48 protein-coding genes and 2 riboswitches (1 of these 50 only partly in view) are annotated in these 57,671 nt (G+C 60.2%); of the genes, 35 read left to right on the top strand and 13 right to left on the bottom strand.

What is annotated here, in order from left to right; all coding sequences use genetic code 11:
• Both C8C89_RS19940 and C8C89_RS19935 read left to right on the top strand, forming a co-directional pair.
• Window positions 1-283, top strand: partial view of a hypothetical protein gene (locus tag C8C89_RS19940; RefSeq protein ID WP_133992102.1) — the 3' portion only. The gene continues 227 nt to the left of window position 1, outside the view; 283 of the gene's 510 nt are visible here — the last part of the coding sequence; the start codon falls outside the window, past its left edge; the stop codon is at window positions 281-283.
• A gap of 240 nt (window positions 284-523) precedes the next feature.
• Window positions 524-1,990: a serine hydrolase domain-containing protein gene (locus C8C89_RS19935; protein WP_133992099.1), complete on the top strand. Its 1,467-nt coding sequence runs from the start codon at window positions 524-526 to the stop codon at window positions 1,988-1,990.
• 53 nt (window positions 1,991-2,043) lie between these two features.
• On the opposite strand, the gene C8C89_RS19930 is transcribed toward C8C89_RS19935, so the two are convergent.
• The 3 genes from C8C89_RS19930 to C8C89_RS19920 all read right to left on the bottom strand — a co-directional run bounded on the left by C8C89_RS19930 (window position 2,044) and on the right by C8C89_RS19920 (window position 5,986).
• Window positions 2,044-3,204, bottom strand: a complete 1,161-nt coding sequence (locus C8C89_RS19930) for an IS30 family transposase (protein WP_133992096.1) — start codon at window positions 3,202-3,204, stop codon at window positions 2,044-2,046.
• Between the two features lie 204 nt (window positions 3,205-3,408).
• The gene (locus C8C89_RS19925; RefSeq protein WP_166674807.1) at window positions 3,409-4,323 is read right to left on the bottom strand and encodes a sensor histidine kinase; all 915 of its coding nucleotides are present in this window, start codon (window positions 4,321-4,323) and stop codon (window positions 3,409-3,411) included.
• A 292-nt stretch (window positions 4,324-4,615) separates the two neighbouring features.
• Window positions 4,616-5,986: a sigma-54 dependent transcriptional regulator gene (locus C8C89_RS19920; RefSeq protein WP_133992090.1), complete on the bottom strand. Its 1,371-nt coding sequence runs from the start codon at window positions 5,984-5,986 to the stop codon at window positions 4,616-4,618.
• A 288-nt stretch (window positions 5,987-6,274) separates the two neighbouring features.
• Between C8C89_RS19920 and C8C89_RS19915 the strand changes: the two genes are divergently transcribed.
• The 3 genes from C8C89_RS19915 to C8C89_RS19905 are packed head-to-tail and all read left to right on the top strand — an operon-like array spanning window position 6,275 to window position 10,670.
• Window positions 6,275-7,477 (top strand): HlyD family efflux transporter periplasmic adaptor subunit, encoded by a 1,203-nt coding sequence (locus tag C8C89_RS19915; protein WP_243858136.1) that lies wholly within the window; start codon window positions 6,275-6,277, stop codon window positions 7,475-7,477.
• A 57-nt stretch (window positions 7,478-7,534) separates the two neighbouring features.
• Entirely contained in the window at window positions 7,535-8,215 is a 681-nt protein-coding gene (locus C8C89_RS19910) for an ABC transporter ATP-binding protein (RefSeq protein ID WP_101480881.1), read from the top strand.
• A gap of 13 nt (window positions 8,216-8,228) precedes the next feature.
• Complete coding sequence (locus C8C89_RS19905; protein ID WP_133992088.1) at window positions 8,229-10,670, top strand: FtsX-like permease family protein; 2,442 nt, start codon at window positions 8,229-8,231, stop codon at window positions 10,668-10,670.
• A 209-nt stretch (window positions 10,671-10,879) separates the two neighbouring features.
• Here the strand turns inward: C8C89_RS19905 and C8C89_RS19900 are convergent, their stop codons facing one another.
• Together C8C89_RS19900 and C8C89_RS19895 are read right to left on the bottom strand one after the other, a co-directional pair.
• Window positions 10,880-11,491: a TetR/AcrR family transcriptional regulator gene (locus tag C8C89_RS19900; RefSeq protein ID WP_133992085.1), complete on the bottom strand. Its 612-nt coding sequence runs from the start codon at window positions 11,489-11,491 to the stop codon at window positions 10,880-10,882.
• A 22-nt stretch (window positions 11,492-11,513) separates the two neighbouring features.
• Window positions 11,514-12,731 (bottom strand): Bcr/CflA family efflux MFS transporter, encoded by a 1,218-nt coding sequence (locus C8C89_RS19895; protein WP_133992082.1) that lies wholly within the window; start codon window positions 12,729-12,731, stop codon window positions 11,514-11,516.
• 147 nt (window positions 12,732-12,878) lie between these two features.
• On the opposite strand from C8C89_RS19895, the gene C8C89_RS27070 reads away from it, so the two are divergent.
• Complete coding sequence (locus C8C89_RS27070) at window positions 12,879-13,037, top strand: hypothetical protein (protein ID WP_166674806.1); 159 nt, start codon at window positions 12,879-12,881, stop codon at window positions 13,035-13,037.
• A gap of 185 nt (window positions 13,038-13,222) precedes the next feature.
• Here the strand turns inward: C8C89_RS27070 and gcvP are convergent, their stop codons facing one another.
• The 3 genes from gcvP to gcvT form a co-directional block, all read right to left on the bottom strand.
• Complete coding sequence (gene gcvP / locus C8C89_RS19890) at window positions 13,223-16,123, bottom strand: aminomethyl-transferring glycine dehydrogenase (RefSeq protein ID WP_133992078.1); 2,901 nt, start codon at window positions 16,121-16,123, stop codon at window positions 13,223-13,225.
• A gap of 101 nt (window positions 16,124-16,224) precedes the next feature.
• Entirely contained in the window at window positions 16,225-16,605 is a 381-nt protein-coding gene (gene gcvH, locus C8C89_RS19885) for a glycine cleavage system protein GcvH (RefSeq protein WP_101480885.1), read from the bottom strand.
• Window positions 16,606-16,685: 80 nt separating this feature from the next.
• A complete protein-coding gene (gene gcvT / locus C8C89_RS19880; RefSeq protein ID WP_101480886.1) occupies window positions 16,686-17,807 on the bottom strand; it encodes a glycine cleavage system aminomethyltransferase GcvT in 1,122 nt (373 codons plus the stop codon).
• Between the two features lie 74 nt (window positions 17,808-17,881).
• A riboswitch (glycine riboswitch) is annotated at window positions 17,882-17,988 on the bottom strand.
• 27 nt (window positions 17,989-18,015) lie between these two features.
• Window positions 18,016-18,102, bottom strand: a riboswitch (glycine riboswitch).
• A 169-nt stretch (window positions 18,103-18,271) separates the two neighbouring features.
• On the opposite strand from gcvT, the gene C8C89_RS19875 reads away from it, so the two are divergent.
• The 7 genes from C8C89_RS19875 (at window position 18,272) to def (ending at window position 28,339) form a co-directional block, all read left to right on the top strand.
• Window positions 18,272-18,868, top strand: a complete 597-nt coding sequence (locus C8C89_RS19875) for an ATP-dependent Clp protease proteolytic subunit (RefSeq protein ID WP_243858132.1) — start codon at window positions 18,272-18,274, stop codon at window positions 18,866-18,868.
• Between the two features lie 146 nt (window positions 18,869-19,014).
• The gene (locus C8C89_RS19870) at window positions 19,015-19,650 is read left to right on the top strand and encodes a phosphatase PAP2 family protein (RefSeq protein ID WP_243858129.1); all 636 of its coding nucleotides are present in this window, start codon (window positions 19,015-19,017) and stop codon (window positions 19,648-19,650) included.
• A 181-nt stretch (window positions 19,651-19,831) separates the two neighbouring features.
• Window positions 19,832-23,359: a chromosome segregation protein SMC gene (gene smc, locus C8C89_RS19865; protein ID WP_133992075.1), complete on the top strand. Its 3,528-nt coding sequence runs from the start codon at window positions 19,832-19,834 to the stop codon at window positions 23,357-23,359.
• Window positions 23,356-24,522 (top strand): cell division protein ZipA C-terminal FtsZ-binding domain-containing protein, encoded by a 1,167-nt coding sequence (locus C8C89_RS19860; RefSeq protein WP_133992072.1) that lies wholly within the window; start codon window positions 23,356-23,358, stop codon window positions 24,520-24,522. Before smc ends, C8C89_RS19860 begins: the two co-directional genes overlap by 4 nt.
• 14 nt (window positions 24,523-24,536) lie before the next feature.
• Window positions 24,537-26,888, top strand: coding sequence for an NAD-dependent DNA ligase LigA (ligA, locus tag C8C89_RS19855; RefSeq protein WP_133992069.1), 2,352 nt, complete (start codon window positions 24,537-24,539; stop codon window positions 26,886-26,888).
• Window positions 26,889-26,912: 24 nt separating this feature from the next.
• Window positions 26,913-27,806, top strand: coding sequence for a UTP--glucose-1-phosphate uridylyltransferase GalU (galU, locus tag C8C89_RS19850; RefSeq protein ID WP_101480892.1), 894 nt, complete (start codon window positions 26,913-26,915; stop codon window positions 27,804-27,806).
• Window positions 27,803-28,339 (top strand): peptide deformylase, encoded by a 537-nt coding sequence (gene def / locus C8C89_RS19845; RefSeq protein WP_101480893.1) that lies wholly within the window; start codon window positions 27,803-27,805, stop codon window positions 28,337-28,339. The genes galU and def overlap by 4 nt, the downstream gene beginning before the upstream one ends.
• Before the next feature lie 127 nt (window positions 28,340-28,466).
• Here def and C8C89_RS19840 read toward each other — a convergent pair whose 3' ends face one another.
• From C8C89_RS19840 to map, 4 genes are all read right to left on the bottom strand, one after another.
• Complete coding sequence (locus tag C8C89_RS19840) at window positions 28,467-29,231, bottom strand: PilZ domain-containing protein (RefSeq protein WP_133992066.1); 765 nt, start codon at window positions 29,229-29,231, stop codon at window positions 28,467-28,469.
• A gap of 152 nt (window positions 29,232-29,383) precedes the next feature.
• Window positions 29,384-30,133, bottom strand: a complete 750-nt coding sequence (locus C8C89_RS19835) for a pseudouridine synthase (RefSeq protein WP_101480895.1) — start codon at window positions 30,131-30,133, stop codon at window positions 29,384-29,386.
• 41 nt (window positions 30,134-30,174) lie between these two features.
• Entirely contained in the window at window positions 30,175-32,742 is a 2,568-nt protein-coding gene (locus tag C8C89_RS19830) for a [protein-PII] uridylyltransferase (RefSeq protein WP_133992063.1), read from the bottom strand.
• A 36-nt stretch (window positions 32,743-32,778) separates the two neighbouring features.
• A complete protein-coding gene (gene map, locus C8C89_RS19825; RefSeq protein WP_096238442.1) occupies window positions 32,779-33,591 on the bottom strand; it encodes a type I methionyl aminopeptidase in 813 nt (270 codons plus the stop codon).
• A 413-nt stretch (window positions 33,592-34,004) separates the two neighbouring features.
• On the opposite strand from map, the gene rpsB reads away from it, so the two are divergent.
• The 17 genes from rpsB to C8C89_RS19740 all read left to right on the top strand — a co-directional run bounded on the left by rpsB (window position 34,005) and on the right by C8C89_RS19740 (window position 50,998).
• Window positions 34,005-34,757, top strand: coding sequence for a 30S ribosomal protein S2 (gene rpsB, locus C8C89_RS19820; protein WP_071077760.1), 753 nt, complete (start codon window positions 34,005-34,007; stop codon window positions 34,755-34,757).
• Window positions 34,758-34,915: 158 nt separating this feature from the next.
• Window positions 34,916-35,827, top strand: coding sequence for a translation elongation factor Ts (gene tsf / locus C8C89_RS19815; RefSeq protein WP_101480897.1), 912 nt, complete (start codon window positions 34,916-34,918; stop codon window positions 35,825-35,827).
• A 147-nt stretch (window positions 35,828-35,974) separates the two neighbouring features.
• Complete coding sequence (gene pyrH, locus C8C89_RS19810) at window positions 35,975-36,691, top strand: UMP kinase (RefSeq protein ID WP_034752258.1); 717 nt, start codon at window positions 35,975-35,977, stop codon at window positions 36,689-36,691.
• Window positions 36,692-36,809: 118 nt separating this feature from the next.
• Window positions 36,810-37,370 (top strand): ribosome recycling factor, encoded by a 561-nt coding sequence (frr, locus tag C8C89_RS19805; protein WP_092802600.1) that lies wholly within the window; start codon window positions 36,810-36,812, stop codon window positions 37,368-37,370.
• Window positions 37,371-37,470: 100 nt separating this feature from the next.
• Window positions 37,471-38,238 carry a polyprenyl diphosphate synthase gene (gene uppS, locus C8C89_RS19800; RefSeq protein ID WP_133992060.1) on the top strand — a complete coding sequence of 256 codons (768 nt, stop codon included), beginning with the start codon at window positions 37,471-37,473 and terminating at the stop codon, window positions 38,236-38,238.
• Window positions 38,238-39,071, top strand: coding sequence for a phosphatidate cytidylyltransferase (locus C8C89_RS19795; RefSeq protein ID WP_101480900.1), 834 nt, complete (start codon window positions 38,238-38,240; stop codon window positions 39,069-39,071). Before uppS ends, C8C89_RS19795 begins: the two co-directional genes overlap by 1 nt.
• Window positions 39,072-39,079: 8 nt before the next feature.
• Window positions 39,080-40,264: a 1-deoxy-D-xylulose-5-phosphate reductoisomerase gene (gene ispC / locus C8C89_RS19790; RefSeq protein WP_133992057.1), complete on the top strand. Its 1,185-nt coding sequence runs from the start codon at window positions 39,080-39,082 to the stop codon at window positions 40,262-40,264.
• Entirely contained in the window at window positions 40,261-41,622 is a 1,362-nt protein-coding gene (gene rseP / locus C8C89_RS19785) for an RIP metalloprotease RseP (RefSeq protein WP_101480902.1), read from the top strand. Before ispC ends, rseP begins: the two co-directional genes overlap by 4 nt.
• Window positions 41,623-41,705: 83 nt before the next feature.
• A complete protein-coding gene (gene bamA / locus C8C89_RS19780) occupies window positions 41,706-44,042 on the top strand; it encodes an outer membrane protein assembly factor BamA (protein WP_101480903.1) in 2,337 nt (778 codons plus the stop codon).
• Window positions 44,043-44,093: 51 nt separating this feature from the next.
• On the top strand, window positions 44,094-44,612 hold the full coding sequence (locus tag C8C89_RS19775) for an OmpH family outer membrane protein (RefSeq protein WP_101480904.1): 519 nt from the start codon (window positions 44,094-44,096) through the stop codon (window positions 44,610-44,612).
• A 163-nt stretch (window positions 44,613-44,775) separates the two neighbouring features.
• Window positions 44,776-45,831, top strand: a complete 1,056-nt coding sequence (lpxD, locus tag C8C89_RS19770; RefSeq protein WP_133992054.1) for a UDP-3-O-(3-hydroxymyristoyl)glucosamine N-acyltransferase — start codon at window positions 44,776-44,778, stop codon at window positions 45,829-45,831.
• A complete protein-coding gene (gene fabZ / locus C8C89_RS19765) occupies window positions 45,828-46,322 on the top strand; it encodes a 3-hydroxyacyl-ACP dehydratase FabZ (protein ID WP_071077748.1) in 495 nt (164 codons plus the stop codon). The genes lpxD and fabZ overlap by 4 nt, the downstream gene beginning before the upstream one ends.
• On the top strand, window positions 46,322-47,113 hold the full coding sequence (gene lpxA, locus C8C89_RS19760; protein WP_101480907.1) for an acyl-ACP--UDP-N-acetylglucosamine O-acyltransferase: 792 nt from the start codon (window positions 46,322-46,324) through the stop codon (window positions 47,111-47,113). Before fabZ ends, lpxA begins: the two co-directional genes overlap by 1 nt.
• Complete coding sequence (lpxB, locus tag C8C89_RS19755) at window positions 47,097-48,281, top strand: lipid-A-disaccharide synthase (RefSeq protein WP_133992051.1); 1,185 nt, start codon at window positions 47,097-47,099, stop codon at window positions 48,279-48,281. The genes lpxA and lpxB overlap by 17 nt, the downstream gene beginning before the upstream one ends.
• A 44-nt stretch (window positions 48,282-48,325) precedes the next feature.
• On the top strand, window positions 48,326-48,964 hold the full coding sequence (gene rnhB, locus C8C89_RS19750; RefSeq protein WP_101480909.1) for a ribonuclease HII: 639 nt from the start codon (window positions 48,326-48,328) through the stop codon (window positions 48,962-48,964).
• Window positions 48,961-49,746, top strand: coding sequence for an RNA methyltransferase (locus C8C89_RS19745; RefSeq protein ID WP_101480910.1), 786 nt, complete (start codon window positions 48,961-48,963; stop codon window positions 49,744-49,746). Before rnhB ends, C8C89_RS19745 begins: the two co-directional genes overlap by 4 nt.
• Before the next feature lie 22 nt (window positions 49,747-49,768).
• Window positions 49,769-50,998 (top strand): aminotransferase class V-fold PLP-dependent enzyme, encoded by a 1,230-nt coding sequence (locus C8C89_RS19740; RefSeq protein ID WP_133992048.1) that lies wholly within the window; start codon window positions 49,769-49,771, stop codon window positions 50,996-50,998.
• Between the two features lie 18 nt (window positions 50,999-51,016).
• On the opposite strand, the gene C8C89_RS19735 is transcribed toward C8C89_RS19740, so the two are convergent.
• Window positions 51,017-51,865, bottom strand: a complete 849-nt coding sequence (locus C8C89_RS19735; protein WP_100872735.1) for a pyruvate, water dikinase regulatory protein — start codon at window positions 51,863-51,865, stop codon at window positions 51,017-51,019.
• A gap of 152 nt (window positions 51,866-52,017) precedes the next feature.
• Here C8C89_RS19735 and ppsA point away from each other — a divergent pair, with 152 nt between their 5' ends.
• From ppsA to C8C89_RS19710, 5 genes are all read left to right on the top strand, one after another.
• A complete protein-coding gene (gene ppsA, locus C8C89_RS19730) occupies window positions 52,018-54,450 on the top strand; it encodes a phosphoenolpyruvate synthase (RefSeq protein WP_133992044.1) in 2,433 nt (810 codons plus the stop codon).
• 166 nt (window positions 54,451-54,616) lie between these two features.
• Window positions 54,617-55,114, top strand: coding sequence for a Dps family protein (locus C8C89_RS19725; RefSeq protein ID WP_101480912.1), 498 nt, complete (start codon window positions 54,617-54,619; stop codon window positions 55,112-55,114).
• Between the two features lie 178 nt (window positions 55,115-55,292).
• Complete coding sequence (locus tag C8C89_RS19720) at window positions 55,293-55,709, top strand: NfeD family protein (protein WP_101480913.1); 417 nt, start codon at window positions 55,293-55,295, stop codon at window positions 55,707-55,709.
• A 15-nt stretch (window positions 55,710-55,724) separates the two neighbouring features.
• Window positions 55,725-56,669, top strand: coding sequence for a stomatin-like protein (locus tag C8C89_RS19715; protein WP_101480914.1), 945 nt, complete (start codon window positions 55,725-55,727; stop codon window positions 56,667-56,669).
• A gap of 597 nt (window positions 56,670-57,266) precedes the next feature.
• A complete protein-coding gene (locus tag C8C89_RS19710) occupies window positions 57,267-57,575 on the top strand; it encodes an H-NS histone family protein (protein WP_010397665.1) in 309 nt (102 codons plus the stop codon).
• Window positions 57,576-57,671: the final 96 nt, after the last annotated feature.

Below are 57,671 nucleotides of genomic sequence, written 5' to 3'. Positions count from 1 at the left end.
CTGGGCAACTGGCCACATTGTTCCCCTTGAGCATCAGCACGTGCTCGGTTCACTCAGCTGGCTGCGCACGACGGCGATGGTGGTGCTTGTACTGATCGAGATCAGAATCTTGTTTAACTTTTATAAGGCAATTTTCGCGTCTGACAAAACGCCTGAAGAAATCGCTGAAAAGCTGGCCAGCGACGTCAAGTTACCGACTTGGCTGACGCGCTTGTTCGCGCTGGAGGCGCGCGCGCTGCGCAGCCTGGCCGGTTTTGTAAAAGGCTTCTTGGGTCGTCGTTAGTATGGGGTTCAAGGTACAACGGAACGGAGAACCGGGTTAGTCTTTTAAAAGACGCTAAGGATGTAGTTGCAACGGCACGCAATTCAAACCGACCATGCTCGCATTTGACGCCGATCCCGGTTCGAATTAACTGCAACTGACGGCCAGGCCGTATTCACGCCAACGTCCGCAGCCAGAAGCGGTCCTTCTAGCGTGATGTTGCTAAATGGGGCCGCCGATCCTCAATAAACTGGAGTCTTGATGTTTCGACATGCGTTTACACTGATTTTGATGGGATGGGCTTTTATTGCGCATGCGCAGGGCCAAAGCGTCGAGTTGAAGGCTCGCATTGAGAAAATTGAGAATGGATTGCTGGAGCCAGTTGCTGTACGTGGGGCGCCCACACGTAAGATGCGGCTGATTGATCGAATGCAAGCCTTGCATGTACCGGGGGTGAGTATCGCCGTGATCAACGCCGGCATGGTGGAATGGGTTGGTTCCTACGGTGTTGCGGACGTGAAGACGGGACGTCCCATCACATCAAACACGTTCTTTCAAGTAGCCTCAATTAGTAAACCGGTGACCGCCTTTGTGACAATGAGGCTAGTGGCCGGTGGAAAGATTGATCTTGATGAAGACGTGAATCGAAGGCTTCGTCAGTGGCATTTGCCTGTCGCGCAGCAGGCCACTACGGCTCGGGCACTGCTAAGCCATACGGCTGGTATGCCAGAGTTTGGACTGCTGGGCTACCGCAACGATGAACCAAAGCCTACACTTTTGCAGGTATTAGAAGGCTTGGTCCCCGCGACCAATCCCCCAGTCGCAGTGAAGAACTCTTTGACCGACCGCTATGCGTACTCTGGCTTGGGCTATGTTGTGCTGCAACAGTACATAAATGACGCTACTGATCTGCCGTTTGACGTTTTGGCCAGTGAAACGGTATTTAAGCCGCTCAGGATGCACGACTCACTATATGCGCAGTCGCTTCCGCCAACCCTAGCTTCACGAGCAGCATTTGGCCACGAAGTGGACGGCACTATCGTTGCGGGAAACTGGCGCGAATATCCTGAGTTAGCCCCCGCTGGTTTATGGAGCACTGCGTACGACTTAGCTCTCTTTGCGGTTGCCATTCAGCGCGCTGCATCCGGACAGGATTCGCGCCTTATTACTCAGCAACACGCAAGGTCGATGCTGACGCCAGTGCGCGGTCATTATGGCCTCGGATTCGAACTCGATCATACCGGGGAGGAGGCCGTATTCCATCACAGCGGTTCGAATGCTGGTTACAAATCGTTGTTGTTTGCATATGAGCGTACCGGGCAAGGCGTGGTAATTCTCGCAAATTCGGATAACGGATGGATTCTAATTGAAGAAATCGCGCGCAGCGTTGCTGCCGAATATGCGTGGGGTGACTACCATCCAATGGAACGCGTAAGCGTCAAACCTAATACTTCTCTATTTAGCCAATTTTCTGGCGACTTCGCAGTGTCCAACACAAAGGTGCGCATCAGCCACGACAATGGTCATCTATTTATTACTGGGCCGCCGGTCGGGCCTCTGTCAGTGGAATTGATCTCGGCAGGCGACTACGATTACTTTATTCGTGAAAAGGACGTCACCTTGCATTTCGATAGCAATGGTAGTGACAAGATTCAGACACTTACTTTTGTCGATGGCCGGCCGCGTAAGGGCACGCGGATTACCCAGACAGCGCCCCACGCAGATTAGCTGCTCAGTACGACGTTGTGCAAGGTTGGTGACCGTCCGCTATGGGTGCGGATTCAATCGATCAACGCAACACACTGTTCAAATTGTTGAGCTGGTGTTTGGTAGTCTAGCGTCTTCCTGGGGCGCTCGTTGAGTCTTCTGGCTACCGCATCGAGTTGCTCTTGCGAATACGTGGAAATATCCAGCCCCTTGGGGAAATACTGGCGCAACAGGCCGTTGGTATTTTCATTTGAACCGCGCTGCCACGGATTCTGTGGATCACAGAAGTAGACCTGGATGTCAGTGGCCAAAGTAAAACTCTTGTGGCCAGCCATCTCTTTGCCTCTGTCCCAGGTCAGTGATTTATACAGTTCGTGGGGTAGCCTGCGGGCATTGTCGATCAGCGCATTGACAACCGTCTCGGTGTCCTTGGCGGCAACTTTCACTAGCATGACGTAGCGCGTCTGGCGCTCGACCAAGGTCACGATCTGGCGGTTGTGGCTGCCGCATAGCAGGTCCCCCTCCCAATGCCCGGGCACCGCTCGATCCGCTGCCGTCGCTGGACGCTCGCTGATCGACACGGCGTCGACAATTCTGCCGTGGTTGTCCGTCTTTTGGGTGTGATGACGTGAACGGCGCATGGCGCGCGTCCGGCGTAAGTGCTCCAGCAGCTCTTTCTTTAAGGCGCCTCGTGCCTGGATATAGAGGCTGCGGTAAATGGTTTCGTGCGACACGTGATACTGCTCGTGGCGCGTGAACAGCTGCTTGAGCCAGCCAGCAATCTGTTCCGGCGACCACTGCAATTGGAGCTTGCTGGCAACCATGTTGGCCAGCATGTGGCTCTCCGTCAGCTTACAAGGTTTGGGGCGGCGGGCCTGATCCCAAGCATGCTGATCGGCTTGAGTTGCGCGATATGCTTCGCGGCCACCGTTGCGCTTGAGTTCCCTGCTGATGGTCGACGGTGCTCGTCCAGGGCGACTGGCAAGTGCGCGGATGGATACGTTGGTAACGATGGCGCGCGATACCTCCTCGCGCTCGGCCAGCGTCAGCGCCATTCTGGAACGGCATCGCGGCGCTGGCCGTATGCCACCAGACTCAGCCAGAATTCGCTGTATCGACGAGTGATTCCGATCAAATAGTTGGGCTATCATTTGTAGGGAATCACCTTGCTTCCAGCGTTTCCACATCAAGGCCTTCTGAGTCTCGGTGTAATAAATGCGTGGTTTCTGTTTCATCTCCAACACTCCTGTAACCTAGGTGTTTAGGTGAGAGTGTTGCGACCACCGATTGAATCCGCAGCCAAAAGCGGCCAGTCAACATTCTTCCACGACGCTAAAAATGTAAGTGTATGGAATTATGTTGCGCCCACCGTCAGGCCTGACGGATGCAGGACTCTGACTGGCAGCGCTCTTCACTGACAATAATAGATTTGCCTTGATCTAGAATGTGATGATGAAGTGAGCGCCATCGTTGACTGGGCGGGCGTAGCGCACAGTTCCGCCGTTTAACTGAATTAGCTGCCGCACCATTGCAAGGCCGATACCGCCTCCCTGTTTTTTGGTCGAGAAAAATGGCGTAAACATTTCCGCCGCTACCCCATCGGCAATGCCATGTCCATTGTCACGCACATCGATGCGCAACCGGCCACCTGTCGTGAGGCGCGCATCGACGGCCACTTGCGGCACCCGACTCGCGGTGGTTGCTTCTAACGCATTCTGGAGCAGGTTAACCAGAGCTTGTTCGATCTGGCCAGAGTCAGCCCGTAATGCCAGCGTGCTTGATGCGACGACGAAAGTCGCGCTTCCTCCGCGGGCCTGCCAGCTCGGTGCCACTAAAGCCGATAAACGTGCAAACAAGTCTTTGATTAGAAATTGCTGCGGCAGAGGCGTAGGTAGGCTAGCCAACACGCGGTAATGGCTGACGAAATGAGCCAGACTTTCAGCGCGACGGCTTATTGCGTCTAGCGCGACGTCAAGGTCTGCGGCCACGTCGGGAGCAAGAGAACCTGCTGCCTCAGCGAGCAGCGTGCGCGACGTTTGCGAAAGGGACGCCACTGGTGTCAGTGAATTCATGATCTCATGGGTCAATACGTGGACGAGCTTGCGCCAGGCTTGCATGGCTTCAGCGGATAGTTCGTCCTCCAGCGGCAGCAGTGCAACAAGGGACTGCGGCGCACCATCGACGGTCAAAGCATTGCGGACGGCTAGGGCACGTTCAGTGCCATGCTCACTGTCGAACTGAACCAGCGTTCGCGTGCCAACGGAAAGGCCGGCTAAAGCCGTATTTAGGGGAACCGTGTCAGTGACACGTCCAGGCGCCAGAAGGCGCCGCGCGCTTGCATTCAATGGTTCCATCCTGGTCGGAGTCATGTTGAACAGAGGGACCGGTGCATGTTCAAGGCGTGCTTCAAGCAATAGCAGTCGGGCAGTCTCAGGCGCTTGCAAAGTCGTGAGTGGAAACTGTCTCTCTGGCGTCATTGCTGTAACGTGTCCGATTGAATGCCACATCAGCGCTGCAGCGAGCACCACTGTCAGGACGAGCAAAACGGCGGAGCGTGCTCCCAGGCCATCAACGCTCTCATTTAGCGTACCTCCTACCCACCCAGCCGCAGCAAGCAGTATCCCGCCGAGGGCGACGCGAGCCTGTCTATAAGCCATGTTTGTCCAGCTTGCGATACAGCGCTGCCCGGCTTACACCCAGCGTCTTGGCAGCCTTGCTGATATTTCCCTTAACTTCCAGCAGCGCCGCGGCGATGGCGGCACGTTCGAGTGTACCCAGTTCACGTGGGACGTCGATGGTGAGCGGGGACGATAATGCAGGCACAGCTGTCTTCGCTGAAATACCAAAGTCAGCGATGGTATAGACATTTTCCCGACCTAGGATGACAGCGCGTTCACAGGCATGGCGCAAGGAGCGAACATTGCCTGGCCATGCATTCGAGCACAGTACATCGAATGCAGTCGCTGCTATGGCGCGCGCGGGTTTGCTATATTGGTGCTCGTAGTGAGCCAAATAATGGCGCAGCAAGTCCGGAATGTCACCCGCGCGCTCGCGTAAGGGCGGGACGCGCAGGACGATAGTATTTAGGCGAAACAGAAGGTCTGTGCGAAAAAGCGCAACGTCGTGCAGCCGGTCTTCTTCGAGATTGGTAGCACTAATGACGCGCACGTCAACGCCCTCGGGAGTGTCCGCGCCCAAGGGCGTCACCTGGCGTCGTTCGAGCACTGTTAGCAGCTTCGCTTGTGCTGTCAAGGGCATATTGCTGACTTCGTCAAGAAACAATGTGCCACCGCACGCTGCCTGGAAGCGGCCCGCGCGGTCATTGCGTGCATCGGTGAACGCACCGCGCCGGTGTCCGAACAATTCGCTTTCCAGCGTTGCCTCTGGCAGGCTCCCCATATCCACTGCGAGAAACTGCCGGGATGCCCGGTGTGAAGCCCGGTGAACGGCTCGCGCCACCAGTTCCTTGCCAACGCCGTTTTCTCCTAGGATCATGACGTTTGCCTCGGTGGGCCCCACACTGGCGATCATGTCACGCAAGGCAGCCATCGCAGTCGAGTTTCCGAGCAATCCATCGGCGTCGGCTGGCGCCGCGTCAGATGCTTTAGCATGAATAGGCTGACGCAAGGCCTGTCGCGCAAAGGCTGCCTCGACAGCATGCACTAGGCGAACGTTATCCCACGGCTTTGTCAGAAAATCGCTTACGCCGCCCTGCATCGCCGCAACGGCCAGAGGAACATCAGCGTACGCGGTCATCGCGATGATATCGGGTGGGTTGGGCAGCGCCCTCAATTGCGCCAAAACTTGCATCCCTTCGCCACCATCCGTCCGTCCCGCCGAAAAATTCAAATCGAGGAGAACAACGTCAGGACGATTGCTGGCGAGCCATGCGGGTAACTGTCCAGGATGGTCAAGTGTCGCGACCTGCGCAACGTGCCGGCGCAGCAGCATACGCGCTGCCAGCGCCACGTCTGCATCATCGTCGAGGATCAGTACATTTGCTTGCTTGCCGGACATTGGAAATAAAGGAATTAACAGAACTCGAGTTTATCAGCATGCGTTGCATGATTCCACAGCGCGATATCACTTTGCACAAAGTGTCCGGAAGTGGACAGTTTGCATGTGCGTTTGCGGACGAATGAGCGGGCAAGTGAAAAAAAATACCGGTCGATTCGTCCGAAACCGCGTGGCACGGATGTTGCAACAGTAGAAATCATGACAAAAGACCACAGCGTAAATACATCACGCCCTACGGGTGCGGCTATGGACCAGCCGGTCCTACGACAGCGCGGCCGGCGTTGGGGCATGGCAATAGCGATTTTGCTCATCTTGATTGGACTTGCTGCACTGGCGTGGTGGCTCTGGCCCAGCGGACTACAGGTACCCGCTGCCAGCGTGCGCATCGCTGTCGTCGAGCGCGGCATCTTGCGCGACGACGTGGCCGCGCGTGCAACGGCCCAGCCGCTGCACTCGGTCGTGCTGGATGTGGTGGAAAATGGCCGGGCCGAAGAGGTGATGGTGCGCGATGGCGCGCTGGTACGCCAAGGCGAATTACTGTTCCGGCTGTCGAATCCACAGCGCCGGCTTGAGGTGCTTGCACGCGAAGCTGAGCATGCGCAGCAGATTTCAAACCTGTTGAACCTGCGTCTCGCGGGTGAATCCAGCCGGGCGGAAAGTGCGCGGCGCAGCGCCGACCTCGCGTTTGCAGTCGTTCAGGCTGAGAAGCAATTCGCGAGGAGCGCGGCACTGGCCAAGCAGGGTTTCGTGTCGGGTTCTGCACTGGAAGAAGTAGCCGACCAGCTGACGCGGCAGCGCCACGCGCTAGCCAGCGAAGACGCTGCTGGGAAAAGCGAAGAGGCAGCCCGGCGCGACGCTATCGGACAGATTGCCCAGGCGGTATCCAGGCTGGAAGATGGCCTGAAGTTGGTCAATGCCGGCGTCGATGCACTGGCCGTGCGCGCGCCCGTTGCCGGCCGCCTTGCAGATTTCAAATTGCAGGTAGGGGAAACAGTCCGATCAGGACAGCGCCTTGGACGCATCGACGACATCGCGCAATTTTGTTTGGCGGCCCAGCTCGACGAATACTATTTACGTCGCCTTGCCACCGGCCGACCGGCGACAGCCGTGATCGATGGCCAGGCCAAGCACGTGATTGTCAGCCGCATATATCCGCAAGTGAGCGACGGCAAATTCACGGTTGAGTTGACGTTCGTTGATGGCCAGCCGGCTACCCTCAGCCCAGGCCAGAGCGTCGACGTCCTGATCACGCTGGGTGCTGCGCGGACTAGCTTGCTTCTTCCAAATGATGCGTTCAGCAATGACACCGGCGGCGGCTGGGTATTCGTCGTGCGCGCTGACGGCGTACAAGCGGAGCACCGGGCCGTGCGTTTTGGCCGGCGCAACAGCACGCAGATCGAAGTACTCGACGGCTTGGTCGCCGGCGAGCGCGTCATCGTGTCGTCATACACGCCGTATGGAACGGCGCTGCATCTTCAGCTTACCCACTAACAGGTCTCTCACGGAAATGACAACATCATGCAATTGAATCGCACACAACAGGAAAGCATGTTCAGGCTCGTCAACATAACGAAAACGTATCGTGGCGGCGAGGTGCAGACAACGGCGCTTGACCGGATTGACCTCACCATCGCCGCGGGTGAATATGTGGCGATCACCGGGCCGTCCGGCTGTGGCAAGTCAACACTCTTGGCTATGCTGGGACTGCTGGACACGCCCGACGGTGGCGAATGCTGGTTCGACGGTCGCAATGTGGCGGGCTGGAGCGAGGCACAGCTCAACCGATTACGGCGCGGACGTATCGGCTTCATTTTTCAGAATTTCAATCTAATCGAAGAATTGACGGTTGCCGAAAATGTGGCATTGGCACTTGACTACCTGGATGTGCCTGCAACGCAACGAAAGGTTCGCGTCGCCGCGATGCTTGATCAACTAGGCGTGGCGCACCGCGCCGGTCACCGTCCGTCGCAACTTTCCGGCGGACAGCAACAGCGTGTAGCCATCGCGCGCGCGCTCGTGGCCAGTCCAGCGCTGCTGCTTGCTGATGAGCCGACGGGCAATCTTGATACAGCACACGGCGACGAGGTGATGCGCATTCTGCGTCAGATCAATGCAGATGGCACGACCATCGTCATGGTGACGCACTCGCCGACGCACGCCGCGCAAGCTTCTCGTACGGTACGGCTGCTGGACGGCCGTATCCTGATCGACGCCCTGCAGCCCGCCTGACCGGAGAGCGAACATGTTATTGACCACGATGCGCCACAGCGCACGCGCACTGCGGCGGGAACCCGCCTACGCTGCCATTGTCATAGTCACCCTAGCTATCGGCATTGCCTCAGCCATACTGATTCTCGGCTTAGTGCGTTACTGCTGGCAATATAATGCCGAAGTGCCCGATGTGGAACATGTCTACGTCGTGAAGCAACGCGACAATGTCGATCCCACGGGCCCCTGGTACGACCAGGCGCCGCTGCTGCTGCGCTCTGTTGCAGCGGCAGCGCCCGGTGTGGCTGCGGCCACCGGCTACTTGCCATCACGTCCCGAGACAGCAGGCTTGACGGTCAACGTTGACGGCAAGCTGCATGCCCTGAAAAGCCTGACTGTCTTGCCTGGGTTTGTCGAGATGTTGGGCCTGAGGGCAGTGCAGGGCGATCTTGCCACCGCATTGGAAGCGCCGGATCAGATCGCGGTCACCGAATTAACTGCAATGCGCTTGTTTGGCACCAAGCAGGCGCTGGGCCGCAGTCTGTTTGCGGAAGGTAAATTGTTACGGGTTGGCGCGGTGCTGCGTACGCCGGCAGCGAATACCACCATGCCATTTGAAGCACTACTAGGCACCGATTCAACGCTAGCGGCCGATGTCCGCGATGAAATGCGAACCGGCCTCAAAGGCTGGCCAGGCAAGCTCCTGGTGCGTGTGCACACCAGCGCGTCTGTGCCGATGCTTGTCCGACAGCTGCAGGACGCAGTCGACGGTGCACCAGCATTACATCAGCAGACCCCCGATATCAAGGCGCGCCTGGGCCGGCGCCCAGTAATGGACATTGCGCTAGCGCGGCTCGACGCAGCCTATTTCGATACGGGCATCAAGGGTAATTTCATCGCCAGCGCGGGCCAGCGGGGCGATCCGGTGGTCGTTGCCGGCCTTGCCGCTGTCGCCGTGCTCATCCTTGTTCTGGCTTCGATCAATTTCGTGAACCTGGCGACCGTGCGGGTAGTGCGGCGCCAGCGTGAACTGGCCATGCGCAAAGTGCTCGGCGCCTCAGCTTGGAGCATTGCGCTCGAATTGCTGGCGGAGGCATGGCTGATCACGTTCTTGGCGGCTGCTGTCGGCCTACTCCTGGCATGGCTGGCACTGCCGCTGTTTTCGACCCTGGTCGGCCGCCAACTCAACGACGCGCTCACAGTTGGCGACCTGGGTTGGGTCGGTATCCTTGTCGTCGGGCTCGGGCTGTTGACGGCGGCCTGGCCGGCGTGGATCGCTTGGTCTGTCCCTTCGGCAAAATCATTGGCCGGGCGCACGGCAACTGAATCGCGTGCGACTGCACGCCTGCGGCGCAGTATGACCGTGGCGCAGCTAACGGCAGCGATTGGATTTGCCAGTGTGACCTTGGCCATCGCCTGGCAGACAAGTTACGCCATGCGCGCTTCGCCTGGATTCGACCCGGCCTCCATACTTATCGTAGATATGCCTGAACAGGTCAAATACAGCGCGCCAGCGCGCGGCCTGATGACGGCTTTGGCGGCTGCGCCCGGGGTACAAGACGTAGCTGTGTCGGATGACGCGATCGGCCGTCATAACGACACGTGGCGCCGCGACCTGAAACGTCCGGATGGCACCAGTGCCACGATGGAAATCAAGCAAGTTAGCCACAATTTTTTTATGCTTTACGCCATCAAGCCAGAAGCCGGGCGCTTGTTCGATCGAACCCTGGACCATGACGACGACTCCGTGCCGCTGGTTCTAAATGCACTTGCAGCACGCCAGCTCGGCTTTGCCGACGCACGAGCAGCACTTGGTCAAATCGTTATCACGACAAGTTTTGATAACAAGCCGGTCCCAGGTCGTGTCATCGGGATCGCGCCACCACTGCGGTTCCAGTCACTGCGCGAAGCACCGGCGCCGATGGCGTTCCAATTGAGTACAGGCGGTAGTGCCTTGAGCGTGCGCACGGATGGCGACCCCGCCAAGGTGGTTGATGTCATCAGGTCCATATGGCCAAGTTATTTTCCCTCGGCCATTGCGTCCATCCAGCCAGCGTCGAGCGTCCTGGCCGCCAATTATGCTGACGATGCGCGCATGGCCAGCCTGCTCGCACTGGCAACAGGTATCGCCCTAACCCTTGCAGCATGTGGAACCTACGTTCTGTCGGCCGATACAGTGCAGCGCCGCGCTCGCGAAATTGTCTTGCGCAAGCTGCATGGTGCAAGTGACTCTGCTATCGGCCTCCTGGTCTTGCGCGGCGTCGGAACTATGCTGTTGGTAGCCGCGTTAATTGGATTGCCGGTTGCAGCAGTAGTCATCGCACGTTATCTGTCTACTTGGGTCGAAACGGCACCAGTCGGGTACTTGACCTTACTGCTCGCGTTCGTCGTGACCAGCGTTGTTGCATTGGCGGCAGCCAGTCGACAAGCGTGGATCGCGATGAAGGTCCGTCCCGCCAATGCCCTTCGAATGTAACGCATCAATGTTCGTTACGAACACTCGACGTAAGCAAAACGCAGCATTTGAAAGGCTGCTTTGGGGGGCAAGCGGAACTTCGCATGTGAAAAATCTTGCAGCAAGCCGTACCACATTTGAATGTGGCAAACCGGTGCTGTCGAAGAGTCGATGGCAGCCTGTGTCAGACCTGTTCGTCGGTACACAGTGTGCCTGCAAGCTATAACGCTTCAGGACGATGGCGCCGCCATCGCCAGCGAATCGGAGAGGATATGCCACAAGGCCGCGTGGCGCTGCTGTAGGGCGGCGCCGCCCGCGTAGATCAGTTCCACGTGCAGGCTGTCGACGATGCCCAGGTAGGCTTGCGAATACAGGTCGAGGCGCTGGGGCGCCAGGGCGGGCGCCATGCGGCCCAGGCTCTTCACGTAATACTGCTGCAATTGCGCCAGCAAGGCTTCGTAGCCCGTACCGACTTCGATGCGCAGGGGGGCGGGCGGTAAATACGCCGTGCGCAGCAAAAAGCGCAAATGGGCCGAATCCGCATAGCGCTGCGCCATGCGGTCGCAGTACAGCGAGCCGGCCAGTTGCCCGTCGGGTGCCTCCAGCGCCGCCTCGTCGGCGAAACAGGCGTCCATGAAGGCTTGCTCTTCGGCCAGCGCGTCGGCAAACACGTCCAGAAACAGGGCGTCCTTGCCGGCGAAATGGGAGTAGAGCGACGCCTTGCGCATGCCGGCTTGCGCGGCGATGTCGCTGAGAGACGAGGCATCGTAGCCATGTTCCGAAAAGTGCACGACGGCGACGGCACAGATGTTATCGGCCGAAGCCGAGCGTTTTTTCATCATTGGGGTGAGAGTGAGTGAGGCGTCAGTGCGCTCCCAGGCTGCTGGCATGGGCCGGATGGACGCGCGCAGTGGCCAGGGTCAGCCATGATACCAGCAGGCCGGCCACCGTCAAGAACAGCAGCCAGGGCAGCGGCCCCCATTCGGACAGGCTGGCCGCCAGCGGCGTGGCCAGCGAGGACAAGGTCATCTGGATGGCGCCCAGCAAGGCCGCCGTGGAACCGAGCGCACGCTGTTGCGAGCCCATGGCCATGGCCATCAGTGCCGCTTCCGCGATGCCCAGGCCAAACAGGGCCACGAACATGCCGGGCACGACGGCGACAATGCCGAAGCCCGCCCACGCACCCAGCAGGGCCAGCACGGCGCCGCCCAGCATGGCGGCGCTACCCGCCACGCAGAGGCGCGCCACACCGTGCTGTTCCACCAGGCGGCCACTGGCCATGGCGCCCAGCAGCACGGCCACGCCCGTGGCGCCGAAGACGAGGCCGAAGCTGCCGGCGGACAGGCCGAAATCGCGCTGGTACACCAGAGACGCCCCGCCGATATAGGCAAGCAGGAAAAAGAAAGTGGCGGACAGGGCCAGCGCGGGCAGCAGGAAGGCGCGGTCCAGCGCGATGCGCGCATAGGTGCGGTGCAGGCCGCGCGGCGAGACTCGCTTGGCGATGGGTAAAGTTTCCGGCAAGAACAGTGCGCTATTGAGCAGGGTCAAGGCGCCCAGCGCGGCCAGGGCCAGCATCACGGCGCGCCAGCCGTATTGGGCATCGAGCAAGCCGCCCACGGCGGGCGCCAGCACGGGCGCCAGGCCCACGATGGTCATCAACAGGGCAAACAGCTGCGCCGCTTTGACCCCATCTGCCACGTCGCGCACCATGCTCATCACCACGACCAAGGTCAGCGCCGCGCCCAGGCCCTGCAGCAAACGCGCCAGCAGCAGGGTGGACAGCTGGTCCGCCTGCGACGCCCATACGGCCGCCACGATGTAGACGGCGATGCCGGCCAGCAGCGGATAGCGCCGGCCCAGCATGTCCGTCAGCGGCCCACACAGCAATTGTCCGCCGCCCAGGGCCAGCAGGAAAACGGTCAGGCTCAGCTGCACATTTGCATACGAGGTGTGCAGTTCCCGCGCCATCGCAGGCATCGAGGCCAGGTACATGTCGATGCCTGCCGGACCGAGCACTGCCACCAGGGCCAGGGAAGCCGCCAGCCCAAGACTGGCGGCGGGGAGAGTGGTTTGCTGCTGCATTGCGATTCCTTCGTGTCATCAAAAAATCGGGGCATGGACGCCGCCGTGTTTTTTATTGTACACTTACTGCCTACCGGTAGGTAGGTTGTTCAATTATGTGAAGGGGATGAGAGCAATGAAGAAAGAAACAATGACGGGAGAACTGGCATGACGGAAGTGGGAATTTCGCTCAGCGGCGTGGCCGTCGCGTTGCTGTTTGCCGCCTGGAGTTCGCACCGCAGCCGCTGTGAGCGGCGCGATGTCATGTTGCTGACGATACTGGGCACCGTGCTGGGGCTGCCGGGTGCGGCCTTGCTGGCGTTGTAAAAGTGAGTCGCGTAGGTCGGATTAGCGGAGCGTAATCCGACCTCACCACACACGCCAACCATGTTGTCGGATTACGGCCCTCCGGGCCTAATCCGACCTACGTACCCTTGCGGGCATGAAAAAAGGCAGGCCGTCTGGCCTGCCTTCCTGTCGCTGGCACGCCCGCGGAAGCGGGCGCGTGGCGTTTACTCTTCTTCGTACGAGCTGATAGGTGCGCAGCCGCAGAACAGGTTGCGGTCGCCGTACACATTGTCGGCGCGGCCGACTGGTGGCCAGTATTTGCGCTGGCGCAGGGACGCGACTGGGTAAGCCGCGATTTCACGGCTGTACTTGCGTTCCCAGTTGTCCGACATCAACACCTGCGCCGTGTGCGGCGCGTTCTTCAAGGGGTTGTCGTCGTGGTCGAATTCACCGCTGGCGACCTTGGCGATTTCCGCGCGGATGGCGATCATGGCGTCGATGAAGCGGTCGATTTCCACTTTCGATTCGCTTTCCGTCGGTTCGATCATCAGCGTGCCCGGCACGGGGAAGCTCATGGTCGGCGCATGGAAACCGAAGTCCATCAGGCGCTTGGCCACGTCTTCGTTGCTGATGCCGGTGGCGTCCGTGATCGGGCGCAGGTCCAGGATGCATTCGTGCGCGACCAGGCCGTCGTGGCCCGAGTACAGCACAGGGTAGTGCGGCGCCAGGCGGCGCGCGATGTAGTTCGCCGCCAGAATCGCCGTCTCGGTCGCTGCCGTCAAGCCTTCCGCGCCCATCATGGCGATGTACATCCACGAAATCGGCAGGATGCTGGCCGAGCCGAATGGCGCGGCGCTGACAGCGCCGATACCGGCGGCATCGCGCTGGTAGCCCGACGAACGCTGGTTCGGCAGGAATTTCGCCAGGTGGGCGCCCACGCCGATCGGGCCGACGCCTGGTCCGCCGCCGCCGTGCGGGATGCAGAAGGTCTTGTGCAGGTTCAGGTGGGACACGTCGCCGCCAAACGAGCCGGGAGCGGCCACGCCGACCAGCGCGTTCATGTTGGCGCCGTCGATGTAGACCTGGCCGCCGTGCGAGTGGATAATCTCGCACAGGTCCTGGATGCCTTCTTCAAACACGCCGTGGGTGGATGGGTAGGTGACCATCACGCAAGCCAGGTTGGCGCTGTGCTTTTCCGCTTTCGCTTTCAGGTCGGCCAGGTCCACGTTGCCGTTGGCGTCGCAGCTGGTGACGACCACCTGCATACCGACCATGTTGGCCGAGGCAGGATTGGTGCCGTGCGCCGACGATGGAATCAAACAGATGTTGCGGTGGCCTTCGCCGCGCGACTCATGGTAGGCCTTGATCACCAGCAGGCCCGCATATTCGCCCTGCGAGCCGGCGTTCGGCTGCAGCGAGACGGCCGCATAGCCAGTCAGCGCGCACAGCATTTCTTCCAGCTGCGCAATCATTTCGCGGTAGCCCACGGTTTGCGCATCGGGCGCGAACGGGTGGATGTTCGAGAATTCCGGCCAGGTCACGGGAATCATTTCGCTCGTCGCGTTCAGCTTCATGGTGCATGAGCCGAGCGGGATCATGGTGCGGTCCAGCGCCAGGTCCTTGTCGGCCAGGCTGCGCAGGTAGCGCAGCATTTCGTGTTCCGAATGGTAGCTGTTGAAGACGGGGTGGGTCAGGTAGGCGCTCTCGCGCGCCAGGTTGGCCGGCAGCGCGCTGGTCACATTCGCTTCCACGCTGTCCAGGTCCGGTGCGGCAGGCGCGTTGACCAGGCCGTGCGCGAACACTTTCCACAGCAGCGCGATATCGTCGCGCGTGGTGGTTTCATCGAGCGACACGCCCACGTGGGTATTGTCGATCTTGCGCAGGTTGACGCCGTGGTGAATGGCCGTCGCGTGCAGTTGCGCCGCATCGGCGACGTTGATGGTCAGGGTGTCGAAGTAGCTTGCATTGACGACGCCATAGCCCAGGGTCTTCAGGTTGGCGGCCAGCACGCCCGTGTAACGGTGCACGCGCTGGGCGATCTGCAGCAGGCCGGCAGGGCCGTGGTAGACGGCGTACATCGAGGCCATCACGGCCAGCAGCACTTGCGCCGTGCAGATGTTGGACGTCGCTTTTTCGCGGCGGATATGCTGTTCGCGCGTTTGCAGGGCCAGGCGATACGCCTTGTTGCCTTGCGCATCGACGGTCACGCCGACCAGGCGGCCCGACATATTGCGCTTGAATTCATCGCGCGTGGACAGGAAGCCAGCGTGCGGGCCGCCGAAACCGAGCGGCACGCCGAAACGCTGGCTGTTGCCGACGACGACGTCGGCGCCCCATTCGCCAGGAGGCGTCAGCATGGTCAGGGCCAGCAGGTCGGCTGCGACGATGACCATGGCGCCATGCGCGTGCAGTTTTTCCACGCCGGCGCGGTAGTCGCGCACGACACCGTTCACGCCAGGATATTGCAGCAGCACGCCGAAGCAGGCGTCCAGCGACTCGATTTCCGCCGGGTCGAAGGTGCGCACCTCGATGCCGATCGGCTGGGCGCGCGTCTGCACCACTTCCAGCGTTTGCGGCAGCACGTCATTGGCCACATACAGCACGTTCGACTTCGACTTGCCCACGCGCTGGATCAACGTCATCGCTTCGGCGGCGGCCGTGCCTTCGTCCAGCATCGAGGCATTCGAGATGCCCATGCCGGTCAGGTCGGTGATCACTTGCTGGAAGTTCAGGATCGCTTCCAGGCGGCCTTGCGAAATCTCGGGCTGGTAGGGCGTGTAGGCCGTGTACCAGGCAGGATTTTCAAAGATGTTGCGTAAAACCACACCAGGGGTGAACGTGTTGTAATAGCCTTGGCCAATCAGCGACTTGAGCACCTGGTTCTTGCCGGCGATGGCTTTCAGGCGCGACAAAGCTTCCTGTTCCGGCATCGGCTGCGAATACGCGCCCAATGGCAGGGCGCCTTTGTTGCGGATGTTGGCCGGTACCAGGGCATCGATCAGCGCGGCGCGCGATGAATAGCCGAGGGTCGCCAGCATGGCTTGCTGTTCGGTGGAGGAAGGGCCGATGTGGCGGGCGATGAAGGCATCGCGTGCTTCGAGTTGGGTCAGGCTGGTGCGGGTCATGATATAGAGGCCAAAAAAGACTGAAAAACCGGGAGGCGGCGCGCGGGCGCTGCTGGAAAAAAGCAAACGGGCCGCAAGCGCGGCCCGTGAGTCAAACGCGATTACGCGCTGGTGGTGGCGCCATAGGCGGCAGCGTCGAGCAAACCGTCCAGGGCCGACACGTCGGCTGGCTTGATCTTGAACAGCCAGTTGGCGTAGGCGTCGGTGTTGATCGATTCAGGCGCATTGACCACGTCGTCGTTGACGGCCACGACTTCGCCGGCGATAGGCGCGTAGATGTCGCTCGCGGCCTTGACCGATTCCACCACGGCGGCGTCGTCGCCGGCGCCATAGGTATTGCCCACGGTTGGCAGTTCGACGAAGACGATGTCGCCCAGGGCGTCCTGCGCGTACTCGGTGATGCCGACGGTGATAGTGCCGTCGCCTTCAAGGCGTACCCATTCGTGGGAGGCTGTGTACTTCAGGTCTGCAGGAATGTTCATGTGTGGCTCCAGATGGTAAGTGTTCGTTATTGATTATGGTTGTTCGGTCTTGCGGGCGGTGGCTCTCTATCGCTAATCGCTTACGCAGCCAGGATTTTACCGTTACGCACGAAAGGAAGCTTGACGACGGAGGCGGCCAGTTGTTTGCCGCGGATTTCCACGTGCACGGTGTCGCCCACGTTCACGCCATTCGGTACGCGCGCCAGGGCAATCGCTTCCTGCATGGTCGGGCTGAAGGTGCCGCTGGTGATTTCGCCTGTGGCTTCGTTGCCGGCGATGATGACTTTTTGGTGGGCGCGCAGCACGCCGCCTTTTTCACGCAGGATCAGACCGACGAATTGCGCGTTCTGGCCTTTTGCCAGCAGGGCGGCCTTGCCGATGAAGTCACGCTCGCTGACCAGGTCGATGGTCCACGCCAGGCCCGCGTCGAGCGGGTTGACGGTTTCATCCATGTCCTGGCCGTACAGGTTCATGCCCGCTTCCAGGCGCAGGGTGTCGCGCGCACCCAGGCCGGCCGGCTTGACGCCGGCGGCGATCAGGGCGTTCCACAGCGCTTCCACCTGGGTCGCGGCCACGCCGATTTCAAAACCGTCTTCGCCCGTGTAGCCGGTGCGCGCCAGCATGACTTCGCCGAACGCGGTGTCCTTGACGATGACGACATTGAAGGGCTTGATGGCTTCGGACGCGGCTTGTGTCTCCGGCAGCACTTGCCACACCTTGGCGCGCGCGTTCGGCCCTTGCACGGCCACCAGGGCCATGGCGTCATTGCCGTCGCGGCGTTCGGTAATCGTCAGGCCGCTGTTGGTGTTGGTATTTTGCTGCTGCATCCAGGCCACGTCTTTTTCCGCCGTGCCCGCATTGACGACCAGGCGGAACCAGTTTTCGCTGAAGAAGTAGACGATCAGGTCATCGATGACGGTACCTTCGGCATTCAACATGCACGAATACAGCGCCTTGCCCGATACTTGCAGCTTGTCGACGTTGTTGGCCAGCAAGCCGCGCAAAAAGGCGCGCACGTTCGGGCCTTCGATATCGACCACGCACATATGGGACACGTCGAACATGCCGGCGTCGCTACGCACGGCATTGTGTTCTTCGATTTGCGAGCCGTAGTTGACGGGCATGTCCCAGCCGCCGAAATCGACCATGCGGGCGCCGAGGGCACGGTGGGCGTTGTTGAGTGGGGTCGCTTTGAGCGTCATGGATTCCTCGGGACGAAGGTAAAGGGGGAAGTTAACAGAACACACAGAGCCAAACACGGCTTTCCGGCGTGATCACTGACCCCCCTGTCCTTTGTACCTGAGAGATTACGGGGGGCTTGCCCCGTGCGCCCCTTCGGTGGGCCGCCGGCAATAGCCGCGGCCGCTCTCCAGAGTTGAGCTAAAGGTGTCGCCAAAGCAACAACTTCAGTCCGCCTGATCGGTCCTTTTGCCTGAGAGTTTTTGGGTAGTGCCCCTTCGGCGGCAACGCTGGGTTGCCCTCTCCCGATCAAGTGTGAGGAATATATGCCAGCAGGGGTATTCTGTCAATCTGTAAAGGCGTTGCCAAATTGCCGTAAAAGCCCCGATTTGCGGGGCTGTTGAGGGGGCTGATCCAGTGCAAAAGGGCGCCCGGCCCCGCGCGAATGGGCTATGATGAAGTTCGGGCTTTCTTGTGGGTGGCTGCCATGAACACGACACAGAGCGGGATACAATACGAGATACAACACGAGATACAAAACAACACCGAGCAGCACGGTTACTTCACCCTCTCGGGCGACGTCAACAGTGACATGGTGCGGCGCGTCTTCAACGCCGTGTCCGACATCACGGAAGACAAGCTCACTACCGCGCACATCCTGATTCAATCGAACGGCGGCTATGTCAGTGATGGCATCTGTCTGTACAACTTCATCAGTCAGTTGCCGCTCGACATCATTACCTATAACGCAGGCGCCGTGGCGTCCATCGCCGTCACCCTGTTTCTGGCGGGGCGGCACCGCCATGCCAGCGACACGGCCCGTTTCATGGTGCACAAGTCGCATGCAACCGCCTCGCCCGGTTCCCGGCCCGATGCGCTGAGCATCATCGTCGAGGGCTTGCGCGCTGATGACATGCGTACGGAGCGCATCCTGCGCGCCCACGTCAAGCTGACGGACGAGCAGTGGCAGGTGCATGCGTATTCCGACCTGCACCTGACGGCCGACCAGGCGCTGGAAGTGGGCATGATCGAATCGATCCGCGATTTTGCGCCGCCCAAGGGCAAACGCCTGACGAATATCTGAGGCGCGCCCGGCGCTGTCAGGCGGATGGTTGGGCGTGGAAATTTTGTAATCGAATGTAATTCTTCGCTGCAGCACAGCAAAAGCCGCGCGGAACAGGGCCGAGTCATGGCATAGTGCGAGTTGTTCATGAAATAAGTGCAAGCACGATGACTTGGTGGAATGGGATTTCTTTTGCGGCTGACATGTCCGTGATGGGGCCGGCTGGTGTGGCGATCGCCCTGTGGCTGCTCGTGTCGCGCCAATGGCGCCTGGTGCTCAGCTGGAGCTTGTGGTACGGCGGCGGACTGGCCCTCGTGGTGCTGTCAAAACTGGCCTTCATGAGCTGGGGCGTGGGCAGCAGCGCGCTCGATTTTACCGGTTTCAGCGGCCACGCCATGCGCGCCGGCGCCGTGTTTCCCGTGCTGATGTATGTGCTGCTGCAGCGGGCTGAACCGCGCTGGCGCAATGCCGGCGTCTTGATCGGCGTGGCGTTTGCCGTGCTGGTCGCCATTTCCCGCGTGGTCGTGCAGGCGCACAGCGTGTCGGAAGCCGTCAGCGGCTGCGTGCTGGGCCTGGCGCTGGCACTGGGCTTCATGTGGAATGCCCGCGGCGTCGTCAATTTCGCCGTCAGTCATGCGCTGGCGCTGGCCAGCATGGTGCTGATGGTGGCGCTGAGCTTCAAGGCCGAGCCCATGCCGACCGAGCAGTGGCTGCAAAAACTGGCCATGTTGCTGTCCGGCCATGAGCGTGTTTTTTCCCGCGAAGACTGGAAGCTGGCGCAGGATGGCCGCCCAGCCCCGTGACAAGGGGCGCGCTGCTGCCTGGCGCTGCTGTTTTTTGGCCAGAAAAGCATCAGGAAATGGTATGATGAACCACTTTTCAGCGGTGAGCAGCCAGGCTGCCGTCGCAATGGTGCATCTGAACTGAATATGAACCGGGTTCGCCGATCTCAACCGCCAGCATAGGCCAGGAACTCTAAAACACGTGCGTCTCTCTTCCATCAAGTTGTCGGGATTTAAGTCTTTCGTCGATCCCACCAATTTCCAGGTGCCAGGCCAGCTCGTGGGCGTGGTCGGGCCTAATGGCTGCGGCAAGTCGAATATCATCGACGCCGTGCGCTGGGTGCTGGGCGAATCGAAAGCGTCTGAATTGCGCGGCGAGTCGATGCAGGACGTCATTTTCAACGGCTCCACTCATCGCAAGCCTGCCGGGCGCGCTTCCGTGGAACTCGTGTTCGACAATAACGATGGCAAGGCGTCCGGCCAGTGGGGCCAGTACGCCGAGATCGCCGTCAAGCGCACCCTGACGCGCGACGGCACGTCCACCTATTACATCAATGGCCAGCCCGTGCGCCGGCGCGACATCCAGGATATTTTCCTCGGCACGGGCCTCGGCCCGCGTGCCTACGCCATCATCGGCCAGGGCATGATTTCGCGCATCATCGAATCGCGCCCCGAAGAATTGCGCGTCTTCCTGGAGGAAGCGGCCGGCGTGTCGAAATACAAGGAACGCCGCCGCGAGACGGAAAACCGTCTGCAGGATACGCGCGAGAATTTGCTGCGCGTGGAAGACATCTTGCGCGAACTCAATGCCAATCTGGAAAAGCTGGAAGCGCAGGCGGCCGTGGCCACGCGTTTCCACGCCTTGCAGGCGGACCAGGAAGAAAAGCAGAAGTTGTTGTGGCTGCTACGCAAGAACGAGGCGCAGAACGAGCAGACGCGCTATTTCCGTGAAGTGGAACAGGCGCAGACGGATCTGGAAGAACAGACGGCCAAGCTGCGCAACGTGGAACTGACCCTGGAGCAGATGCGCCAGGCGCACTTCGCCGTGGGCGACCGTTTGCATACGGCGCAGGGTCATCTGTACCAGACGAATGCGGAAATCGGCAGCCTGGAAGCGCAGATCAAGTTCGTCATCGAATCGCGCGCCCGCCTGCAGGCCCAGCTGGCCACCCTGACAGCCCAGCGCGACCAGTGGAACAGCCAAGGCAGCGAGTACCAGGAACAGATCGAAGAGGCAGAATTCCACCTCGAGGAATTGGCCGCCAAGGTGGAACAATCGCAAATGATGGCCGAGCAGAAGGGCGAGCAATTGCCCGAGCTGGACGCCGCCTGGCGCGCCGCGCAAAACAAGAGCACGGAATCGCGCGCGCGGATCATGCAGGCCCAGCAGCAGCTGGAACTGGAATCGGCGCACCAGCGCAATGCCTCCAACATCCTGGCCAGCCTGTTGACGCGCCGCGAGCGCTTGCAGCAGGAAAAGAACAGCCTGAGCCTGCCAGACAGCAGCCATCTGGAAAACCTGAAACTGCAGCTGGAAGAAAAACAGCAAACGCTGGAAGAACAGGGTTTTTACCTGGAAGAAGCGCTGGAGCAGCAGCCGAAGCTGGAGCAGGAGCGGATGGAGGCGCAGGCGCAGGTCAATGCCGAGACGGCCGCCAACGCGCAGCTGGAAGCGCGTCTTTCCGCTTTGAAACAATTGCAGGAACGAGTACAGACGCAGGGCAAGGTTCAGCCGTGGCTGAAAAAGCACGAACTCGACACCTTGCCGCGCCTGTGGCAAAAGCTGCAGATCGAAGCGGGCTGGGAAGCGGCCATGGAATCGATCCTGCGCGAGCGCACGTCGGCCCTGCAACTGTCGAATATCGACTGGGCCAAGGCTTTCTTTGCCGACGCGCCGCCAGCCAAGCTGGCCCTGTATGCGCCGTCCACCGTGGCGCCGCTGCCCCTGCCAGAAGTGGCGGGCCTGAAACCGTTCCTGAACTTGCTCAAACTCAACGATCCTGGCTTGCGCGGCTTGCTGCAGGATTGGCTGTACAACGCCTACGCCGTGGAAGACGCGGCCGAGGCGCTGGCCGAGCGGGGCAAGTTACCGCCAGGCGGCTATTTCGTCACGCGCGCCGGCCATGTGGTCACAGCGTCCAGCGTGCGTTTCTATGCGGCCGATTCGGAGCAGGAAGGCATGCTGGGCCGCCAGCAGGAAATCGAGAATATCGGCAAGCAGTTGCGCGCACAGCAATTGCTGGCCGAAGAGGCGCGCGCCCGTTCCGTGCGGGCCGACGCGGCCGTCGCTACCCTGACGCGCAACCTGTCCGACTTGCGCCTGCGCATACAGCAACTGACCTCGTCCGTGCATACGTTGCAACTGGACGTGGTGAAACTGTCGGAAGTGGAAGCGCGCTTCAACCAGCGCAGCACGCAGATCGGCGCGGACCTGGCCGAAATCGCCGCGCAGGAAGCGGAACAGATGCAGACCAAGCTGGAATCGGAAGAAAAATTCGAACAGCTGGACATGGAACTGGGCAACTTGCAGGAAGCGCACGAAGACGGCCATACGGACTTCTTGCAAAAGGAACAGCGTCTGGCCGAGGCACGCGAAGCTTTGCGCGACCTGGAGCGGGCCGCCAAGGATACGGAATACGCGGAAAAAGCCCACCGCGCGAAGATCGAGGAATTGCGCCGCAACATCGCCACGGCCAGCACGCAGGCGCAGCAAGTGACGGCCAGCCTGCAGGCGGGCGAACTGGAGCTGGCCAACCTGGAAAGCGGCGCGGCCGCCGACGGCTTGCAGGACTTGCTTGAGCGCCGCACCACGCAGGAGCGGGCGCTGGCGGACGCGCGCCATGAACTGGACCAGATCACGCAGCAACTGCGCCTGTCCGAAGATGCGCGCACGCAGTCGGAGCGCAGCTTGCAGCCGCAGCGCGACAAGATCATGGAAATGCAGCTCAAGGAACAGGCCGCGCGCCTGAATCAGGAGCAGTTCGCCCAGCAATTGCTCGAATCGGGCGCCGATGAAGCGGCCTTGACGGAAAAGTTGCATCCGGACATGCGTCCGTCGTATCTGCAGGGCGAAGTCACGCGGTTGACGAATGCGATCACGTCCCTGGGCGCCGTCAACCTGGCCGCGCTGGATGAACTGGCACAGGCCTCCGAGCGCAAGAACTTCCTCGACGCCCAGAATGCCGACCTGACGGAAGCGATCAACACCTTGGAAGACGCGATCCACAAGATCGACAAGGAGACGCGCGACCTGTTGCAAGACACGTTCGACAAGGTCAACCATCACTTTTCCGAGCTATTCCCGATTCTGTTTGGCGGCGGCCAGGCGAAACTGACCATGACGGGCGACGAGATTCTCGATTCCGGTGTACAAGTCATGGCGCAGCCTCCCGGCAAGAAAAATGCCACCATCCACCTGTTGTCCGGTGGAGAGAAGGCGCTGACCGCGACCGCATTGGTGTTTTCCATGTTCCGCCTGAATCCGGCGCCGTTCTGCCTGCTCGACGAAGTCGATGCACCGCTGGACGATTCGAACACGGAACGCTTCTGCCGCATGGTCAAGCGCATGTCAGACCAGACCCAATTCCTTTTCATTTCGCATAACAAGATTGCGATGGAAATGGCCCATCAATTGATCGGTGTGACGATGCAGGAGCAGGGCGTATCGCGCATCGTGGCGGTGGACATGGAGTCCGCCGCAAATTTTGCTACCGAGGCACAAGCAGCATGACAGACTTACAAATTACCTTGTTCGGCGCCGGCGGCGTCTTTATCGTCGGTGTTTTCTCATACAACAAATGGCAGGAGTACAAGGCCAAGAAAAGCGTGGAACGGGCCTTTTCCACCGACCACGACGATGTGCTGATGCGCGAGGGCGACGCCCCCGTGACGGACGTCCAGGAACCTGTCTTGCGCCAGGAACCGCGCTTTGATGCCGCGCCTGCCGCCAAGGCCGAACCGTCGTTCGGCGCGCCGCCGGCGGCACCCGTGTCCGACGCCCCCGTGCATGCGGAACCGTCGCTGGGGGATAGCCCTGCCGAGCCGGTCCAGGCACCTGCTGCCGAGCCCGTGCAAGAGGTGAGCGCCGCCAGCGAACAGGCGACCAGCCTGGTTGACCCGCTGATCGATTGCCTGCTGCCCCTGTCGCTGGAAGCGCCCGTGCGGGGCGACAAGATCCTGCCGGTCCTGCAAACCTTGCGCCTGGTGGGCAACAAGCCCGTGCACTTCATTGGCTTGCACGTGAATGGCGACTGGGAACCGATCACGCATGGCGGTGTCTATACCAAGATGCAGGGCGGCGTGCAGCTGGCCAGCCGCAGCACGGCCTTGAATGAACTGGAATACTCGGAACTGGTCACGCGGCTGCGCGGTGTAGCGGACGAAATCGGCGCCGAACCGGAAGTGCCCGACATGATGGAAGTGATGGCCGAAGCGCGCAATCTGCACCGTTTTGTCGCCGGTCACGATGCCCAGCTGGGGGTCAACCTGCACACGAACGGCGCGCCATGGGCCATTTCCACCTTGCTCTTCGCCTTGGAAAAGCAAGGCTTTGATGTGCGTCCGGACGGCCGTTTCGTCATGCCCGATGGTGACGGCAGCTATCTGTTCTCGCTGTCGACGAATGTTACGCTGGCCGAGGAAACCACGCCCCGCCTGACCCTGCTGCTGGACGTGCCTTGCGTGGCGCCCGCGCGCGACGGCTTCGGCTCCATGGTTGCCTGCGCCAAAGCGCTGGTGGGCCGCCTCGACGCGACCATCGTCGACGATTACAACCAGGCCTTGTCCGATGCGGCCCTGGCCGAGATCGCCGGCCAGGTGCAAGAGTTTTACCAGGAAATGGACGCGGCCGACATTCCGGCCGGTTCCACCCGCGCCCTGCGTTTATTTAGCTGAAGAATCCCGCAACAATGACTGATCCGACTAACCAGGACGCCGCCCGGCGCGTCCTGGCACTCACTGCCGAACTTAACCGGCATCTGCACGCCTACCACGTGCTCGACAACCCCACCATTCCCGACGCCGAGTACGACAAGCTGTTCGTCGAACTGCAGGCGCTGGAAGCGGCCCATCCTGACTTGCGCACGCCCGATTCGCCCACCTTGCGCGTGGGCGCGGCGCCGCTGCCGCAATTCGAGCAAGTCACGCACACGGTGCCGATGTTGTCGCTGAACAATGGTTTCACCGATGACGATATTGTCAATTTCGACCGTCGCGTGCGCGAAGGCCTGGACCTTGATGGTGCAGAAGTCGAGTATGCCGCCGAGGTGAAATTCGATGGCCTGGCCATCAACCTGCGCTATGAAAACGGTTTGTTCGTGCAGGCGGCCACGCGCGGCGATGGCGCCACGGGCGAGGACGTGACGGCCAATATCCGCACCATCGCTGGCATTCCGCTGCGCTTGCAGGGCGACATGATTCCCTCCGTGCTCGATGTGCGCGGCGAAGTGATGATGTTCAAGGCCGATTTCGCCCGCCTGAACGAACGCCAGCGTGTGGCGGGACACAAGGAGTTCGCCAATCCCCGCAATGCGGCAGCCGGCAGCCTGCGTCAGCTCGATTCGCGCATCACTGCACAGCGCAAGCTGCGTTTTTATGCCTACGGCATCGGCGCCCTCGGTGGCGCCGCCATGCCGGTGTCGCATTCGGCCTTGCTGGACTGGTACGCAACCCTGGGCATTCCCGTGTCCAAGGAACGCCGTGTTGTGCAGGGCGCAAAGGGCTTGCTGGCATACTACGCCGATATCGGCGCGCGTCGTCCCGCCTTGCCCTATGAAATCGACGGTGTGGTCTACAAGGTGAACGCGACGCAAGACCAGCAGGAGCTGGGCTTTGTGTCGCGCGCCCCCCGTTTTGCGCTGGCGCACAAGTTCCCCGCCGAAGAAGCCTTGACCGTGGTGCTGGGTATCGATATCCAGGTGGGCCGCACGGGCGCCATGACGCCCGTGGCGCGCCTGGCGCCCGTGTCCGTCGGCGGCGTGACGGTGACCAACGCCACCTTGCACAATGAAGATGAAGTGCTGCGCAAGGATGTGCGCGTGGGCGATACCGTCGTCGTGCGCCGTGCCGGCGATGTGATCCCTGAAGTGCTGTCCGTGGTGCTGGACAAGCGCCCCGAACCGGCGCCGCCGCCTTTCAAGATGCTGGAACGCTGCCCTGTTTGCGATTCCCACGTGGTGCGCGAAGTGGGCGAAGCGATCGCCCGCTGCTCGGGCGGCCTGTTCTGTTCGGCTCAGCGCAAGGAAGCATTCCGCCATTTCGCGGGCCGCCGCATGATGGATATCGAAGGCCTGGGCGAACGTTATATCGATACCCTGGTCGAACTGGAATACGTGCATGGCCTGGCCGACCTGTACAGCCTGACCCTGGACAAACTGCTGGAAATGAAGCTGCGCGCCGACGAGCGCGATGGTTCGACGCCAGAAACAGTGCAACAAGGCAAGATTCCCACCAAATGGGCGGAAAACTTGCTGGCTGGCATAGACGCGAGCAAGCGCCCGCCGCTCGAGCGTTTCCTGTTCGCGCTGGGCATCCGCCACGTGGGTGAGTCGACGGCCAAGACCCTGGCCGAGTGGCTGGGCAGTCTGGCGTATGTGCGGCAGGCGCCGGCGGCCTTGCTGCGCGTGCTGCCCGATATCGGCGGCACCGTGGCCGAGTCCATTGCCGATTTCTTTGCAGAAGAAAAGAACCAGCAGGCGCTGCAGGCATTGCTGGATGCTGGCGTCACGCCGCAGGGTGAACACGCGCCCAGTGCGAAGCTGCGCACGCAACTGGAGCAAACCACGCTGCTGGCCGCTATCGGTATCCCAAAGCTGACGGAACCGCGCAGCAAGCAACTGGTGGAGCGGGGCGTGACCCTGGCCAGTCTGGCGGCGCAGGGCGCGAGCTTCCACGCGGGCTTGCCCGCCGCCGTGGCTGAATCGCTGGCGCAATGGCTGGCCAATGACGGCAATGTCAGGCTGCTAGCTCAACTGGACGCCTTGCGAAATGAATTACTGTCACAATTACCTGAAATGCCAGCGGCTGGTGGCAAGCTGGACGGCAAGACTTTCGTCCTGACGGGCACCTTGCCCACTATGAGCCGCGACGAGGCTGCGGAGCTGATCGAGGCGGCCGGTGGCAAAGTCAGCGGTTCCGTGTCAAAGAAAACCGCTTACGTCGTGGCCGGCTCGGACGCTGGCAGCAAGCTGGCCAAGGCGCAGGAACTGGGCGTGGCCATACTCGACGAAGCTGGTTTGCTAGCCTTGCTCGCGCAAGACTAATCATTAAAATATTATAGAAGACCCATGAAAAAAATCAGAAAAGCAGTCTTTCCCGTCGCCGGCCTGGGCAGCCGTTTCTTGCCTGCGACCAAGGCACAACCGAAGGAAATGCTGCCCATCGTCGACAAGCCGTTGATCCAGTACGCGGTGGAAGAAGCGGTGGCGGCCGGCATCACGGAAATGATCTTCATCACGGGTCGCAACAAGCGCGCCATTGAAGATCATTTCGATACTGCCTATGAGCTGGAGTCGGAGCTGGAAGCGGCCGGCAAGCGCCAGTTGCTCGAGATGGTGCAAAATGTCATTCCCAAGCACGTCAATTGCATTTACATACGCCAGTCGGCGCCGCTGGGCCTGGGGCATGCCGTGCTGTGCGCCCGTCCCGTGATCGGCGACGAACCGTTTGCTGTCTTGCTGGCTGACGATTTCATGGATGTGGAAGAGGGCGTGCGCCCCGTGCTGGCGCAGATGACCGATGTCTTCCAGTATGAAAATTGCTCGCTGCTGGCGGTGCAGGATGTGCCGCGCGCGGAAACCAAGCAATACGGTATCGTATCGGCAAAGAATTATCAGCCCGACCTGGAACTGGTCTCGGCCATTGTGGAAAAGCCTGCGCCGGAAGAGGCGCCATCGACCCTGGCCGTGGTGGGCCGTTATGTGCTGACCAGCCGTATCTTTAACCACCTGGAAAATATCGGCACGGGCGCCGGCGGCGAAATCCAGTTGACGGACGGCATCGCCGCCCTGATGCGCGAAGAGCGCGTGCTGGCTTACCGCTACCAGGGGCAGCGTTATGATTGCGGCTCCAAACTTGGTTATCTGAAGGCCACGACGGCGATGGGTATGAAGCATCCGGAAACGGGTGCTGCCTTCCGCGCTTACTTGCAAGAACTGCAAACAACACTGGGCGAAAAATGACGGTACGCGAGATTCTGAAGATGGGCGATCCACGCTTGCTGCGCATGGCCGAGCCCGTGCGTGACTTCGATACGCCCGAATTACACGCCTTGATCGCCGACATGTTCGACACCATGCATGCCGCCAATGGCGCGGGCCTGGCGGCGCCGCAGATCGGCATCAACCTGCAACTGGTGATTTACGGCTTTAAGCAGAATCTGCGCTATCCCGATGCGCCGCAAGTGCCGGAAACCGTGTTGATCAACCCTGTGCTGACGCCTTTGTCAGAGCGCAAGGAAGAGGGCTTTGAAGGCTGCCTGTCCGTGCCTGGTATGCGCGGCAGCGTGCCGCGCTGGAGCGAACTGCACTATGAAGGCGTGGACCAGTTTGGCCAGCCCATCAGCCGCGACTGCGACGGCTTCCATGCCCGCGTGGTGCAGCATGAAGTGGATCACTTGCACGGTATTTTGTATCCGATGCGTATCGTTGATTTTACGCAATTCGGTTATACGGAAGTGATGTTCCCCGACCTGGACCCGAACGACGACGATTGATTGGCGCTTAAGCTGGGGGCTGACCCGCCGGGTCAGGCCCCGAACGTTGTCAGTCGCAGTGCCGGGTAAGTATGAAAAATGGCCGCGCAGCTATCAGCTGGGCGGCCATTTTTTCATGTGGTGCAGCTCAGCGCACCTTGCGGTTGCTGCCCAGGTTGTCGAGCAAGGCTTTCAGCTCATCTTGCATGGCATCCGTCAGGTTCAGGAAGCGGCAGCCGATCTGCACTTGCTCGCCCAGCAGGAAGGAGCGGAAGGTGCGCGACAGGCGGATTTCCAGGTCGGCGATCATGACTTTGTCCGGCCCCAGTTCCAGGCGCACGCGCGACAGTTTGCGGCCCACATACAGGCCGACCGTATCGCGCGGGTGGGCACGCATGCCGATGCCGCCGGCCGAGAAGTCATACAGCTGCAATTCATACGGCCGTCCTTCCAGCACAAAGGCGGCCAGGTAGTACACGCCCAGCGGTGTTTCCAGGCGTGCCGATTCGCGCCGTTCCAGCACTAGGCAATGGCTGGGGAAGTTCGTCAGGTAGACGTTCGGCCGCTCGGGATAGGCCTCCCATTCGCCATTGATGGTAAATTGCAGCTTGGCGCTTTGCACCCACGACACAAACGTGGCGCCACCAGGCGGCAGGGTCGCGCCTTCATTCAGTTCCAGCACGAATTGCGGCAAGTCATCGTCGACGGACAATATGCGCGCCATGATGACATCTTCGCCGCCTGTCGGGTAGATGGAAATGGCGTCGCCGTTATCAGCCAGGCTGCATAGGGTTTCGCCGATATCCCACGGATCGCTCATATGGTGCGGCTTGGTGCCTGGCTCCATAGGCTCGGCCACATCGGCCAGGCTGGGCGCGCCTTTGCGCAGGGGATTGGGGATGGGATCGTTCACGACAGCGTATCTCTTTTGTTCTAATGGGGAATAGTGTATAGGTTTAAGGCAATATTTACTAAGTAAATCACAATAATTGTTTTTATATCACTATATTCCTGTGGCTTATGTAGCATGGCATGCCGGGGCGCATGCCATCTCGATACCGTCGCTTAAAACTGTTCGTCCGCGCTCAGGTAGCGCCATTGGCCCGTTGGCAAGTCGCCCAGCTTGACCTTGCCGATGCGCACGCGTTTCAGACCCAGCACTTTCAGGCCGACGGCTTCGCACATGCGGCGGATCTGGCGTTTCTTGCCTTCGCGCAAGGTAAAGCTCAGCTGGTCTTCATTTTGCCAGCGCACCTTGGCCGGCAGCAGCGGTTTGCCGTCGAGCCACAAGCCATGGTTGAGCCTTTTCAGCTCGCTGTCGGGCAGGGTATCGCCTTTGGTGTAGCTCACGCGCACCAGGTATTCCTTGTCGATATCGGTATCGTGGCCGATCAGCTGTTTGGCCACGCGCCCATCCTGCGTCAAGACCAGCAAGCCGACGGAATCGATGTCCAGGCGGCCGGCGGCAACCAGGCTGCGCAGCTGGGTCGGGTGGAACTGTTCCGGGCTGCGGTCTTCCGCCCAGCGGTTTTCCGCCTTGATCAGCGCCACGGCGGGCGTGTAGCCGTCTTCGGCCTGGCCGCTGACATAGCCGACGGGTTTGTTGATCAATACGGTGACGCGCTTCGACTGCTCGGCTGCCGCCTGGCGTTCCACGGTGACGCGCTGGCTGGGATAGACCTTGCTGCCCAGCTCGGACACCACCTTGCCATCGACGCGGACCCAGCCGCGCGCGATCCATTCATCGGCTTCACGGCGCGAGCACAGGCCCAGTTCGGACATGCGTTTGGACAAGCGTAATAATTCTTCGGTCATGTTGTTTCAGTTTCAGTAAGGGTAGGCGCTGCACGCAAGGTTTACACCTTCAGCGCATCGAGTAAATCGGTTTCCAGCAATATCTGGTTGCGGGCATTGTTGAGCGCGGGACCGTCGACGAGGAAGACGTCTTCGACCCGTTCGCCCAGGGTCATGATCTTGGCCGTGTGCAGGTTGATGCGGTACTTGGTCAGCACATTGGCGATCGCATACAGCAGACCCGTGCGGTCGTTGGCGGCCACCGACAGCAGGTAGTACTGTCCCCTTTCGTCGGGCCGCAAATCCACCGTCGGCTGGAAGGGGAAAGTGCGCGACAGGCGCGACAGCCGTCCCTTGCCCGGCGGCGGCAGCGGCGTTTGCGACTGCAGCAGTTCGCCCAGCTCGTGTTCGATCAGGCTGATGATGTCGCGGTAGCTCTTGGCGAAATTCTGCTCCGTGACGAGGAAAGTGTCGAGCGCGTAGCCATTCCTGGTCGTGTGGATCTTCGCGTCAAGGATGCTGAAATTCTTGCGGTCGAAATAGCTGCAGATACGCGCGAACAGGTCGGGCTGGTCGGCCACGTACACGGCTACCTGCAAGCCTTCGCCGATGGGGGCCAAACGGCATTTTACCACCGGCAACTTGCTGTCGAGCTTGTCATACAGCGAGCGCGTCTGCCAGGCGATGTCGGAGGCGTCGTGGCGCAGGAAATACGCCACGTCCAGTTGCTGCCACAGTTTCAGATGGGCATCGGGCGGCAGGCCGTACAGGCGCAGCGTGGCCAGCGCTTCCTGCTGGCGGTTCTTCAGTTCGCGGTCGGCCGTATGCGGTTCGCCGCCCAGCACGCGCAGGGTGATCTTGTACAGGTCTTCCAGCAGTTTGCCTTTCCATGCGTTCCACACTTTCGGACTGGTGCCGCGGATGTCGGCCACCGTCAGCAGGTACAGGCCCGTCAGGTGGCGCTCGTCCTTGACCACTTTCGCAAAGGCGGCGATGACGTCGGGGTCGGACAGGTCCTGCTTTTGCGCCACTTGCGACATGGTCAGGTGATTTTCCACCAGGAAGGCCACCAGTTCCGTGTCCTCTGCCGACATGCCGTGGTCCTGGCAGAACTGGGTGGCGTCGGCCACGCCCAGCTTGGAATGGTCGCCGCCGCGGCCCTTGGCGATGTCGTGGAACAGGGCCGCCACGTACAGCAGCCACGATTGCGAGAAATCGGCCATCAGCTGGCTGCAGAACGGGTATTCGTGCGCATGTTCGCTCATGGTGAAGCGGCGCATGTTGCGCACCACCATCAAAATGTGCTGGTCGACCGTGTACACGTGGAACAGGTCATGCTGCATCTGCCCGACGATGCGGCGGAAATTCGGCAGGTAGCGCCCCAGGATGCTCATCTCGTTCATACGCCGCAGCGCATGGATGATGCCCACGGGCGCCCGCATGATGCGCAGGAAGAGGGCGCGGTTGACGGGATCCTGGCGGAAGGCGGCATCGATCTTGAAGCGCGCATGCCACAGGGCCCGCGTGGCGCGCGACGTCATGCCCTTCAGGGCAGGGCGTTCCGTCATCAGGACAAATATTTCCAGCATGGCCGACGGGTATTGCTCGAACGTATCGTCGGCGCTGATGTCGATCAGGCTGTTGACTTCATTGAAGCGTTCGTTGATGGGCACGGCCACATCGTCTTGGGGAAACAGCCGTGCCTCGATATTTTGCAGCAGAATCGTGTTGAGCTGGGTCACCGTCTTGGCGGCCCAGTAATAGCGCTGCATGAGAAATTCGCTGGCGCGGCGCATGTGCGGCCCGCTGCCCGTGGCTTGCAGGCCCAGTGATTCGGCAATCGCCGTCTGCACGTCGAACACCAGGCGGTCTTCGCGCCGCCCCGCATGCAGGTGCAAACGCACGCGGATATCCTTGAAGGCGCGCTCCTTTTCCATCAACTGGCGCGCTTCCGTCAGGGTGATCAGGCCCCCCGTGGCCAGGGTGCGCCAGGAATTGGCCAGGCCGGCCGCCTTGGCCACCCACAAAATCACCTGCAAGTCGCGCAAGCCGCCCGGGCTTTCCTTGCAATTGGGCTCCAGGCTGAAGGCCGTGTCTTCGTATTTGGCATGGCGCTGGCGCATTTCCGCCGTTTTCGCCTGGAAAAACGCCTGCGGGTCCATGGCGGCCTCGTAGCGCTGCTGCAATTGCGCGAACAAGTCCTCGTTGCCGCACACGAGGCGCGCTTCGAGCAGGCTCGTTTGCACGGTGATGTCGGCTTTCGATTCGACCATGCACTCCTCGACCGTACGGATGCTGTGGCCGATTTCCAGGCCCAGGTCCCACAGCAGTTGCACCAGTTCCTCGAGCTTTTCCTGTGTCGCCGCGTCCGGCGCCTGCTGCAGCAGGATCAGCAAATCGACGTCGGAATACGGAAACAGTTCACCGCGGCCGTAGCCGCCCACGCCCACCAGGGCAGTGCCGGGAGGCAAACCCGCTTCCTGCCAGGCGCGCGCCAGCACCCCATCGACGCTGTGGCGAAGGCCGCGCAGCAGTTTTTCAGGCTTGCCATCGGCCTGGAAGGCCGCAATGACGACCTGGCGGTCGGCTTTCAGTTGCTGTTTCAGCTGTTCCCGAACTTGCTTTTTCATCTGGGCCCTGGGGTGGCGGTGCGTGTGATGGAAGAATCAGGCTTTGTTCAGGATCAAGGCGGGCGGCGGCGGCATGCCAGGCGAGACGGTCAGCACTTCATAGCCCGTTTCCGTCACCAGCACCGTGTGTTCCCACTGCGCCGACAGGCTGCGGTCCTTGGTTTTGATGGTCCAGCCATCGTTCATTTCGCGGATCTCGCGGCGGCCCGAGTTGATCATCGGTTCCACGGTGAAAATCATGCCCGCCTCCAGGCGCTCCAGGGTGCCTGGTTTGCCGTAGTGCAGCACTTGCGGTTCTTCATGGAAGACCTTGCCGATGCCGTGGCCGCAGAATTCGCGCACCACGCTGTAGCCTGCTTTTTCCGCGTGTTGCTGGATGGCGTGTCCGATATCGCCCAGGTGCGCGCCCGGTTTGATCTGGTCTATGCCCAGCCACATGCATTCATAGGTGATTTCCGACAGGCGCTTGGCCAGGATGGTGGGCGTGCCGACGAGGAACATGCGGCTGTTGTCGCCGTGATAGCCATCCTTGATGACGGTGATGTCGAGGTTGACGGAGTCGCCGCTCTTCAAGACCTTGTCGCCCGGAATGCCGTGGCAGATGACGTCGTTGACGGAGGTGCAGATGGCTTTCGGGTACGGCGTATAGCCGGGCGGGCAGTAGTTCAGCGGGGCGGGAATGGTGCCCTGCACATTGACCATGTATTCGTGGCACAGGCGGTCAAGTTCGCCCGTGGTGACGCCCACCTTGACGAAGGGGGTGATGTAGTCGAGCACTTCGGCGCCGAGCTTGCCGGCAACGCGCATGCCTTCGATGTCGGCGGCGCTATTAATACGGATGGTGGACATGGTGTAATTCGCAATCTGCAAGATATTCGGCTGAAAAGCGCGGGTGAAAAGCACAGACGATTCCTGTGTAGGGGAAAAAGTCTGCAAATATGTCGAAATTATAAACGAGCCGCCCTGAATTCGCCGCCTCCTTCCTATGGCCGGGCGGCGATTTGTGGGGGGAATGGAGAGGCGCTGCCGCGGCGGCCATGTCTTGCACCATAGTGGTGCATAGGACGTTTCCGCCGGGCGGGCGATTTGCAGTGCGGACTTGATGCGGCGGTCATTTTGGTGTAGAATCCCGGGTTGCTTGAATTCACTTTTGAGCAATGCAATAAATAGTGTCTTTAATTTTAAATAAACACGCGAATCCGGTCGACAAGGGTGCCTGTATGGTGACTGATCGGATTCCAGACCCAACCCTGGAGTTAATAATGTCCGTAACAATGCGCGAAATGCTGGAAGCCGGTGTCCACTTTGGTCACCAAACCCGTTTTTGGAATCCAAAAATGGCACCGTTCATCTTCGGCCATCGCAACAAGATCCACATCATCAACCTGGAAAAAACCATGGCGATGTACCAGGACGCAATGAAGCACGTGCGTCAACTGGCTGCAAACCGTGGCACCATCCTGATGGTCGGTACCAAGCGTCAAGCTCGCGAAATCATCGCTGCTGAAGCACAACGCGCTGGCGTGCCTTTCGTTGATCAACGTTGGTTGGGCGGCATGCTGACCAACTTCAAAACGATCAAAACCTCGATCAAGCGTCTGAAGGACATGGAAGTGATGGTCGAAGACGGTTCGATCGAGAAGCTGTCGAAAAAAGAAGCGCTGATGTTCTCCCGCGAAATGATCAAGCTGCAAAAATCGATCGGCGGCATCAAGGATATGGGCGGCATTCCTGACGCAATCTTCGTTGTGGACGTCGGCTACCACAAAGGTGCGATCACCGAAGCAGCTAAACTGGGTATCCCGGTCATCGGCGTTGTCGATACCAACCACTCCCCAGAAGGCGTGAACTTCGTGATCCCAGGTAACGATGACTCCTCGAAAGCCATCATGTTGTACGCTCGCGGTGTTGCTGATGCAATCATCGAAGGCCGTGCAGCTGCCGGTAACGAAGTTGTTGAAATGGTTAAAGCAGCCGCTGGCGACGAATTCGTCGAAGTGAACGAACAGGCTTAATAGCCAGGCTATCGCGAGATAGCCGTTTGTAAGCACAGCAGTAAGGGAAAAGGGGTGGCAGCAGCTCCCCCTTTTTTTTAACAAAAAAACGATAGTGACCGCTGGCGAGGCATACCTGCCCGGCCGCGACTATCGACTCACCGAATCAGGAGAAACACATGGCAGCGATTACAGCAGCGATGGTAGGCGAATTGCGCGGCAAAACCGACGCACCAATGATGGAATGCAAAAAGGCACTGACCGAAGCCGATGGCGACATGGCTCGTGCGGAAGAGATCCTGCGCGTCAAACTGGGCGGCAAGGCATCGAAAGCATCGGCACGTATCACCGCTGAAGGCGTCGTGGCAACCTACATCGCCAATGGCGTAGGCGCCCTGGTCGAAGTCAACTCGGAAACCGACTTCGTTGCGAAAAACGACGATTTCCTGGCACTGGCCAACAACGCTGCCCGTCTGGTAGCAGAACACAACCCGGCTGACGTAGCTGCCCTGCTGGCCCTGCCACTCGATGGCAAGACCCTGGAAGAAGTGCGCGCTGCCCTGATCGGCAAAATTGGCGAAAACATGACCATCCGCCGCTTCCAGCGTTTCGAAACCAGCAACAAGCTGGCTTCGTACCTGCACGGTTCGCGCATTGGCGTGATCGTCGAATTCGACGGTGCCGATGAGCAAGTAGGCAAAGACGTGGCCATGCACATCGCTGCCATGAAGCCAGTGTCGCTGTCTTCGAACGAAGTTCCAGCGGAACTGATCGAAAAAGAGCGTTCGGTTGCACAACTGAAAGCCGAAGAAGACGCAGCCAAAGCGGCCGCCGAAGGCAAGCCAGCGCAATCGCCGGAAATCCTGGCCAAGCGCCTGGAAGGTTCCGTACAGAAGTTCCTGAAAGAAGTATCGCTGCTGAACCAGGCTTTCGTGAAAAACGACAAGCTGTCGGTTGAGCAAATGCTGAAGGCGGCTAACACCAGCGTCAAGGGTTTTGCCATGTACGTGGTAGGCGAGGGCATCGAGAAGAAGCAAGACGACTTCGCAGCAGAAGTCGCAGCACAGATGGCTGCCTCCCAGGGAGCGTAAGTAAAGCGGGCCGAGAGGCCCGTTTTTTTGGCCCGCCCGCACCTGTCGTGCCGGGCGGCGGCATGGGCAGCCCCGCGCGCCTGTCCGGCGCTGCAAGGCGCTGCGCCATGTCATACTCGAATAAACTCATTTATGGAGCCCCAGCTCATGTCAAAACCAGCCTACAAGCGCGTCCTCCTCAAGTTGTCCGGCGAAGCCCTGATGGGCGATGATCCCTACGGCATCAACCGCGCCACGATCGAGCGCATGGTGGCCGATGTGGCCGAGGTGGCGAAATTGGGTGTGGAACTGGCAATCGTGATTGGCGGCGGCAATATCTTCCGCGGCGTTGCGCCTGGTGCGCAAGGCATGGATCGTGCCACCGCCGACTACATGGGCATGCTCGCCACCGTGATGAATGCACTGGCCCTGGCCGATGCCATGCGCCATGTCGGGATCACCGCACGCGTCATGTCGGCCATCGGCATCGAACAAGTTGTCGAGCCGTACGTCCGTCCGAAAGCCCTGCAATACCTGGAAGAAGGCAAAGTGGTCGTCTTCGCCGCCGGCACCGGCAATCCGTTCTTCACTACCGACACGGCGGCCGCCCTGCGCGGTTCCGAGATCAGTGCCGAGATCGTCCTGAAGGCCACCAAGGTCGACGGCGTCTACACGGCCGATCCGAAGAAGGATCCGAACGCCACCCTGTTCCACACGATTACGTTCGACGACGCCATCGCCAAGCACCTGCAAGTGATGGATGCCACCGCATTCGCCCTGTGCCGCGACCAGAAACTGCCAATTAAAGTGTTTTCGATCACCAAGCCAGGCGCGCTGATGCGCGTCATCATGGGCGAGGATGAAGGCACCTTAGTGCACGTTTAAGGAGATATGGAAGCCATCCATGGTTGCCATGGATGGTTTCCAGACTCCCGACTGCGCGGGCTTGTTTCCTGAGCCTGGCACAGTAGTATATTTATTATTATCAAGATTGGAGAGCAGCATGTCCTTAGCTGACGTTAAAAAGAACGCCCAGGAACGCATGACGAAGTCGCTGGAAACACTGCGGGCCGACCTGGCCAAGGTGCGTACCGGTCGCGCCCATACGGGCATCCTGGACCACGTGATGGTCGATTACTACGGTTCGCCCACTGCGCTGACCCAGGTTGCCAACGTGACCCTGATCGACGCGCGTACCATCGGTGTGCAGCCGTACGAAAAGAAAATGGCCTCGACCGTTGAAAAAGCTATCCGCGACGCCGACCTGGGCTTGAACCCATCGGCACAGGGCGACCTGATCCGCGTCCCGACGCCGCCGCTGACGGAAGAGCGCCGCAAGGAAATGGTCAAGCTGGTCAAGAGCGAAGCGGAAGACGCGAAGATTGCCGTGCGTAATATTCGTCGCGACGCGAACGAGTCGCTGAAGAAGCTGGTCAAGGAAAAAGCCTGCTCCGAGGACGATGAGCGTCGCTCGTCGGAAGAAGTGCAGAAGCTGACGGACAAGTTTATTGCCGACATAGACAAGATGGTAGTCGATAAAGAAAAAGAAGTGCTGACGGTCTAGTTTTCAGTCCTTTTGACGCTGCCCGGAAAAGCATGGCTTTTCCGGGCAGTGCTATTTGGCGCATAATAGTTATCTGTTATTTTTTGGTATTCGTGTTTTCATGATCTATTCGAGTTCGACAACGGCAGTACCTGAGGTTGGCACGGTGCCGCGCCATGTGGCAATCATTATGGATGGCAATGGCCGCTGGGCAACCAAACGCTTCTTGCCGCGCGTGGCTGGCCACGTAAAGGGCGCTGACGCCGTGCGCGGTGTCGTCGAGACCTGCCTGGAACGGGGCGTCGAGTATCTGACCCTGTTTGCTTTCAGTTCGGAAAACTGGCGCCGCCCGGAAGAGGAGGTGTCGATGCTGATGCGCCTGTTCGTTACCATGCTGGAACGCGAAGTGGTCAAAATGCATGCCAATGACATCCGCCTGAAAGTGGTGGGTGACTTGTCCCGCTTCAACGACCAATTGCAAACCCTGATCGCCGATGCGGAACGCAAGACGGCCCGCAACACGCGTCTGACGGTGACCATCTGCGCTAATTATGGCGGCCGATGGGACATCATGCAGGCAGTCAACAAAATGACGGTCGAGGCTGTAGCCAAGGGCCAGCCTGCCGGACAGGCTTACACGGAAGAACAACTGGCGCCGCACTTGGCCATGGCCTATGCGCCCGAGCCTGACCTGTTCATCCGCACCGGCGGCGAGCAGCGCATTTCCAATTTCCTGCTGTGGCAACTGGCGTACACTGAGCTGTTTTTCACCGAGACTTTCTGGCCCGACTTCAACGAAGAATGCCTCGACGCGGCAATCGCGTCTTACCAGCAGCGCGAACGGCGCTTCGGCCGCACTAGCGCGCAATTAACTGAAAAGACAAACTGATGCTGAAAACACGGATAATCACCGCCCTGGTCCTGTTGGCGGTCTTGCTGCCGGTTCTGTATCTGAATTATTTCCCTGCCTTCGCCGTGATCGCCACGGCGTTCTTCGGCGCCGCCGTATGGGAAAGCTTCCGCATCTTCAAAAATCGCCAGGCGCTCCTGATTGCTGCCGTCTGGACTGCCGCCTTCGCGTATACGTTTTTTGTCGGTAACGGCATGGCGCAGCTCAATTTCTGGTTCGCCCTGTGCGTGGCCATCTGGCTGATCCGTTTCGTGCCATCGCTGGCGACGGGCTTGCCACCCACCGAAGGCTTGGGCAATACCTTGCTCAGTCTGGTGTATCCGGTCACCATCGTCGGCTGCTTCGTCGCCATCATTGCCTTGTTCCTGCATAGCCCTTTGTTCCTGCTGTCCGTCATGGCGCTCGTGTGGATCGCCGATATCGGCGCGTATTTCTCGGGCAAGGCTTTCGGCAAGCGCAAGCTGGCGCCAAGTATTTCCCCGGGGAAATCCTGGGAGGGTGCCATCGGCGGCGGGATCGCCGTCTTGCTCATCGCCGCCATCACCATCGTTGCCGCGCCATCGCTGCCAGTGCTGCAAGACACCTTTGCCGTGCAGCTGCAATTGCGCCGCGGTTGGCTGGTGGCCTTGCTGGTGCTGCTGCTGGTCGTCGCTGCCAGCATCGTCGGCGACCTGTTTGAATCCCAACTGAAGCGCCGCGCCGGCATCAAGGACAGCAGCAACCTGCTGCCCGGCCACGGCGGTGTACTCGACCGTATCGACGCGCTGATCCCGGTCCTGCCATTTGCCGCCCTCGTGGCCAGTTGGCTTTAAGGAAACTCATGCAATACATCACCATCCTTGGCGCGACCGGCTCGATCGGCGTGTCTACCCTGGACGTGCTCGCGCGTCATCCCGAGCAATACAGCGTTTATGCGCTGAGTGCACACAGCCGCGTGGCCGAACTGGCCGCCCAGTGTCTGAAGTTCCGTCCGCAGCGCGCTGTCGTCGGCACTGCGGAAGCCGCTCTTGAACTGACGCGGTTGCTGCGCGGGCAGGGCGTTGATACGCAAGTCGAGTACGGCGTGGAGGCCCTGTGCGCCATTGCCAGCGCGCCGCAGGTGACGGGCGTGATGGCGGCCATCGTTGGCGCAGCAGGCCTGGCGCCTACCTTGGCGGCGGCACGTGCTGGCAAGAAAGTATTGTTGGCCAATAAGGAGGCGCTGGTCATGTCTGGCCAGCTGTTCATCGATGCCGTGCACGATAACGGCGCCGTGCTGTTGCCCATCGACAGTGAGCATAACGCCATCTTCCAATGCATGCCGCACGCCCATGGTCGCGCGCCAGGCGCCGCTGGCGTGGCAAAAATCGTGCTGACGGCTTCCGGCGGCCCCTTCCTCACGCGCGACGTCGAGACGCTCGACAAGGTTACGCCGGACCAGGCCTGCAAGCATCCGACCTGGGCCATGGGGCGCAAGATTTCCGTCGATTCGGCCACCATGATGAACAAGGGGCTGGAGGTAATCGAGGCGCACTGGCTGTTCGGCGCGCCTGCCGAGCAGATCGAAGTGCTGATCCACCCGCAAAGCGTGATCCATTCGATGGTGTCGTATATCGACGGTTCCGTGCTGGCCCAGTTGGGTAACCCGGACATGCGCACGCCGATCGCCCATGCGCTGGCGTATCCGCAGCGCATCGCTTCCGGCGTGGCGCAGCTGGACCTGGCGCAAGTGGCAACCCTGCAGTTCGAACGTCCCGATTTCCGTCGTTTCCCTTGCCTGGCGCTGGCGTTCGACGCCTTGCGCACGGGCGGCACGGCGCCGGCCCTGCTCAATGCGGCCAATGAAGTGGCCGTGCAATCCTTCCTCGACGAGCAGATCGGCTTCCGCCAGATCGACCGCGTCATCGCCCATGTGATCGAGACTGTGCCGCATGGCGCCGCCTCCAGCATCGAGGCCGTGATGGAGCAGGACCGCCTGGCCCGCGTGGCCGCGCACGCGTATATCGCCCAAAGGCTGGCCGCATGACGCTGATCACCACCTTGCTGGCTTTTATCGTCGCGCTCGGTTCGCTGATTACCTTGCACGAGCTGGGTCACTACCTGGTGGCGCGCTGGTGCGGCGTGAAAGTGCTGCGCTTCTCGATCGGCATGGGGAAAGTGGTGTATTCGCGCAAGTTTGGCAAGGACCAGACGGAATGGGCTATTTCCGCGCTGCCGCTGGGCGGCTATGTCAGCATGCTCGACAGCCGCGCGCAAGACCTCAGCGACTTGCCGGAAAGCGAATTGCGCCGCGAATTCACGCGCCAGAGCGTGTGGCGCCGCATTGCCATCGTGGCCGCCGGCCCGCTGGCCAATTTCCTCGTCGCCATCGTGCTGTACGCGGGACTGTTCATGCATGGCATCGAAGAGCCGTCGAGCAAGCTCGGCCCCGTAGCCGAGCAGACAGCGGCCTATGCGGCTGGCTTGCGCAGCGGCGATACGGTCGAAGCGGTGAATGGCAAGGCCGTGGCCAGCTGGTCCGAACTGCGTTGGGAGCTGATCCAGGCCACCCTCGACAAGCAGCCGGCCCGCATCGAAGTGCGCCGCCCCGACCGCGGCCAGCAGGAAGCGACCTTGCCGACGGCCAGCCTGACGGAGACGGACCTTGAAGGCGACGTGCTGGGCAAGCTGGGCCTGACCCTGGCCCGTTCCGCGCCCACCCTGATGGAAATCATGCCCGATGGCGCCGCCGCGCGCGCCGGCCTGCAGAAAAACGACCAGATCCTGGCCATCGACGAACAGCCCGTGCACGACGTGGCGGCCGTCATCGCCACCCTGAGCCAGGCGCCTGGCCGGACCTTGCAATTGCAACTGTTGCGCCAGGGCCAGGACCTGACCTTGCCCATTACGCCGGACGCCGTGCCGGGCACAGGGACAGAGGGAGCTGTAACAGTTGGTAAGATCCAGGCAAAGCTGGGACAGGTGCCGGATATGATTACCGTGGCCTCCGGACCGTTCTCTGCCGTGGGCAAGGCGTCTGCCAAGGTCTGGGATACCAGTGTCATGAGCCTGAAAATGCTGGGTAAAATGGTCACCGGCCAGGTCTCGCTGAAGAATGTGACGGGGCCCATTACCATCGCCGATTACGCGGGCCAGACGGCGCGCATCGGCCTGGTAAGCTACCTGAGCTTCATCGCCTTCATCAGTATCAGTCTGGGCGTGATGAATTTGCTACCCATTCCTGTTCTGGATGGCGGGCATTTGCTGTATTATTCGCTGGAAGTTTTGACCGGACGCCCCTTGCCGGAGCGCGTAGGCGAGATTGCCCAGCGCCTGGGGATCGGTTTGTTACTGACCTTGATGGTGCTTGCCGTCTTTAATGACGTGTTGCGATTGCTTAATTAGGGCGGTGGTTGATGCCATTGCGTGAGTCGCACAAGCAATCTTTTGTGTATGTTGTCCATTGATTTACCCATTGAATAACCCCAATGAAATTACATTCTGCTCGTTTTGCCTTGCCTTCCTTTCGTCGCAGCCTGATCGGCGCCGCCGTCATGGCCTTCTGTGCTGGCCATGCGCTGGCCGTCCAGCCATTTACTGTCAAGGACATCCGGGTCGAAGGGATCCAGCGTACTGAAGCGGGCACTGTTTTCAGCTACCTGCCGGTGCGCGTCGGCGAAACGTTCTCCGACGAGAAGAGTATCGCTGCCATCAAAGCCCTGTACGCGACGGGTTTCTTCAAGGACGTGCGCCTGGAAGTCGATGGCGACGTGCTGGTGGTGCTGGTCGAGGAGCGCCCGGCCATCGCTGCCGTGGAATTCACGGGCACCAAGGAATTTGAAAAAGATGTGCTGGTCAAGGCATTGAAGGAAATCGGCGTCGGCGAAGCCAAGATTTTCGACAAGGCCTCGGTCGACCGCGCGGAACAGGAACTCAAGCGCCAGTACCTGTCGCATGGCCTATACGGCGTGAAGATCACCACTACTGTCACGCCGATCGAGCGTAACCGCGTCAACGTGGTGTTCGCCGTCGACGAGGGCGACGTGGCCCGCATCAAGCAGATCAACATCGTCGGCAACAAGGCCTTCACCGACAAGGAACTGCGTGAGCAGCTGGCCCTGAACACGGGCGGCTGGTTCAGCTGGTATACCAAGGCGGATCAATATTCGAAGACCAAGCTGACGGGCGACATCGAGTCGCTGAAGTCCTACTACCTGGACCGCGGCTATATCGAGATGCAGGTCGACTCCACGCAAGTGTCGATCACGCCCGATAAAAAAGATATCTACCTGACAATCAATATCACCGAAGGTGAAAAGTACAAGATTGCCGGCACCAAGTTCGAAGGCGAGATGTTCGGCCGCGAAGAAGAGCTGAAAGCCCTGAACCTGATGCGCGAAGGCGAGATTTACTCGGGTGCGCGCCTGACAGCCACGAACAAGCGCATCCAGGACCGCCTGGCCACGTTCGGCTATGCCTTTGCCAACGTCAATGCCAATCCGGAAATCAACCGTGAGAAGCATGAAGTGGGTTTTACTTTCTTCATCGATCCGGGCAAGCGCGTCTACGTGCGCCACATGAATATCGCCGGCAACACCACCACGCGCGATGAAGTCATCCGCCGTGAATTCCGCCAGTTCGAATCGTCCTGGTACGACAGCAACAAGATCAAGCTGTCGCGCGACAGGGTCGACCGCCTGGGCTACTTCAAGGACGTGACCATCGACACGCCGGAAGCACAGGGCACGACCGACCAGGTCGACGTCAACGTGACGGTGGTGGAAAAACCGACGGGTAACTTCCTGATCGGTGGTGCCTTCTCGCAATCGGAGAAGTTCACCCTGTCGGCATCGATTTCGCAGGCCAACTTCGCCGGTAGCGGCAACACCGTTGGCATCGAACTCAATACCAGCCATTACAGCCGCACGATCGCGTTTTCGCAAACCAATCCGTACTTTACGGACGATGGTATTTCGCGCAGCTTTGAAGTTTACCTGCGTACAACGGAACCGCCGGCGCTGAACATCGGCAGCTACAAGATCAAGCAAACCGGTGGCCGTGTCAGTTTCGGCGTGCCATTCTCGGAAGTCGACACTGTCTTCTTCGGCATCGGCGCCGAGCGCTCGCGCATCGAAACCGACATCACCAGCCCAATCCGCTTCAAGCAGTACGTGATCGACAATGGCGGCCCGTCCGACGGTATCGGTTCGGCCACCACGAATTCCATCCCGCTGACGGCGGCATGGCAGCGCGACAGCCGCGACAGCGCCCTGACGCCATCGATCGGCCGCTACCAGCGCGTCAACCTGGAGGCTGACCTGATCGGCGACCAGAAGTACTTCCGTGCCATCTATGAGCACCAGTATTTCCGTCCGCTGTTCAGCAAGGTCACCCTGGCGCTGAAAGGCGAGATCGATTACGGCCACGGCATCGGCAATCACGTGTATCCGGTCTTCAAGAACTTCTACGGCGGCGGTATCGGTTCGGTGCGCGGCTACCTGAGTTCCTCGCTGGGCGCGGTCGAACCGAGCACCAACGATGCACTGGGCGGCGCTTCGCGCCTGATCGGTAATGCCGAGCTGCAGATGCCATTCCCCGGTTCGGGCAATGACCGCAGCCTGCGCTGGTTCGGTTTTCTTGACGGCGGCCAGGTCTACCAGGAAGGCGAAAAAATGCGGATCTCGCAATTGCGCTATTCTGCTGGCTTGGGCATCAGCTGGATTTCACCGGTGGGCCCGCTCAAGCTGAGCTATGCCAAACCGCTGAACGCCAAGCCGACTGACCGCCTGGAGCGCTTCCAGTTCCAGATGGGCACCGGTTTCTAACCGGCCATCTGAACCGGGGCGACAGCTTTTACCTTTTGACCATGGAGTATCATGAACACCGCATCCGCTACCCTGCCCAAGTCCCTTGCCGTGATCGCATTGTGCTGGAGTTCGCTGTTGCCGGTGCAGGCGCAGGCTCAGGAGTCGAAAATCGCCTGGATCAGCAGCGAACGTATTTATAACGAGTCAAGGCTGGCCAAAGCGGCCAGCGCCAAGCTGGCCGAAGAGTTCCGCGCGCGCGAAAAAGCCGTGCAGGAACTGGCCAGCCGCTTCAAGGTGGCCAACGAAGCCCTGGAAAAGGACATGCCCACCCTGAGCGAGGCCGAGCGCGCCAAGCGCCAGCGCGAGTTTTTCGAGCTGGACAAGGAGCTGCAACGCCGCCAGCGCGAATTTCGCGAAGACTTGAGCCAGCGCACGAACGAAGAGCGCAGCGCCATCGCGGAAAAAGCCAACACCATCATCCAGCAGATGGCGCATATCGAAGGATATGACATCGTGCTGCAGGAAGCCCTGTGGGCCAGTCCGCGCATCGACATTACCGACAAGGTCTTGAAGGCGCTGGACAAGTAATCGAAACGGTTTTAAGCCTGGCAGTGCCTTAGCGAGCGGATGTGAGTTGTGGTTGAGAAGCGGAGCTGTGCGTATGCACGGGGCCGCCCGAGGCAGTGAGCTTCGGAGACCGCAATTCGCGCCGCGCAGAAGGCGTAGTCAGGCGTTCTTATAAGGGTAAAAGATGGGCACTCGACTAGGAGACTTGGTCGAACGCTTCGGTGGTCAATTGGCGGGCGATCCCAACCTGGAAGTCACAGGGATCGCGCCGCTGGCCGACGCCGGCGCTTCGCACATCAGCTTTCTCAGCAATAGCAAATTTCGCGCACAGGCGGCGCAAAGCGGAGCTGCCGCGCTGATCCTCACGCCTGCCGACGATGCGCTGATCGGCGCCGAGTACGCCGGCACGCGCATCGTCACACCGAATCCCTATGTCTATTTCGCGCGCGCGGCGCAGTATTTCGCCGCACTGCATGAGATCAAGGCACCGGCAGGCATCCATCCGAGCGCCTTTGTCGATGCCGGCGCGCAGGTCGATGCCAGCGCCTCTGTCGGCGCACACGCGGTGATCGAGGCCGGCGCCATTGTCGGCGCCGGCTGCATCATCGGCCCTGGCTGCGTGGTGGGGCGCGATGCGGTCATCGGCGCGGGCACGCAATTGCTCGCCAACGTGACCTTTCATGCGCGCTGCGTGATCGGCCAGCGCGGCATCATCCATTCCGGCGCCGTGATTGGTACCGACGGATTCGGCTTTGCCAACGAAGGCGGCGTGTACATCAAGATTCCGCAAACGGGCAGGGTGGTGATCGGTGACGATGTCGATATCGGCGCCAATACCACCATCGACCGTGGCGCACTGGCTGACACAATCATCGAAGATGGTGTCAAGCTCGATAACCAGATCCAGATCGGCCATAACTGCCATATCGGCGCGCATACGGCCATGGCCGGCTGCGTCGGCGTGGCCGGTAGCGCCGTCATCGGCAAGTACTGCACCTTTGGCGGCGCTGCCATGGTGCTGGGCCATTTGACAATCGCCGACCGCGTCCATGTCGGCTCTGGCAGCATGGTGTCTCGCTCGATCGCGGAACCGGGCCAGTACACGGGTTTTTATCCGCTGGCCAAGAACGCCGACTGGGAAAAGAGCGCCGCCATCGTGCGCAACCTGTCAAGCATGCGCGAGAAGATCCGCACGCTTGAAAAAACAATTAAAACACTGACCACGCAAGACGAAAAATGACTACTGAAAAAAAGACCCTCGACATCCTGGCCATCAAATCGCTGCTGCCGCACCGCTATCCGCTGCTGCTGGTTGACCGCGTGCTGGACTGGGAAGCGAACAAAACCATTACCGCCATCAAGAACGTGACGGTCAACGAAGAGTTCTTCCAGGGCCATTTCCCGCACAAGCCGGTCATGCCTGGCGTGCTGATGATCGAAGCGCTGGCGCAAACGGCGGCCTTGCTGTCGTTCCTGTCGATGGGCGTCAAGCCCGACGAAAATTCGGTGGTGTACTTTGTCGGCATCGACAATGCGCGGTTCAAGCGTCCTGTCGAACCGGGCGACCAGCTGAAGATGGATGTGGAAATCCTGCGCGTCTCGCGCGGCATCTGGAAATACAAGGCAGTTGGCTCGGTCGACGGCAAAGTGGCGCTGGAAGCGGAATTGATGTGCACCATCCGTAGCGCGCAGGATGCGAGCCAGTCTGCGAGCCAGCCAGCGGGGCAGTGATGGCGGCCATCCACTCTACGGCAGTGATTGACCCGAAGGCTGAGCTCGACAGCTCGGTCGAGGTGGGTCCGTATACCATCATCGGTCCGCACGTGCGTATCGGCGCTGGTACCAAGGTCGGCCCGCATGTGGTCATCGATGGCCACACGACGATCGGCTGCGACAACCACCTGTTCCAGTTTTCCTCCATCGGCGCGCAGCCGCAGGATAAAAAATGGGCGGGTGAGGCGACGCGTCTGGAAATCGGCGACCGCAACACCATCCGCGAATTTTGCACCTTCAACACGGGCACCGTGCAGGGTGGCGGCGTGACGCGCCTGGGCAATGACAACTGGATTTCGGCGTACGTTCACCTGGCGCACGACTGCCTGGTTGGCAACAACACGATTTTTTCGAACAACGCGCAGCTGGCGGGCCACGTGGAAATCGGCGACTGGGTCATCATGAGCGGCTTCGCCAATGTGCACCAGTTCTGCAAGATCGGCGCCCACGCCTTTGTCGGCATGAGCACCAGCCTGACGCAGGACGTGCCGCCTTTCGTACTGCTGAACGGCAATCCGGCGCAGGCACATGGCGTCAATATCGAGGGCTTGAAACGCCGCGGCTTTACGCGCGAGCAGATCAACGGCATCCGCACCGCGTATAAACTCATCTACCGCGCGGGACTGACCCTGGAAGAATCCAAGGCAGCCCTGTTCGAAGAAGAAGCGGCGTCGTCGCCTGAGGTGGCGCAACACATTCGCGCCATGCGCGAATTTTTGGGCGTGGCGTCGCGTGGTATCGTCCGCTGACCAGGCCAGCGACCTGTCGGTCGCCAATGTCGCCATCGTCGCCGGCGAGGTGTCGGGCGACCTGCTGGCCAGCCGGCTGCTGTCCGGCCTCGTGCCGCAGTTGCCCGGTGCCCGCTTCCACGGCATCGGCGGCGAGCACATGGCCAAACAGGGTTTCATTTCCGACTGGCCGCTGGACAAGCTGACCGTGCGCGGCCTGTTCGAGATCATTCCCCGCTACCGCGAAATCAAGGGTATCCAGAACGCGCTGCGTGACCAGTTGCTGGCGGAGCGTCCCGCCGTCTTCATCGGCGCCGACTATCCTGGCTTTAACCTGGGGCTGGAGCAGCAGCTCAAGGAAGGCGGCATCCCCACCGTGCACTACATCGGGCCGCAGATCTGGGCCTGGCGCGGTGGACGCATCAAGAAAATCATCAAGGCTGTCTCGCACATGCTGGTGATCTTCCCGTTCGAGGAAGAGATCTACCGCAAAGCGGGCGTGCCCGTCACCTATGTCGGCCATCCACTTGCTGAAATGATTCCCCTGCAGCCGGACGAAGCGGCCGCGCGCCGCGCCCTGGGCTTGCCGGAAGATGCCAACGTGATGACCCTGATGCCGGGCAGCCGCATGGGTGAACTCAAATACAATGCGGTGGCCTTTGTGGCCGCCTGCAAGCTGCTGCTGGCGCGCGACCGCTCGCTGCGTTTCGTCGCGCCCATGGCCGGTGAAAAGCAGCGCCAGTACTTTTTACAGCTGATTACGGAAGCGGGCTTGCAGGACGTCGAGATACTGCTCACCGATGGCGGCTCGCACACGGCCATTTGCGCCGCCGATGCAGTACTGGTGGCGTCCGGCACGGCGTCGCTGGAAGTGGCGCTGTACAAGAAGCCCATGGTCATCGCCTACAAGATGATGCGCGCATCGTGGGAAATCATGCGCCATATGGGCTACCAGCCGTGGATTGGTTTGCCAAATATCCTGGCGCGCGACTACCTGGTGCCTGAGCTGCTGCAGAACGCGGCCAGCCCGCAAGCGCTTGCCGACGCCATGTGGCAGCAGCTGAGTGACGTGCCAGGGCGCTTGCGCCTGGTGCAGCGCTTCACGGACATGCACCACAGCCTGCTGCGCGACAGCGCGCGCGAGAGCGCCAACGCCGTCATGCAAGTCATCGCCGCCCACCGCAAGTAAACTCCGTTCATCGCTTCAATCGCAGTACCAACCAAAGATTCAACGTGAAAAATATCTATCCCGGCCTGTTTGACGACTTGCCATTCTCGCTCGATGAAATCATCTGTGGCGTCGACGAGGCAGGCCGCGGTCCGCTGGCCGGCCCCGTCTTCGCCGCTGCCGTGATCCTCGACCCGCACCAGCCCATCGATGGCTTGCGCGATTCGAAAAAACTCACCGAAGCCAAGCGCGACTTGCTGGCGCCACAGATCAAGGCAAAGGCCCTGGCCTGGGCCATCGCCGAAGCGTCGGAAGAGGAAATCGACCGCCTGAACATTTTGCAAGCGTCGATGCTGGCCATGCGCCGCGCCGTCGAGGCGTTGAGTACCGTACCCACGCTGGCCCTGATCGACGGCAACCGCTGCCCTGTGATGCCGATACGCGGCATGGCCATCATCGGCGGCGACGACAAGGTCGATTCGATTTCCGCCGCCTCGATCCTGGCCAAGACGGCGCGCGACGCGGCCCTGGTGCACCTGCATGCGGCCTATCCGGAGTACTGCTTCGACCAGCACAAGGGCTATGGCACCAAATTGCACCTGGAGCGCTTGCACTTGCACGGCGCCTCGCCCGTGCACCGCCGCTCGTTCGCGCCCGTGCGCAATGTGATCTCCCTGTTCGGTGGACAAGAGGTGGTGGCATGAAGACGATTACCTCGCGCGACAACGCGCAATACAAGGATTTGTTGAAACTGGCGGGCAGTTCGCAGGTGCGCCGCAAGTCGGGCCGTACCTTGCTCGACGGCGTGCATTTGTGCCAGTCTTACTTGCAGCTGCGCGGCATGCCGGAGCAGTGCATCGTCAGCGAAAGCGCCTTGCGTAACCCGGAAGTGGCGGACATCGTCGGCCAGCTGGAAAGCCAGCGCGCGCACGTGCTGGGCTTGCCCGATGCGCTGTACCACGCGGTCAGCCAGGTCGAACACGGCGTGGGCGTGATGTTCCTCATCGAGACACCGGAACGCGCCGTGACGCAGCCCCTGAGCGTGTCGGCCGTGCTGCTCGATAACCTGCAAGACCCGGGCAACGTGGGCTCCATCCTGCGCAGCGCGGCCGCTGCGGGCATCACGCAGGTGTACTGCAGCGCCGGCACGGCTTTCTGCTGGTCGCCGAAAGTCCTGCGCGCGGCGATGGGAGCGCACTTCGTGCTCGACATCTTTGAAAACGTCGACCTGGCGGCGCTTGTTTCCGGCGCCAAAGTGGCGACACTCGCCACCAGCGGCTACGCCACCCAGCGATTGTACGACGTCGATCTGCGTCAGCCCGTCGCCTGGCTGTTTGGCCATGAAGGGCAGGGCGTGGCCGACGATCTGCTGTCGATGGCGACACACCAGGTGGTCATTCCGCACCTGGGCCAGATCGAATCGCTGAACGTGGCCGCCTGCGCCGCCGTCTGCTTTTTCGAGCAGTTGCGCCAGGGCCAGTCCTGATACCTTCCAGGCAAAGCCCGCCATGCCTGATCATCCAGTTCTGCCTTTGCTCGCCGACGGTGCCACACGTGACGAGGCCTGGTGGCGCCAGGTCGCCGCGTTGTATCCCGCGCCGCCGGATGCCATCGTCAATCTCGAACACGGCTATTTCGGCGCCATGGCGGCGCCCGTGCAAGCCGCCTTCGAACAAGCCGTGCGCTACACGAATGAACAGCTGAGTCCCTTCGTGCGCGGCGAATTCACGCGCACGCATGTGGATATTCTGCGCCAGCGCGTCGCCGCGCTGATTCACGCCGAGCCGCACGAAATCCTGCTGACGCGCAGCGGCACCGAGTCCATGCAGGTGCTGATCACGCAATACCATGGCCTGGCGCCCGGTGATACGGTGTTGTGGAGTAATCTCGATTATCCGGCCACGCGCACGGCCATGCGCTGGCTGGCGCAGCGCCGTGGCGTCACCAGCACGCAAGTCACATTGCGCTTGCCCATCAGCGATGACGAAATCATCGCCCGTTACGCGCAAGCCATGCGCCAGGCCGTCAGGCCGAAACTGCTGCTGCTGTCGCAGGTGGCGCCAGCCAATGGCCAGCAACTGCCGGTGAAGGACATCATGGCGCTGGCGCGCGAACACGGCATCGACGTACTGCTCGACAGCGCCCATGCGCTGGGGCAGGTCGACGTGGACGTGCAGGCCATGGGCGTCGATTTCGCCGGTTTCAATCTGCACAAATGGCTGGGTGCTCCGCCGGGGCTGGGCTTTGTGTACATCCGCGCCGCGCAGCTGCACAAGATCGAGCCGCATTTCGGCGACGATGATTATCCATTGGACGATATCCGCAGCCGTCTGCACATGGGCATGCCGCCGATCGGCGCCATCCTGGCCGCGCCCGCCGCGCTCGATTTTCATGAACGCCTGGGCGGCACGCCGGCCAAGATGGAGCGCCTGGCGTGGCTGCGCAATTACTGGGTCAGCCGCGCCGCGCAACTGCCTGGCGTGCGCCTGCTGTCGCCGCTGGACGCGGCGCACGGCACGGCGCTGGTGGCGTTTGCCGTCGATGGCATGGACGCACGCGCGCTGCAACAGACCTTGCTGCACCGTTTCGGGATCTTTACCGTGCAGCGCAATGTCGGTGATACCGATATCGTGCGCGCCACGGTGGCCGTCACGACGCAGACCAGCGAACTTGATCAGCTGGTCGCAGCGCTGACCGTGCTGTCCAGCGAGGCGAACGCCAGCGAGGCGAACGCCTGACAGGTTTGGTCAAGCGTTTTAGTACTCGCGGCGGTTCGGCTTGATCTCTTGCAGGATCGTCGTGGAGATCTCTTCGATCGACTTGGTGGTCGAGGAGAGCCAGCGAATACCTTCGCGTTTCATCATTTTTTCCGCCTCGTTGACCTCGTAACGGCAATTTTCGATGGCCGCATACTTGCTTCCAGCGCGTCTTTCGTTGCGTATTTCCGACAAACGTTCGGGCGTAATGCTCAATCCGAAAATTTTATTCTTAAATTCCAGCAGGGCCGATGGCAGTTTGTCGCGCTCGAAATCGTCGGGAATCAGCGGATAGTTGGCCGCCTTGATACCGTACTGCATGGCCAGATACAGGCTGGTCGGGGTCTTGCCAGAGCGCGAAACACCCACCAGAATGACATCGGCCGAGGACAGGTTCTTGTGCGACTGGCCGTCGTCGTGCGCCAGCGAATAGTTGATCGCCTCGATGCGGTTCTTGTATTCCTCGCTGTCCACGATATTGTGCGAACGCCCGATGGTATGGGTCGACATCACGCCCAGTTCCTGCTCCAGCGGAGCGACAAAGGTCTGGATCAGGTCCATGTGCATGCCGCTGGACTTGCGGATCACGGCCGACAGGTCGTTCTTCACCAGGGTGGAGAAAATGATCGGGCGCTGGCCATCGGTGACAAAGGCTTCGTTGATCTTGCGCGCCGCCTCGTAGGCCTTGTCCATGGTATCGATGAAGGGCAGGCGGATCTGGCGGAAACGCAGATCGAACTGCGTCAGCACCGAGTGGCCGAAGGTCTCGGCGGTAATGCCGGTGCCGTCGGAAACGAAGAAGACGGTGCGGGCCGCGGAGGGCAGAGGGGGGCGTGGATCTTGTGTCATGGGTTTTCGGATCAAGATTGTGCGTCGTCAATTTGCGCCGCACAAGGTAAAATGGCTGCAACGGTATGATTGTGCTGCACGACGCCAAGAATAACAAGAAGACTGTCCGTGCGCCGCGCGTAAAGATTTCTATCATCAGTAAGGGTGTCATTATGACCAACGCAGTATCGCAACAGCAGGAAGACAAGGACGCGGTGTATGTTGCCTCGTTCGAGCATTTGCGCATGACGGATGTTGAATCCGTCGGCGGCAAGAACGCCTCCCTGGGCGAAATGATCAGTCAGCTGGCGGAAGCCGGCGTGCGCGTGCCCGGTGGCTTTGCCACCACGGCGCAGGCATTCCGCGATTTCCTGTCGTACAGCGCCAACGGCGGCTTGCCGCTGGCCGAACGCATCGCCCAGCGCCTCGAAGGGCTGAACATCGATGATGTGCGCTCGCTGGCGCAAGCCGGCGCCGAGATCCGTCAATGGATCGTCGAAACCCCGTTCCAGCCGCGCCTGGCCGCCGAAATCGATCAGTTCTATGCCAAGCTGGTGGCCGATTCCGACACGGAAATGTCGTTTGCCGTACGTTCCTCGGCAACGGCGGAAGACCTGCCGGACGCGTCTTTTGCTGGTCAGCAAGAAACCTTCCTGAACGTGGTCGGCATCGACAATGTGCTCGACGCCATGAAGCAGGTGTTCGCGTCGCTGTATAACGACCGCGCCATTTCGTATCGCGTGCACAAGGGCTTTACGCATGCTGAAGTAGCCTTGTCGGCTGGCGTGCAGCGCATGGTGCGTTCCGACCTGGGCGCGGCCGGCGTGATGTTTACCATCGATACCGAGTCGGGCTTCAAGGACGTGGTTTTCGTTACCTCCAGCTATGGCCTGGGCGAGACCGTGGTGCAGGGCGCCGTCAATCCCGACGAATTCTATGTGCACAAGCCGATGCTGGAAAAAGGCAAGTCGCCTGTGATCCGCCGCAATATCGGCTCGAAGCTGCTGAAAATGGAATTTACGAACGAAGCGAAAGCTGGCCGTTCCGTGAAAACCGTCGACGTGCCCGTCGAAATGCGCAACCGCTACTCGCTGAACGACAGTGAAGTGGTGGAGCTGGCAAAGTACGCCGTCATCATCGAAAACCACTACGGCCGTGCGATGGACATCGAGTGGGGCAAGGATGGCCGCGACGGCAAGCTGTACATCCTGCAAGCGCGTCCTGAAACCGTCAAGTCGCAGCAAAAGGCGACTGACGTGCAGGAACGCTTCAAGCTGAAAAGCACGGGCACCGTGCTGACGTCCGGCCGTGCCATCGGCCAGAAGATCGGCGCCGGCCCTGTGCGCGTGATTCACGATCCGGCCGACATGGAACGCGTGCAGCCAGGCGACGTGCTCGTTGCTGACATGACGGACCCGAACTGGGAACCGGTCATGAAGCGTGCATCGGCCATCGTCACCAACCGTGGCGGCCGCACTTGCCACGCGGCAATTATTGCGCGTGAACTGGGCGTGCCTGCTGTCGTCGGCTGCGGCAATGCCACCGACGTGCTGAAAGACGGCACCTTTGTCACCGTAGTGTGCTCCGAAGGCGACGAAGGCAAGATCTACGATGGCTTGCTGGAAACGGAAGTGTCGGAAGTGTCGCGTGGCGAATTGCCGAAGCTTGACACCAAGATCATGCTCAACGTGGGCAATCCGCAGCTGGCGTTCGACTTCCAGTCCGTGCCGAATGCGGGCGTGGGCCTGGCGCGCCTGGAATTCATCATCAATAACAATATTGGTGTGCATCCGCGCGCGATCCTGGAATACCCGAACATCGACGCCGACCTGAAAAAGGCCGTGGAATCGGTGGCGCGTGGCCACGCTTCGCCGAAAGCCTTCTATATCGACAAGCTGGCCGAAGGCATCGCCACCATCGCCGCCGCCTTCTGGCCGAAAAAGGTCATCGTGCGCCTGTCCGACTTCAAGTCGAACGAGTACAAGAAGCTGATCGGCGGTTCGCGCTATGAGCCGGACGAGGAAAACCCGATGCTGGGCTTCCGCGGCGCGGCGCGCTACCTGTCGGCCGACTTCTCCGAAGCGTTCAACATGGAATGCGAAGCGATGAAGCGCGTGCGCAATGACATGGGCCTGACGAACGTGGAAATCATGGTGCCATTCGTGCGCACCCTGGGCCAGGCCGAGAAAGTCATCGACCTGCTGGCGAAAAACGGCTTGAAGCGCGGCGAGAACGACTTGCGCGTCATCATGATGTGCGAAGTACCGTCGAACGCCATCCTGGCCGACAAGTTCCTCGACCATTTCGACGGCTTCTCGATTGGTTCGAACGATCTGACCCAGCTGACCCTGGGCCTGGACCGCGATTCCGGCATGGAATTGCTTGCCGCCGACTTCGACGAGCGCGATCCAGCCGTGAAAGCGCTGCTGTCGCTGGCTATCAAGGCTTGCCTGGCGCGCGGCAAGTACATCGGCATTTGCGGCCAGGGTCCTTCGGATCACCCTGACTTCGCCGTATGGCTGATGGAGCAGGGCATCGAGTCGATGTCCCTGAATCCTGACTCGGTGATCGACACCTGGCAGAAGCTCGCTGCGCTGAAAGCGTAAGCATCTTTTCGCCCTCTGAAAACCCGCTGCCGCTCACCTGGCAGCGGGTTTTTTTTATGCCTTGCTCATTGCCATCAAGTTCATCGCGGTCGGCGCACGCGCCTGAACGATGAGGTGGCGCAAGATCAGCTAAAATGATTCCACCAACACATAGACGGGAGTTCACATGGCAAGCAAGAAACCGAGCAAAGCTGCAAAGATCGACATCGGTATTTCCGAGGCGGACCGCGCGAAGATCGCGGAAGGCCTGTCCGGCCTGCTGGCCGACAGCTATACCCTGTACCTGATGACGCATAATTTCCACTGGAACGTCAAGGGACCGATGTTCAACACCCTGCACCTGATGTTCATGACGCAATACACGGAGCAGTGGGCCGCGCTGGACCTGATCGCCGAGCGTATCCGCGCCCTTGGCTATCCGGCGCCGGGCACCTACAAGGAATTCGTCAAACTGGCCTCGATCAAGGAAATCGACGGCGTGCCGCCGGCGCTGGATATGGTCAGCCACCTGGTGGCGGCACAGGAAGCGACCGCGCGTACGGCGCGCCGCTTGTTCCCTCTGCTGGAAAAAGCCAATGACCAGCCGACCGCCGACCTGATCACGCAGCGCCTCGATGTGCATGAAAAGACGGCGTGGATGCTGCGCAGTCTGCTCGAGGAATAAAAGCCGGGCCGGCGGCGCTAATTCGCCCCCGGCTATTGACGCCATCAGGAATTGCGTTAGACTGTTTGTATATAGGTGTTTGGCAAGAGGAATATCAGGCAGCACTGCGCATTAAACCCCGTCGCTTATATAGGCCGCGGGGTTTTTTTATTTTTGGATTCGCAAGGATGGAGGCATCATGGCTGAATGGGTAGGCTGGTTTGTTGCGGCTGGCGCGGTATTGATCCTGGAACTGTTTACGGGCACGTTTTATTTGCTGATGATCGCCATCGGTATCGGTGCCGGAGGACTGGTGGCGCTGGCGGGAGGCAATGGCAGTTGGCAGGCCGCGACCGCGGCCATAGTCGGCGTGGCGGCCACGCTGTTATTGCGGCGCAGCCGCTTTGGCAGGGCGGCGCGGCGCGATGCGGCACAGGATCCGAATGTGAACCTGGATATTGGCCAAAGCGTGGCGGTCGCGCATTGGGTCGATGGCGCTGCGCGCGTCATGTATCGCGGCGCCTTGTGGGATGTGGAACTGATTGCCGGCAGCGATACGCAGGCCGGTCATTACACCATACGTGCCGTACGTGGCAGCCGTTTGATTGTTGGATAACCTGGAGAGTAGATTATGGAAGTAAGCATCGGAAGCATGTCGCTGATCTTGTTATTGCTGGCATTGGTATTTGTCTTCAAGACGGTCAATGTGGTGCCGCAGCAGCATGCCTGGGTGGTGGAGCGCCTGGGCAAGTTCCACGCGGTATTGGGTCCTGGCCTGAATATCGTTGTGCCCTTCGTCGACCGCATCGCTTACAAGCACGTGCTCAAGGAAATTCCACTCGACGTGCCGCCACAGGTATGCATTACGCGTGACAATACGCAATTACAGGTCGATGGCATTCTGTATTTTCAGATTACCGACGCCATGCGTGCTTCATATGGCTCGTCGAATTATATTGCCGCCATTACGCAGTTGGCGCAAACGACCTTGCGTTCGGTGATCGGTAAAATGGAACTCGACAAGACATTTGAAGAGCGCGACCATATTAATACCGCCATCGTGAATGCCATCGATGAATCGGCAGCGAATTGGGGGGTCAAGGTGTTGCGTTATGAAATCAAGGATTTGACGCCGCCCAAGGAGATTCTGCATGCGATGCAGGCGCAGATTACGGCCGAGCGTGAAAAGCGCGCACTGATTGCCGCCTCGGAAGGGCGCAAGCAGGAGCAGATCAATATTGCCAGCGGCGAGCGCGAAGCGAACATTGCCCGCTCGGAAGGCGAAAAGCAGGCATCCATCAACCGCGCCGAAGGCCAGGCCACGGCCATCGTCGCGCTGGCGCAAGCCAGTGCTGAAGCGCTGCGCCAGGTAGGCGCCGCCATCCGCGAACCGGGCGGTGAGGATGCCGTCAATTTGAAAGTGGCCGAGCAGTATGTGGGCGCGTTCGCGCAATTGGCGAAAACGAATAACTCGATTATCGTGCCGGCCAATCTGGGCGATATGAGTGGTTTGATCGCCACGGCGATGCAAGTGGTGAAGACGCAGAAGCCGAAGGGCAGCGTGGCTATGCCCTGATTGCCTGACTGGCTGGGTAAATAGCAAGCTTGTAGCAAGGTTTCATCAATACTGCCCGCTGTATAGCGGGCAGTTTGCATTTGCGCTTTCCTGATTATCTGGTGGTGGTAGGGCTGACGTATCGGTGGCTACATGAATTGCGTTGAAAATATTTTGTTTATGCTATGCTAAGCGCACATTCAGGATTACTTGCTGTCATGTTGCGCTTATTTCTTTGACTGGCGTACCATCTGCTGCGCAGGATCCCTGGTAGCATTTGCAGGCGATTGGCGATAGTATCGGACCCATGTATATTTTGAATTGCATTTTATAGTTGTTATAAATTGCAATGAAACAAAAAGTGCTGCAGAATAAATATAGCCGATGGCGCTGTATTGAATCGCAGCCGCACAAGGCAGGGTACTTGCACAGACAGTCCATGGCCGATTTTCGCTCCCGTGATGGAACACCAACATCGCTTGAACGCCCGGGATGCAGTTTTTTGGTCAGAGAATTGTAAAAAACAATCAAATCTTAAGAAAAATCACCTTAGGCGCGTTACAATTGGATAGAATTTAACTATTCAGTTATATTTTTCAACTCACACAAGGAAATATCATGGATCTGTCGAGCTTATCCCTGTCCGAGCTGCGCACCTTGCAGGACGACATCAAGAAGCAAATGAAGAAGCGCGAACAGGACGATCTGTCCAAGGCGCGCGAACAAATCCTGGCGATTGCCCAGAGCGTCGGCGTTTCTGTAAAAGATCTGGTTGGTACGGGTATCCGCGCTAAAACCGGCACGGTTGCAGTACGCTATCGCAATCCGGATGATGCGACACAACAATGGACTGGCCGTGGCCGTCAACCGAAATGGGTCAAAGAATGGACCGATTCGGGCAAGTCGCGTGATCTGCTGAAGGTTTGATTCTGAAGGTTTAAAAAACCGTTCATTCGGATGCTTGTACTGTGGAGTAGTGCAGGTGCAGTACACGGCAGCATGCAAGCATCCGGAACTTTCCAG

This window comes from Janthinobacterium sp. 75, from assembly GCF_004365495.1.
In the GTDB taxonomy this organism is placed as follows: Bacteria; Pseudomonadota; Gammaproteobacteria; order Burkholderiales; family Burkholderiaceae_D; genus Janthinobacterium.
The sequence above is the reverse complement of the archived record's forward strand: the minus strand, read 5'-3'. Positions and strand labels throughout refer to the sequence as shown.

Excerpts from the sequence above, each read along its gene's own strand:
- C8C89_RS19935 (WP_133992099.1), top strand. The coding sequence starts at position 524 with ATGTTTCGACATGCGTTTACACTGATTTTGATGGGATGGGCTTTTATT.
- C8C89_RS19930 (WP_133992096.1), bottom strand. The coding sequence starts at position 3,204 with ATGAAACAGAAACCACGCATTTATTACACCGAGACTCAGAAGGCCTTG.
- C8C89_RS19925 (WP_166674807.1), bottom strand. The coding sequence starts at position 4,323 with ATGGAACCATTGAATGCAAGCGCGCGGCGCCTTCTGGCGCCTGGACGT.
- C8C89_RS19920 (WP_133992090.1), bottom strand. The coding sequence starts at position 5,986 with ATGTCCGGCAAGCAAGCAAATGTACTGATCCTCGACGATGATGCAGAC.
- C8C89_RS19915 (WP_243858136.1), top strand. The coding sequence starts at position 6,275 with ATGGCAATAGCGATTTTGCTCATCTTGATTGGACTTGCTGCACTGGCG.
- C8C89_RS19910 (WP_101480881.1), top strand. The coding sequence starts at position 7,535 with ATGTTCAGGCTCGTCAACATAACGAAAACGTATCGTGGCGGCGAGGTG.
- C8C89_RS19905 (WP_133992088.1), top strand. The coding sequence starts at position 8,229 with ATGTTATTGACCACGATGCGCCACAGCGCACGCGCACTGCGGCGGGAA.
- C8C89_RS19900 (WP_133992085.1), bottom strand. The coding sequence starts at position 11,491 with ATGATGAAAAAACGCTCGGCTTCGGCCGATAACATCTGTGCCGTCGCC.
- C8C89_RS19895 (WP_133992082.1), bottom strand. The coding sequence starts at position 12,731 with ATGCAGCAGCAAACCACTCTCCCCGCCGCCAGTCTTGGGCTGGCGGCT.
- C8C89_RS27070 (WP_166674806.1), top strand. The coding sequence starts at position 12,879 with ATGACGGAAGTGGGAATTTCGCTCAGCGGCGTGGCCGTCGCGTTGCTG.
- gcvP (WP_133992078.1), bottom strand. The coding sequence starts at position 16,123 with ATGACCCGCACCAGCCTGACCCAACTCGAAGCACGCGATGCCTTCATC.
- gcvH (WP_101480885.1), bottom strand. The coding sequence starts at position 16,605 with ATGAACATTCCTGCAGACCTGAAGTACACAGCCTCCCACGAATGGGTA.
- gcvT (WP_101480886.1), bottom strand. The coding sequence starts at position 17,807 with ATGACGCTCAAAGCGACCCCACTCAACAACGCCCACCGTGCCCTCGGC.
- C8C89_RS19875 (WP_243858132.1), top strand. The coding sequence starts at position 18,272 with ATGAACACGACACAGAGCGGGATACAATACGAGATACAACACGAGATA.
- C8C89_RS19870 (WP_243858129.1), top strand. The coding sequence starts at position 19,015 with ATGACTTGGTGGAATGGGATTTCTTTTGCGGCTGACATGTCCGTGATG.
- C8C89_RS19860 (WP_133992072.1), top strand. The coding sequence starts at position 23,356 with ATGACAGACTTACAAATTACCTTGTTCGGCGCCGGCGGCGTCTTTATC.
- ligA (WP_133992069.1), top strand. The coding sequence starts at position 24,537 with ATGACTGATCCGACTAACCAGGACGCCGCCCGGCGCGTCCTGGCACTC.
- galU (WP_101480892.1), top strand. The coding sequence starts at position 26,913 with ATGAAAAAAATCAGAAAAGCAGTCTTTCCCGTCGCCGGCCTGGGCAGC.
- def (WP_101480893.1), top strand. The coding sequence starts at position 27,803 with ATGACGGTACGCGAGATTCTGAAGATGGGCGATCCACGCTTGCTGCGC.
- C8C89_RS19835 (WP_101480895.1), bottom strand. The coding sequence starts at position 30,133 with ATGACCGAAGAATTATTACGCTTGTCCAAACGCATGTCCGAACTGGGC.
- C8C89_RS19830 (WP_133992063.1), bottom strand. The coding sequence starts at position 32,742 with ATGAAAAAGCAAGTTCGGGAACAGCTGAAACAGCAACTGAAAGCCGAC.
- map (WP_096238442.1), bottom strand. The coding sequence starts at position 33,591 with ATGTCCACCATCCGTATTAATAGCGCCGCCGACATCGAAGGCATGCGC.
- rpsB (WP_071077760.1), top strand. The coding sequence starts at position 34,005 with ATGTCCGTAACAATGCGCGAAATGCTGGAAGCCGGTGTCCACTTTGGT.
- tsf (WP_101480897.1), top strand. The coding sequence starts at position 34,916 with ATGGCAGCGATTACAGCAGCGATGGTAGGCGAATTGCGCGGCAAAACC.
- pyrH (WP_034752258.1), top strand. The coding sequence starts at position 35,975 with ATGTCAAAACCAGCCTACAAGCGCGTCCTCCTCAAGTTGTCCGGCGAA.
- frr (WP_092802600.1), top strand. The coding sequence starts at position 36,810 with ATGTCCTTAGCTGACGTTAAAAAGAACGCCCAGGAACGCATGACGAAG.
- uppS (WP_133992060.1), top strand. The coding sequence starts at position 37,471 with ATGATCTATTCGAGTTCGACAACGGCAGTACCTGAGGTTGGCACGGTG.
- C8C89_RS19795 (WP_101480900.1), top strand. The coding sequence starts at position 38,238 with ATGCTGAAAACACGGATAATCACCGCCCTGGTCCTGTTGGCGGTCTTG.
- ispC (WP_133992057.1), top strand. The coding sequence starts at position 39,080 with ATGCAATACATCACCATCCTTGGCGCGACCGGCTCGATCGGCGTGTCT.
- rseP (WP_101480902.1), top strand. The coding sequence starts at position 40,261 with ATGACGCTGATCACCACCTTGCTGGCTTTTATCGTCGCGCTCGGTTCG.
- bamA (WP_101480903.1), top strand. The coding sequence starts at position 41,706 with ATGAAATTACATTCTGCTCGTTTTGCCTTGCCTTCCTTTCGTCGCAGC.
- C8C89_RS19775 (WP_101480904.1), top strand. The coding sequence starts at position 44,094 with ATGAACACCGCATCCGCTACCCTGCCCAAGTCCCTTGCCGTGATCGCA.
- lpxD (WP_133992054.1), top strand. The coding sequence starts at position 44,776 with ATGGGCACTCGACTAGGAGACTTGGTCGAACGCTTCGGTGGTCAATTG.
- fabZ (WP_071077748.1), top strand. The coding sequence starts at position 45,828 with ATGACTACTGAAAAAAAGACCCTCGACATCCTGGCCATCAAATCGCTG.
- lpxA (WP_101480907.1), top strand. The coding sequence starts at position 46,322 with ATGGCGGCCATCCACTCTACGGCAGTGATTGACCCGAAGGCTGAGCTC.
- C8C89_RS19745 (WP_101480910.1), top strand. The coding sequence starts at position 48,961 with ATGAAGACGATTACCTCGCGCGACAACGCGCAATACAAGGATTTGTTG.
- C8C89_RS19740 (WP_133992048.1), top strand. The coding sequence starts at position 49,769 with ATGCCTGATCATCCAGTTCTGCCTTTGCTCGCCGACGGTGCCACACGT.
- C8C89_RS19735 (WP_100872735.1), bottom strand. The coding sequence starts at position 51,865 with ATGACACAAGATCCACGCCCCCCTCTGCCCTCCGCGGCCCGCACCGTC.
- ppsA (WP_133992044.1), top strand. The coding sequence starts at position 52,018 with ATGACCAACGCAGTATCGCAACAGCAGGAAGACAAGGACGCGGTGTAT.
- C8C89_RS19725 (WP_101480912.1), top strand. The coding sequence starts at position 54,617 with ATGGCAAGCAAGAAACCGAGCAAAGCTGCAAAGATCGACATCGGTATT.
- C8C89_RS19720 (WP_101480913.1), top strand. The coding sequence starts at position 55,293 with ATGGCTGAATGGGTAGGCTGGTTTGTTGCGGCTGGCGCGGTATTGATC.
- C8C89_RS19715 (WP_101480914.1), top strand. The coding sequence starts at position 55,725 with ATGGAAGTAAGCATCGGAAGCATGTCGCTGATCTTGTTATTGCTGGCA.
- C8C89_RS19710 (WP_010397665.1), top strand. The coding sequence starts at position 57,267 with ATGGATCTGTCGAGCTTATCCCTGTCCGAGCTGCGCACCTTGCAGGAC.